Here is a 57,671-nt window from a genome sequence, read left to right on the forward strand (position 1 = left end):
CCCAAGCGAGGCCAGAAAATGGCGTGGGCGATGGCTACCGGAGTTAGCTACGAATGGCTAGACACAGGAAAATCCCCGTCACCTGATGATGACGGGGGTGTCAGCGAACCTTCCTCAATCCCAAGATCGCTCTGATGTACGCGGCACTGATCCCCCAGTTCGTCGATCCCGCTGCGGGTCCGGTCTGGCAACAGGCACTCGTACTCGGCGGCGTGCAGATCCTGGTAGCAGTCACCGTCAACGCGTTGATCGTGTGCTGTGCGGCAGCCGTATCGGCTTTCCTGATGGCACGTCCGGTGTGGATGCGGGCTCAGAAGTGGCTAGCTGGTGGCATTCTCGGAATCTTCGCCACCCGCATGGCCCTGGAGTAGTTTCAGTCCTTCGGACGTTGGTCGATCAGACGACGCGCTTTACCGATCGAGCGTTCGAGTCCGCCGGGTTCGAGAACGTTCACCTCGACCGTGACACCGATCTTGTTCTTCACCAGCTTCTGCAATGCAGACGAGGCCGCCGCATGGTCCGAAAATGCCGCATCGGGGCGAGCCTCGACGCGCACCGTCAGGGTGTCCATTCGGCCCGGACGCTCCAGCACACACTGGAATTGAGGCGCCAGGGCGGGGACGGTCAGGATCAGTTCTTCGATCTGCGTGGGGAACAGATTGACCCCACGCAGGATGATCATGTCGTCGGTCCGGCCGGTCACCTTCTGCATCCGTCGCATCGTGCGCGCCGTACCGGGCAACAGACGGGTCAGGTCCCTGGTGCGATAGCGAATGATGGGCAGCGCCTCCTTGGTGAGCGAGGTGAAAACCAGCTCCCCTTCCTCACCGTCCGGGAGCACCTCGCCCGTGACCGGATCGATGATCTCCGGATAGAAGTGGTCTTCCCAGATATGGAGTCCGTCTTTGGTTTCCACACATTCCATTGCAACACCCGGGCCCATGATCTCGGAGAGTCCGTAGATGTCCACCGCATGCATGTCGAGTTGCTGTTCCAACTCGGTCCGCATCTGTTCGGTCCACGGTTCCGCTCCGAAAACTCCCACCCTCAGCGAGGTCTTCGAGGGATCGATCCCCCTCTTGATCATCGCATCCACGATGGTCAACATGTACGACGGAGTCACCATGATGGCATCGGGCTCGAAGTCCTCGATCAGCTGAATCTGCCGCTCGGTCATGCCACCGGACATGGGAATGACCGTGCAGCCCAAGCGTTCAGCACCGTAGTGTGCTCCCAACCCACCGGTGAACAGGCCGTACCCGTAAGCCACGTGAACTTTGTCCGACGACCGCACGCCGCCGGCCGAGAGACTGCGCGCGATGAGATCGGCCCAGTTGTTCAGGTCGTTGCTCGTGTACCCCACCACCGTCGGGCGCCCGGTCGTCCCCGAGGACGCGTGAATTCGCGAGACCTTGTCCTGGGGCACCGCGAACATCTTGAACGGATAGTTCTCGCGCAGATCCGCTTTGGTGGTGAAGGGGAACTTCGCGAGATCGCTCAGATCCTTCAAGTCGCTCGGGTGGATGCCGGCGTCGTCGAAAGCTTTGCGGTAGTGCGGAACATTGGTGTACGCGTGCATCAGGGACCATTGCATCCGCTCCAGTTGGAGCGTCGAAATGCGGTCCCGGCCGGCAAATTCGATTTCTTGCGAAGTAGCAGTGGCGAGTTCGGTCATGATTGTCTCCGGTGGGCTCAGTGAGGGCGCTGTGCGGGCGGTCAGGCGTCGAAATCGACTGTTATCTGGTCACCGACAGGAAAGGTCTGGCAGGTCAGCACGAAACCCGCGTCGACTTCGTAGTCTTCGAGTGCGTAGTTCCTGCGCATCTCCACATCACCGCAGGTGACCTTGGCGCGGCACGTTCCGCACACTCCGCCCTTGCAGGCGAAGGGCAGATCCGAGCGGTACTGTTCCGCCGCATCGAGAATCGACTGGTCGCGTGGCAACGTCGCTGTGGTCGATCGACTGTCGAGAGTAATAGTCACCTCGCTGCTCGGTCCGACAATTCCGCGCTCACGATGCACTGCGACCGGCGGAGCGACGTCGTCGACGTAGAACAGCTCGTGATGGATGCGATCCTTGGCAATTCCCAAGCCGGCCAGCACTTCCTGGGCGTCGTTGACCATCCCGAAGGGACCACAGAGCCAGAAGCCGTCGACTTGGTCGCACGGTACGAGAGAGGTGAAGATCTCACGCAACCGGCCGGCGTCGAGACGGCCCGAGAACAACTCGACCTCTCTCGGCTCGCGTGAGAGAACGTGAATGACGTCCAGGCGCGCACCGTACCGGTCCTTCAGGTCGGCGATTTCTTCGGCGAACATCACCGAACGAGTACGCCTGTTCCCGTACAGCAGGGTGACATCGGCCTCGGGGTTCGCCAAAAGTGTTGCAGCGATGGAAAGCATGGGGGTGATGCCAGAGCCCGCCGCGATCAGAACGTGCCGTCCACCCGATGCCGGATCGGCGACGAAATTGCCCGAAGGGCCTTGGACGTCGATTTGATCCCCGGCCTTGACGTCGCGCACCAACCAGGTGGAGAAGAGTCCGTCTGCTACTTCGCGAACACCCACCCGTGGAGACGCCCCTACCGGTGCACAGATCGAGTAGGAACGACGGTGTTCGACGCCGTCGATCATCCGCCGCAGTGTCAGTGACTGCCCGGCGCCGAAGTCGAATTGATCGGCGATATCGGCAGGCACGTCGAAGGTGACGGCAACTGCGTCGTCGCACAGTGACTCGACACCGGCGACCGTCAACGGGTGAAAGGGTTTGTTCCGGTTCGTCGTTGCGGTACTCATCTGTTCAGATCTCCTTCACGTGATCGAACGGCTCGAGGCAGTCGAGGCAGCGATACAGCGCTTTGCACAGGGTCGCACCGAATTCCGAACTCAGTCTGGTGTTTGCCGAACCGCACTGGGGGCAGAGGATGTCGCGGGGCTTGGCCGTCAAGGTCAATGCGATCGGCCCCGAGGCGCGGCGCGGCGCTGCCCCCGGCACCGAGTACCCAGCCGTCCGAAGTTTCGCGAGCCCTTCTTCGCTGATCCAATCCGAACTCCAAGGCGGCGACAGTTGAGTCTTGATCTGGACGCTGCCGTACCCCGCATCGTTCAGCTTGTGCTCGATGTCGTCTCGCATCGTCGCCATCGCTGGACACCCGGAATAGGTGGGAGTGATTGTCACACATACGAAGTTCGCTTCGACGTCGACCGATCGGATGACGCCGAGGTCGGCCAGTGTAAGCAACGGCATCTCCGGATCCATCACCGAGGCGACGATCTCCTGCGCGGAAGAGACGGTGGTGGCAGCCACGGTCACCACACCCCTTCAGGGTGCTCCCGAGCGACGCTCTGCATTTCGGCGAGAAGCAGTCCCAGTGCCCCGGTATGCAATCCAGCACGTCCACCGCGGCCGCCGACGAAACCGGAGAAACGTGCAGGGGGCTCTTCCATTTCGGCCGCATGGAGGACCTGGGCAAGAACAGCGTCGAACTCCGGCCGAACAGTACGCGGATCCACTCCGACGCCAACTTCTGCCAAAACGAGTTCGTCCTGGGTGGGAACAAAGAGTTCGTCCACGAACGGGAAGATCTCGAGCAGGGCTGCGGCTGTACGGCGCTTTGATTCTGCCGTGCCGGCCCCCAAGGTGACGACCCATCTCGCCGCGTAGTCGCGGTGATAGGTCAGTTCCTTGACACCTTTGTTCGCCACAGCAGCGAGAACCGGATCCCGCGATGTGCGGAGCCGATCGAACAGCGCCAGCCGCCAGGTCGAGAACACGAGTAGCCGAACGACCGTGTGTGCGAAGTCGCCGTTGGCGAGCTCCACCAGTCTCACGTTGCGGAAACCGAACTGATCACGAAAGAAGGCGAGCGCATCTTCGGCCGGCACCGGTGACGTATCCGAGATGAACGGAACCACGGTGGAATCGGCTGCTGCCGCGCGCGCAAGCAGCAGCCTGGCCTGCCCGATCAGATCCAGGCCGACGTTCGCGAGAGCTACCTCTTCTTCGAGTTCCGGTGCTCGCGTGGACCATTCGGCGAGTCGCTGCGAACTGACGAGCGCGTCGTCACCGAGCATGAGGCAGTAGCGCGCCAGGGCTCCGAGATCGACGTCGCCTGGCACCGTGGTGTCGACTCCGGCGAGGGGGTCGTCGAAGCTGGTTCCGAACGCCCACTGACCGTGGCCGTCACCGTCGACCAGGCCGTCGTAGGCACTGTCGTGATCGTTCATCTGTTGGTCCTCGAAGTCGAAGTGATTCTCACATGTGGGGAACGGAGTCCGGGATGTCGTAGAAGGTCGGGTGCCGGTAGACCTTGTCGCCGCTCGGCGCGAAGAACGGATCCTTTTCTGCCGGACTCGAAGCCACGATGTTCGCGGACGGTACGACCCAGATGCTCACGCCTTCGTTACGTCTGGTGTAGACGTCACGCGCGTGGCGTAGGGCCATCTGGTCGTCTGCCGCGCGCAGTGATCCGACATGGACATGGTTCAGTCCGCGCTTTCCCCTCAGAAATACCTCGTACAAAGGCCATTCGCCCCGTACCTGATCGCCATGTACCTGATCGTTCTCGCTCATGCTGTTTCCCCAGTCGTGCGATCGTGCGCGAGTCTCTCGCGCTGTGCAAAGGCGTAGGCGGCGTCACGGACCCAGGCCCCGTTGTCGTGTGCGGCTTTCCGATTGGTGATCCGCTCGACGCTCGCCGCCCCGTTACCGCGGACCACATCCATGAATTCGCTCCAGTCCGGCTCGCCGAAATCGTGAGCGCCACGCTCAGGGTTCCAGCGCAGGTCGGGATCAGGGAAGGTCACACCCAGTACCTCGGCCTGCGGTATCGACATGTCCACAAATCGCTGCCGCAGTTCGTCGTTCGTGTGCCGCTTGATGCGCCACTTCATCGACTGTTCGGTGTTCGGCGACTCGTCGTCCGGCGGTCCGAACATCATCAGAGCAGGCCACCACCATCGGTTGACGGCTTCCTGCACCATCGCACGTTGGGCTTCCGTGCCGCGCATCATCGTCGCCAGCAACTCGAAACCCTGCCGCTGATGGAAGGACTCCTCCTTGCATACACGGATCATCGCGCGTGCATACGGCCCGAAGGAGCTGCGGCACAGCGGAACCTGATTGCAGATAGCGGCTCCGTCGACCAGCCAACCGATCACTCCCACGTCGGCGTAGGTCAGCGTCGGGTAGTTGAAGATCGAGGAGTACTTCTGCTTTCCCTCGATCAGTTTGGTGGTCAGATCGCCGCGGTCGGCACCGAGGGTCTCGGCCGCGGAGTAGAGATACAAACCGTGCCCCGCCTCGTCCTGGACCTTCGCCATGAGAATCGCCTTGCGTCGCAACGAAGGTGCACGGGTGAGCCAGTTTCCCTCTGGCTGCATTCCGATGATCTCGGAGTGCGCATGCTGGGCAACCTGACGAATCAGCGTCTTGCGGTAGCCGTCCGGCATCCAGTCGCGAGGCTCGATGCGCTGGTCCGCCGCGATCGTCTCGTCGAACAGGTTCTGCAGGTCTTGTGGAGCTTCCACGTTGGTCATCGTACCTACCTTTTATTACCGAATGATCGGTTGGTAACTAGTATGCACCGCGGTGTCCCGGCGCACAAGAGAATCTTTCGACGGAACAGAAATCAGCGGCCCTCGAAGACCGGCTTCTGCTTCGACAGGAAAGCCATGACTGCGCCTCGATGATCTGCCGTGGAACCCAGCTCCACCTGCGCGTTCGCCTCGGCATCCAGTGCCTGGGAAAGCCCAGGAGCAACTGCACGGATCAGCGATTTCACGTGGGCGAAGGCCGCGGTGGGTCCGTCGGCAAGTCGGCGGGCGAGTACCCGAGCCTCAGCTGCGACATCCTCGTCGGCCACCACTCGATGAACCAATCCCCACTCCAGTGCGCTCTGCGCGTCGAACCTGTCGCCGAGCAACATCAGGCCACTGGCACGGCTAGGTCCGAGCGCGTGCACGAGCGCATGACTGAGCCCCGAGTCACTGGCCAGACCGATGCCGGTGAATGCCGTCGCAAAGCTCGCGCGAGCACCCACGACACGGATGTCTCCGGCCAACGCGATTCCCAACCCCGCCCCGACACAGGCGCCGCCGATACCCACCACCACCGGGACCGACAGCGTCGACAGCGCCGTCACAATGGGGTTGTAGTGCGCGGCGACGGTGTCCATCGCGTGCGCCGGATCGGCATCCAACGCTGCCGCGTGCTCGCCCAGATCCTGACCGACGCAGAAGTTCTTGCCTTCGGCGAGAATCAACACCGCTCGAACGTCTGCGTCCGCGTGGACCTGCAGCAACGCCTCGAGCAGCTGAGACTTCATTTCGCCGTTGACGGCATTGGCGGCCTTGGGCCGGTCGAGAGTGATTGTCGCCAAACCGCGCTCGATCTCCAAGCGGATCACGTCAGTCATCGATGTTCCTTTCGCGGGCAGTTCGGTTCAGCTCCATGTGTGAAAACCCTGTCCTGTCTTGCGCCCCAACTCTCCGCGGGCGACCTTCTCTCGCAGCAGTGCAGGAGGAGTAAATCGATCACCGAGAGTGCTCGCGAGGTGTTCGGCGATAGCCAGGCGCACATCCAACCCGACCAGATCCGTCGAACGCAGCGGCCCCATCGGATGCCGGTACCCCAATTCCATGGCCCGGTCGATCGATTCCGCATCCGCCACACCTTCTTCGAGCATTCGGATGGCTTCGAGCCCGAGACCGACGCCAAGCCGGCTGGTCGCAAAACCGGGTGAGTCGTTGACGAGAACCTCGGCTTTGCCGAGCATCGACACCCATGCTCGTACCGAGTCGACAACCTCGGGGCGGGTCTGAGGCGCCCGGACGATCTCGACCAACAGCGACGCCGGGACTGGATTGAAGAAGTGCATACCGATGAACCGGCTCGGATCCGTCAGCGCTGCACCGAGTTCGGCGATCGACATGGAACTGGTATTGCTGGCGATCACGGTGCGTTCTCCGGCAACGGTTTCGGCAGCCGCGAGAACCTCGACCTTGAGGGCCGCGATTTCCGGGACCGCCTCGACGATCAGGCCGAGCGACGGGGGTAGGGAGCTCACTGCGCCTACGACGCTCACGCGCGCGAGGACCGTCGCGGGGTCCTGGTCGCCGAGTTTCCCTCGTTCGTGGGCGCGGTCGAGGCCGGTGGAAACACGCTGTAACGCGGCCTCGGCGTCGCCGCTCTCCGCGATGGTGACCGCCCCGCCCAGAGCGGCGAACACCTGGGCGATACCTGCACCCATGCGTCCACCGCCGATAACTCCGACGGCCTTCGGTGCAACTGATTCAGTCATGATTTCTTCTCCAGGAAAGCCGTCATGCGATCGTGCTTGTCCGAACTCTCGAACAGGACGGCTTGGGCGATGTCGTCGGCAAACGGATGCGATCCCGGCGCGTCGACGATGATCTTGGTCAATCGCAGTGCCAGCGGGGACAGTCGGGAAATACGGTCGAGCAGCCGATGCGCTGCGTCGACGTGGCAGTTCGGTTCGGTCACCTCGACAACCAGACCTGCTCGTAGCGCCTGCTCGGCGTCGAGGTTCCTGGCACCGAGGAGCACTTGCTTCGCGATCGAGACGCCGACGAGCTTCGGCAGCCGATAGCTCGCACCCGCGGCTGCCATTATCCCGAGATTGGGCTCGGGATTACCGAAGACCGCCGTCGTGGTCGCGATGCGAATGTCGCAGGCGTACGTCAACTCCGCCCCGCCACCGAGCGCGTAGCCGCTCACTGCGGCGACGGTGGGCAGCGGGAGCTTTCCGATGCGGTCGAACAGCGTGCGGTTGATACCCGCGAACGCTTCGTCTCGTCCGCGCTCTCGGAGCTCCGCGATGTCAGCGCCGCCCGCGAAGTGGTCTCCTCGCCCGGCAAGCAGGAGCAGCTTCGGATCCCGTTCGAGGCGTCCACAAACCTGATGCAGTTCGTCGATCATTTGCGCGTTGATCGCGTTGCGTTGCGCGGGCCTGTCGAGGGTGACCACGACGCGATCCTCGCGCTCGTCCACGTGCAGGGTGTTCACATTCACTCCTTCTCACTCTCCTCCATTAGTAACCGAACATTCGGTCGTTTGGCAAGGGTGGAGACGAGGATGGTGCACAGCTTTGCCCGAACTGAGAAGATGGGGACATGACTACGGCACGCCCCACTCGACGCACCGGCCTCCCCGGACGTCCCGGCTACGACCTCGATTCACTCCTCGCCGTAGCCGTCAAGGTGTTCAACGACAAGGGCTACGACGGCGCCAGCATGGAGGTGCTTGCCAAGAAACTCGGCATCACGAAGTCCTCGATCTACCACCACGTGTCCGGAAAGTCAGAACTTCTCGAACTCGCACTTTCGCGTGCACTCAACGCCCTGTTCGCGGTCACGACCGAAGAAGGCGCCACCACCGGTCCGTACATCGACCGGCTCGAATACCTGGTCCGGCGCAGTGTAGAGGTGCTGGTCGCAGAGCTTCCGTACGTCACCCTGCTCCTGCGCGTCCGTGGCAACACGACGGTCGAGCGTGCTGCACTCGCCCGTCGACGCGAATTCGACAACTTCGTCGGAGGCCTCGTCTCGTCCGCCGCAGCGGAGGGAGACTTGCGCCCGGACATCGAACCAGCCCTCGCCAGCAAGCTGATGTTCGGCACCGTCAACTCACTGATCGAGTGGTACAAACCCCGAGCGGGTGAGTCCGTCTCCGACATTGCCGACGCGGTCGTCGCCGTCACTTTCGACGGACTTCGCAGGGCCTGATTCCAGGCAGTTCTGCCGAATCCTTGACAACGCGGCGTCACCGAGCGATCGTAATTACCGACCGAACGTACGGTGAGATGGAGTTGTCGTGAGCAGACTGTTGGAAAGCTATGTAGCCGGTCAGTGGTACGCCGCACCGGACGCAGGTACCCCGTTGCCCAGCGCAGTGGACGGATCGGAGGTGGCCCGGATCTCCGCAACCGGCGTCGACCTCGCCGAGATGGTTACGTACGCACGCGAGGTCGGCGGGCCTGCACTGTCTGCGATGACCTTCCACGAACGTGCCGGCGCGCTCAAGGCCCTCGCCCTCACGTTGATGGCAGGAAAAGCCGAGTTCTACACACTCTCCACTGCCACCGGGGCGACGACGCGAGATTCCGGGGTGGACATAGACGGCGGATTCGGAACCCTGCTGAGTTACGCGAGCAAGGCTCGGCGCGAATTACCCGACAGCACAGTCTTTCTGGACGGAAACGTCGAGCCTCTCGGCAAGGGCGGAACTTTCCTCGGGCAACACATCTATTCATCACGTCGTGGCGTCGCCGTGCAGATCAACGCGTTCAACTTCCCGGTTTGGGGATTTTTGGAGAAACTGGCACCGGCCTTCATCGCGGGTGTCCCGTCCATCGTCAAACCTGCCAGTTCCACGGCGTATCTCACCGAACTCGTCTTCCGGCGCATCATCGAATCAGGCTTGCTCCCGGAGGGTTCCGTCCAGCTGCTTTCCGGTAGTGCACGTAAACTCCTCGATCACCTCGACGGACAGGATTCGGTGGCCTTCACCGGATCCGCCGACACCGCCGCAACGCTGCGTGCCCACCCGAACGTCGTCGGCAAGGGCGTCCATTTCAATGCCGAGGCCGATTCACTCAACGCGTCGATCCTCGGCGAGGACGCCGTACCAGGAACGCCCGAATTCGACTTGTACGTCAAACAACTCGTCACCGAAATGACGGTCAAGGCGGGACAGAAATGCACCGCTATCCGGCGCGCCCTGGTCCCGGACTCGCTGGTCGACGCCGTTGTCGACGCCGCAACCGAGCGACTGAACAAAGTGGTCGTGGGACACCCCGATGCCGACGGCGTCACGATGGGAGCGCTCGCCAGCCTCGAACAGCGTGACGAAGTCTTGAAATCCATTCGCGGCCTGACGAAGTCGGCAAAAATCGTGTTCGGAGATCCGGACAACGTCGACGTGGTCGGCGCCGACGCTCGGTCCGGTGCCTTTCTTTCACCGATTCTCCTCCGGGCCGAGGACAACGCGCTCGAGGTACACGAGGTGGAAGCATTCGGGCCCGTCAGTACCGTCATCGGTTACGACGGCATCGATCATGCGATCGAACTTGCGGCCCGTGGCGAGGGAAGCCTCGTCGCCTCGGTGGTCACTGCCGACACCGATACAGCACGTCGATTGGTACTGGGCCTCGCAGCTTTTCACGGTCGAGTGCTCGTCCTCAACCGCGACGACGCCAAGGAATCAACCGGCCACGGCTCTCCCCTTCCAGTTCTCGTCCACGGCGGTCCCGGTCGCGCCGGCGGCGGTGAGGAGTTGGGTGGCATCCGCGGAGTTCTGCATCACATGCAGCGCACCGCCGTACAGGGCACACCCGACGTGCTCACCGCGGTCGGCGAGCGCTGGTTCACCGGGTCACAGCGCACTACCGGATCCGAGCACCCATTCCGAAAGAGTCTCGCAGAGTTGAAGATCGGCGACACTGTTGTCGGCGGTCCGCGCCAGGTCACACTCGCAGACATCGATCATTTTGCAGAGTTCACCGGTGACACCTTCTACGCACACACCGATCCGGTGGCGGCAGCGGCGAATCCACTGTTCGGCGGCATCGTCGCACACGGCTATCTGGTTGTCTCACTCGCTGCGGGCCTGTTCGTCGACCCGGCCCCCGGCCCGGTTCTCGCGAACTTCGGCGTGGACAGCCTCAGGTTCCTGACTCCGGTGAAAGCCGAAGACAGCCTGACGGTCACCCTCACAGCCAAGACCATCACACCTCGCAGCAGCGCCGACTACGGTGAGGTTCGTTGGGATGCCGTGGTGACGAACCAGGACAACGATCCGGTCGCGACATACGACGTACTGACTCTGGTAGCCAAGACTCGCCCCGAAGGGAATTGAAAGCACATGACCTATCGAGTAGCAGTGTGTTACGGACGCCCCACCGACCCGGAGGCTTTCGACAAGTACTACAACGAGATCCACGTCCCGCTCGCCAGCGCGGTGCCAGGGTTGTCGGACTTCACGTTCAGCAAGTGCTCCACGCTGGACGGCTCCGATCCAGTCTTCTACGCCGTCGCCAACCTGGTGTTTCCCGATCTCGAGACGATGCAGCGCGGCCTGAAGTCCCCGGAGATGGGCGCCGCTGGAAAAGATGTCGCGAACTTTGCCACCGGCACGGTCGACATGTATGTCCAGGAAGTTGTCTCGGTCCTCTAGACCCTGCAATCTCCGATAACACAGGAGTTGTCTCGTGAGTACAGGAAGCATCACCGCCAGAGAGATGTTCGACGCGGACCAGGCGTCGCAGGCACTCGGTATCGAGATTTCCGAGCTGGCGCCCGGTAGCGCAACCGTGACCGTCACTGTCGGCGAGACCATGGTGAACGGTCACGGAATCACACATGGCGGCTATGTTTTCCTGCTCGCGGACACCGCGTTTGCGCTCGCCTGCAACGGCTACGAGGATTCAGCCGTTGCAGCGCGCGCGGACATCCGATTTCTACGTCCGACCCGTCTGGGCGACACCTTGACCGCGATCGCCACCGAGAAGGCGCGAGGGGGCCGAAGCGGGATCTACGACGTGACCGTTCGCAGTGGCGGTGTCGTCGTCGCCGAGTTCCGCGGCGACAGCCGAACCATCACCCGCTGAAGTTCAGCCCACGGTGTTTCAGCTCACGACGGGAAGTTCGAGGGGGCCGGAACCGTCGGCAAAGATCGTCACCGGCATACCTTGCAGTCCCCCACGGAAACTGATGTCACCACCGGTGATCGCGAGACGCACGGAATGTCCTGGCTCGAATCGATGCACTATCGCCGGCATCGTCACCGGGACCGGTTGGGACGGATCACTGATACGTATGGGCGCAATCAGCCCGTTGATCAGCGAGGAAGTTCCGTCCGGGGCCACGTCGTAGAGTTTCGCGAACACCACCGGCTGTCCGGGCGCCGCAACACGCAGCGTCACAGTGGGAGCTCCCACCACGTCCATCGCCTCGGTCATCGGCGCAGTGGTCCACAGAGCCTCGGTTCCCGGAATCTGTGCATTCGGAATATTCCCGGCCGGATTGATGTTGAGCGGCTCGACTCCCGTCGGCAGCCCACCCGGTGCGGTGACAATCGTCTTCGAGCCGGGCACAACCGGCGCGCCGTCCGGCAGCAGTCCCCCGTCAGCGGACAGCTGGAAGCCGCGGGCGGTTCCGACATCGACAGTATCGGACGTAGCGTAGGCCGGTGCCGCGTTTCCCTCGTAGTCGATCCAGTTACGGAAGTACGCGAATTCCGGTCCGGTCTCCGTGTTCTCGTCCTTGAGGTAGTGGTCGAACCAATCCATGAAACGACCGGTTTCGTACTGGGCATCCTCGTCGGGTGCGGAGAAGCTGAATTCGCCCGGCGCAGCGGCCAAATGGCTGTGCCCCCACGAATGCCAGATCATCTTGGCATCGACGCCACGATCCTTCAGCGCGTCGTAAGTCGCGGTTGCCTCGTTCAGATCGAACAGGGTGTCCTGTTGTCCCTGAGCAAGCAGTACTGGAATGTTGATCCGGTCGACGAACGACGAGACCGACGACGCTCGGAGCTCACTCACTACCTGCGGTCCGATGTCGCCGGTCACCACCGCCTCGGCGATCGCGTTGCACATGTAAGGGACGTAGTTCGGGCAGCCGGGTAGCCGTGCGGGATCTGCGATGTAGCCGTCCACACCGGGATTCGCGATGCCCGCGCCGAAGAGCAGCGATGCAAAGAGCACCTTCGCAGCTCCCGGCTCCGCTGTCGACACACCGGAGATGATTCCCGTGCTGTTGGGCGCCAGAGAATACGAGAGATCGTTCCAGGTGATCATGGGGATGATCGTGTCGATACGGGGATCGACACTCGCGGCGGCGAATTGAATCCCGCCGCCGTAGGAGCCACCCGTCATTCCGACCCGCGGGTCGTTCGTCGACGGTGCACCCGAGTGGTCGACGGAGTCCTGAACCACCGCGGTGAGCGCCGGATAGGGCTGCGTCAGAGCCTGATCCGTGTAGGCAATCCCCTCTTGGCCGCCGAGGAAGCTGACCAACTGAGAAGCGGCGACGCCGTCGTACGCGGGAGAGTCGAGTGTGATCTTGCAACTCGTGCCGCCGAAACCCAATCCCGAATACGTCAGTCCGACATACCCGTTCTCGGCGAAGTTCTGCAGAGCCGGAATCTGATCCTTGTACGAACCGCCGAACCCGTTCGTGGTCAGGATCGCGGGCGCGGGGTTGTGCGCATCGACGCCGTCGGGAACGAAGAGCTCACCGACCACGGTGCACGGTGTCGAAAGATCCGGCCCCACGTCGACCGAGAAATACAGCAGCTGTGAAGAATACGAGCCGTTCGGTGAATCCGCGAGCGCCGGCGGCGAAAAGCCGAGGGCACAAACCACGAGCGTGACGACACTGATCGCTGTTCTCCGGCGCACCTGGAAACCGTACACCCGGATCTGTTCTCTACCAGTTCAATCGGATGCGTGCCGCCGAAATTATTTGAGCGAAAGCCAGGCCAGGCCCGGTCGACGTCTACTTGACCGTCAAGGTGCCGCGCATGCTCGGGTGGTAGGTGCAGTGGAACGTGTACGTTCCCGGCTCGTTCGGCACCGTGATGGTTTCCGTCTCACCAGCTTCGATGTCCTCGTTGAACAGCCCTGCGGTATCGGACGTGACCGAGTGCTCGACGGTGTCGTTGTTCTGAATGGTCAGTACCTGTCCGGGCATCACCGACTCCGGCGTCGAATATTCGAAGCCGCTGATCACGATTCCCATCGACGACGCTCCCGGCGTCGACATACCCAGAGGCATGCTCGGCATCGACATACTGGTCGGCTTGCTCGGCATCGACATACTGGTCATTGCCATGCCGTCGTGATCTGCCGAATCGTTGTCCGACGAATCACTGTTGTCACTGCACGCGGTCAGTGCGAACACCGCCAGGATCAGCGCTGCGAGCACCGCGAGAATCCGCTTCATTGCTTCGCCTCCTGCTCGTTCCCCCGCAGTCTGCTGATTACCCGCCGCCTAAAGGCCCAAACAGCTCCGATGTGGTGCCTGCGGCGCTGATAGTGCACGATTTCTGCACCAGCTCCACTCGCGGACCGACACTGAAGGAAACAGCACAGATGGCCAAGATCAAAACGTCTGAGGCGGCCCAGCCGAAGGCTCCGAAGACAGCCCAGCCGAAGGTAACCGAGAAGGCTCCTGCCGTTCTCTGGAAGGACCTGCCGGACGAGCACGACTACCCGGCGGCCCGCGATTACCTGCAGTTGGGCGCGACACCGGTCCAGGTCCAAGCTCTCGTCTACGCGCTCAAGACGGCGACGCTGGTCTCGAAGAAAGCCAAGGACATTCTGCGTGCTGCCGGGTTACCCCTGCTCCCGGTCGACAACCCGCACGTTGCTGCCGATCTGAAGAAGATCCGCAAGGGGATCGCACTGTCACCGATCCTGCTGGTGCAGGGAGACTTCCGCGCCGGAGTACCGGCCCAGATCGCCGACGGCTACCACCGGGTCTGTGCGAGCTACCACGTGGACGAGAACACCGGCATCCCGGCAAAGATCGCTCCCTCGACAGTGACGTCGTAGGTCGTCGATGACCTTCGGCATACTTGCCCTCGTCGCACTGGCCGGAATCCTCGGTCCGCTGCTCGGCGCTCGTGTCAGCTGGCATGTCCCTGTGGTGGTCGGCGAGCTTGCCGCGGGCGTCGTCTTCGGTGTCACCGGTTTCGGGCTACTCGACTCGTCCGACCAGACTTTCAGGTTCCTGGCCGATATCGGGTTCGCGCTCACGATGATGGTGGCCGGCTCGCACGTCCCGGTCCGCGATCCGGCAGTTCGTGCGGCAATAGGTAAGGGTGCCTCTCGCTCGGTTGTGGTCGGACTCCTGTCGGTTGTTGCCGGCTACGGTGCGGCGACTGCATTCGGTACCGGTCACGCTGCGCTGTACGCGGTCCTGATCGCGTCGTCATCCGCGGCGTTGATTCTCCCTATCGTCGATTCGCTGGCGCTCGGTGGAACCTCGGTCCTGCAGATGACTGCCCAGGTCGCGATCGCGGACACCGTCTGCATTGTCGCGCTGCCGTTGGTGATCGATCCGGACAATGCCCCTCGTGCCGGTATCGGCGCACTGGCGGTGGCGGTGTCTGCAGTTGCCCTGTTCTTCGTGCTGCGGGCCTTCCACCGTTCCGGACATTGGCGAAAGCTCCACAAATTCTCCGAGAAACGAAAGTTCGCACTCGAACTCCGCATCAATCTGGTGATCCTGTTCTCGCTGGCGGCGCTGGCCTCGAGCACTCACGTGTCGATCATGCTCGCCGGCTTCGCCTTCGGACTGGTCCTGGCCGCGATCGGTGAACCCCGCCGCCTCGCCAAACAACTCTTCGCGATCACCGACGGCTTCTTCGCGCCCCTCTTCTTCGTCTGGCTGGGAGCGGCGATCAATCTGCGCGACCTCGTGACTCATCCGTCCGCCATCTGGCTCGGATTGGTCTTGGGCGGAGCAACTCTCGTGGTTCACGCCGCGATACGCGTCCTCGGTCTCCCGCTACCTCTCGGCGTGCTGTCCGCCGCACAACTGGGTGTACCGGTTGCCGCAGTGACGGTGGGCACTCAATTGGGGGTGATGGGCGACGGTGAGCCCGCAGCCATCCTCCTCGGCGCGATGATCACGATCGGGGCAGCAACGCTGGCCGGTGCTGCCGCGTCGAAAGCCGGTCTCACGAAGCCTGTTTGACCGCCGCCCGCTCCACCGTCAGCAAGCTCTCCTCCGAATGTTCGGCGTGATATGCCGCACCGCCGCCGCGGACACCGAATAGCCGCTTGCTCCAGATCAGCCACACGACGGCAGCGATGTTCACCAGCAGCAGCCCGGCCCTCAACCACGTGATCTTCTCGGTCAATTCGTAGATTTCGAGGGGCAGGAACAAGCTGGTCGCCACCACCGCGAAGTACTCGCCCCAGCGTTTGACCATCCACAGCCCGACGGCCTCGATTACTTGAAGGCCGGCGTAAACCAACAGACCGACCGCGATCCAGGTGAGCGTCGTCGCGGACAAGGAGAAGGCCTGCTCGATGTGATGGACCAGTTTCGAGTCGTCGATGTTCCACCCCAGCTGACGGGCCAGTGGTCTGATCAACGGCAATTCGTTCTCGAAGGCGTCCTCGACGCGCCCCTTCGACGATCTGAGTTTGAACACGCCGATCGCCAGAAGAACCAACCCCAGAGCGCGGAACATTCTCTCGGTGGCAAGAAGTCGCATGATCAATCGGTCGCGAAGCAGCCGTCCCCGCGGAACCTCGGGGGCGGCGTCCGCCGGCCCGGACGCTTGCGGCGCTCCCGGGACGAAGTTGCCGCAACGTAGGCACCGCCATGCCTGGCCAACCGCAGTGTCCACCTGTAGTCGATCCCGCAGCTCAGGTTCGTCCGGAGCGTAGGTCTCGTGACCATGCCAACTGCACGAGCGCAATGCGAAGTCCACGGGTGAACTCTATGCCGCAAATGCCCGGTAGCGTGGATACCCGCTGACCGTGCACTTCGAACGACGAGGATTCCGATGACAACTACCAAGATCGAAACCCGGCATGGCGTCATGGCAGTCGACGACAGTGCCACCGACGGTTTCCCGGTTGTCTTCATCCACGGAAACTCGGCCAGCCGCTCCATCTTCCGTCATCAGGTCGACGCCGACTGGGCCGGCGACTACCGCATGATCACTCTGGACCTACTCGGTCACGGCGACTCCGAGGACGCGAGAGATCCCGAAGCCGCGTACACGCAGAACGGTTACGCCGACGCCATCGTCGATGTTCTGGCCGAACTCGGCGTCGAGCGAGCGGTTGTCGTCGGGTGGTCTCTCGGTGGACACATCGCACTCGAGTTGATCGCGAAGTTCCCCGGGCTCACCGGAATCGTCGTCACCGGTACACCGCCGGCAAATCCCGAGACGCTCGGCGACGCATTCAATGCCGGCGACGGTTTGTCCATCGGCGGTACCGAGGTCATCACCGCGCAGGAAGCCGAACTCTACGCACGGATGACCGCCGTTCCCTTCGAGCAGTCTGCCCTCGACGCCGCGATACGCACGGACGGGCGCGCTCGCAAGATCATGTTCGACGCATTCGGCGCGGGCCGCGAATCCGATCAGAAGGCTTTGGTTGCAACGGAGTCGGTGCCGCTCGCGGTGATCGACGGCGCCGAGGACCCGTTCGTGAACACTTCGTATGTCGCGTCGTTGACCTTCGCGAACCTGTGGGAGGGCACGTATCATCTCATCCCCGGAGTCGGACATGCAGCGTTCTGGCAAGCCCCTGAGGTGTACAACCCACTGTTGCGACGATTCCTCGGCAATTTCGCGACATAACAGGAATTCTGAGATCCGGCTATCCGTCCCATCCAAATTTCGCCCACTCTGGTCGTGCTGGGCGTCATCCTCGTCACCTAGTGCATGAAAAGGTCTTGTACTCGAAAAGTCGGATAGCTCGTGACTATCTCAGCCAACAAGCAAAGCAGTGCCGACAACGCTCGAAACAAGCATCGAGTAAGCGCTCGACTCAATTAGAGAACCTCTTCCCCGAAAAAGATCGAACCGGTCGAACCAGGCCGAACACAGATTTTCTCTTTACCTAGATTCAAGGCAAAATGGACAGCATGCCGAGCCCTGTCATCGCCTCCGAAGGGCACAGTTCTTGGCAAACACTTCACGAATGGTTCAACGAACCGCACGACTACGAGTGGATAAAGCACCAGAGATCCGGACGAGCAATCATTCCGATCTTCCGAACCTTGCTCGGATTGATGACAGTCATCTTCGGGCTGTCCGCGTTCTACAAATTGATCGGGCCGGATACACCGCCGACGACACCCGGCAAAGCACTTTCGGTTTTCATGATCTGCATGTGTGTGGCAATCGCCGCATGTTGGTTCACACAACCGTTTCCCGGACGCCGGGGCCTGCTCGCATTCGGAATATTCGCAGATCTCGGGATCGCGGCCGCAGTCCTCCTGGTGCCGGATCGCTCGTCCGGGACGTTCGGTTGCATCGTTTTCGCGGTCACCGGAACCTTTGCGACGCTGTTTGTCAGCGCACGATGGCTTGTCGCTCATGTCGTCTGGTCGACGACTGTCACGACAGTTGTATTTGTTCTTGCCTACTTTCAAGGCGAAGTCGATATCACGACGCTTCTCGCCCGGGGCACAGTTCTTTTCGGAGCTGTCACCCTTGTTCCCATTTTTGCGCACCTGACTTGGCGCACTCTGTACCGTGATGCCCAATATTCGGATCGTGATCCTCTTACCGGGCTGTTCAACCGTCGCGGACTCGAAGGCGCGGTCGGCGATCTCTTCGAGAGCGCCCGAGACGATTCTTCGTCTCTCGCTTTCATCGTCGTCGATATCGACAAATTCAAGACGGTGAATGATCTTCACGGCCACGCCGAAGGCGATCATGTCATCAGAAGAACAGCGAACCGATTGAGCACACATCTCGGCGAACGCGGAGTCATCGCTCGCACGGGCGGAGAAGAATATCTGGCCGTCATTTCCGGCGATACCGTGTCGACGACCCTGTTGATCGAAGGGATTAACGCGGCGCTGTCGGATTGTTCCGATGCCATCCCAACAACGGTGAGCGTAGGAGCGGTGATGATGACCGCCGAATCGAAGGCGTGGAGCGGCGGTACTTCCGCGATCCTGGCAGCGACGAACGTCGCGGATTCGATGATGTATCAAGCGAAAGCGGCAGGCGGTAATACGATCCGCTCGGCTCAGATCTGATTCACAGCCAGGTCAGTGGGTGGACGCTACGCCCGGTTTCCGTGTCCGTCGCGGCAAGATACACATCGACGCGCTCAGCGGTCAGAGCCTTGCTGATGTGGTAACCCTGGACAAGGTCACACCCGACCCACTGAACGCGGCGGAACTGCTCGATGGTCTCGACGCCCTCGGCCAACGACTTCATACCCAGGGCCGCAGCCAATTCGACAATGGACTTCACGACGGACATCTTCGGATCATCCGAGTCGGTGACCAGCATGCGATCGATCTTGAGGACGTCGATCGGAAGTCTCTGGAGCGTGGCGAAAGACGAATAGCCGGTGCCGAAATCGTCGAGTGCGACGGTGACACCGAGTTCACGCAACTTGTAGAGATCGCGGATCGCGCGATCGTCCACAACCCCCGTCTCGGTGATTTCGAGTTGCAGCAGATGCGGAGGCAGGCCCGATTCAGTCAGAGCCTTCGTCACCATTGCACCGAACTCGCGCGACACCAATTGCACGGGTGAAACGTTGACCGAGACACCGATTCCGCTCGGCCATCTCGCGGCGGCAGCGGTCGCCATCGCCATTGCCTGCGCACCGAGGGGGATGATCATTCCGGTTTCCTCTGCCACCGAGATGAACTGACTCGGCCCGATGAGACCGCGACTCGGATGGTTCCACCGAAGAAGCGCTTCGAAGGCAACCACTTCACCGGTCTGAGTGTCGACCTGGGGTTGATAGTGGAGGTCGAACTGCCCTTCCTCGATGCCTCTGTCGAGTTCGTGCAGCGCCGTCGCACGCGCCGATGCCCGCGCTCGCAGCAGCGGCGAGAACTTGCCGACGCGATTGCGCCCCGTCGACTTCGCTTCGTAGAGAGCCAGATCCGCCAGCATCACCAATCCGTCGGCGTCGGTGGAATCCTCCGGCGCACTGGAGTAACCGATCGTGGCCCGCACTTCGATCCGATTACCTTCGACGAAGAACGGCTCATGCAGCACTTCAAGGTACCGATCGAAAATAGCGCCGGGATCGTCGCGCGACGACGTGCAGACGATCAGCCCGAATTCGTCGCCGCCCATCCGCGAGCACATGTCCGAACCCACGACCTCGCGCAGGCGTTTCGTGACTTCGAGAAGTAGTTGGTCCCCGATCGGATGTCCAAGGGTGTCGTTCACCGATTTGAAGTTGTCGAGGTCGAGAATCCCGACGAGGACCTGCTTCTCCGGCGCCCGAGAATTGATCGCTTCCTCGAGCGCCACACCGAACGCTCGACGGTTCGGTAATCCGGTCAACGAGTCGGTCGCGGCAAGCCGAAGGATCTCCTGTTCGTGGACATACCTCTCCGTGATGTCGGAACCGACACCGCGCCAACCCAGAATCACGCCGGATTCGAGGACCCGGGGATTACCGGAAAGGGACCACCAGCGCCGCTTACCGTCGACGTGCACCGGAACGACGGTGTCCCGGAAAGGGGCACTCGATTCGAGTTTGTCGATCATCTGGGCCGCGGCAGTACGACCCTCCGGACTCGATGCGATCTGGAGTCTGGTGAGGAGTTGCCCGAAGGTGAGTTGTTGCAACTCGTCCACCGTCATACCGGCGACCTCGGCGAGACGTGCCGAGGTGTGTGAGAACCGGCCGTTGGTGTCGCACTCCCACAGCCAGTCGCGCGAACCGCCCTCGAAACCGTCGAGCAACAATGCCACAGTCTGACGCTCGGATTCCGCTTGAAACTCTGCGAGACAACGTCTCTGGAACGAAGCCGACAGATAGACCGCCCCTACAGTGAGCGCAAACATATAGATGCACAGCTGAATTGCGAGTATTCGAAAGTGTGGTTCGGAGTGGACCACGAGAACCGTGAACACGCCGAGTCCGTGAATGTAGATCCAGGTCAAGCTCACCGATCTCAGGCTCGAGAACGTCACTGTTCCGGCCCCCATGATCCCGGCCATCGTCGCAATCAGAACCAAGTCGCGGAAGACGTCCATGTCGTGAAAGAGCAGAGCGAACAATGTGACGTCGAGGCTCGCGACCACGATCACTTCGAGAACCAGACCCACGTAGTCGTAGCGCGGTGTGTGCTTCGACGGTCGCCAGCGCAGCGGTATCCACACTCGAATCGAATTCGCGAGGACAAGAAAGATCAGGGCACCACCCAGCCACCTGAGGGTTTGACGTCCCGGTGGGACGGTGTAAGCCAAAATCACGACCAAACTCGCCATGTATGCGAGGTTGGCGAATGGTGCAACGGCCGCAGCTTCGTCGATCTGACGACGAAACAGGCTGTTACAGTCGGCCTCCGAAGCAGGATCCTGGCGACTCAATCGACTCAGACGACTCAAACGGTTCATCGGCGAGGCATCCCGGCATCTGCGCAGGCTCCATCAGCGGGCGTCGAATCCGCTCGCCTGGCCATCCGAACCTCCCCTGGCTCCCCACCGAACCCTTATCCGGTGAAACGTCAGTGTTTCAGACTCGCTGCTTGTTTCCTTCACAACGGTAGCCATCTGACGAATCGATTGTGCGCAGATCACTATATCCAGAGGTCGATCTCTCAATCCTCCAGGTCGATCTGCGATTGCTGATTCTTAGCTCGTCGCACGTTTGTCGCCGATGGCTACCCGGGGGATGCGAGCGGTCGGGAACAACGCGGCGATTGCGAGCAGCGCTGCCACGGCAAAGGCGACACGGAGAGCGTCCAGCCTGGCATCTTCGTTCACATTCACGATCGCATCCGCCGTGGATTCGTCGACGCCGGCATCACTGAGAGCAGATCGAAGTTGCGTCGTCGACAGGAACGGCACACCCGAAGCCATGTCGGTGCTCGCTTGCTGCTGCACCGATACCGGAACTGCCGGATTGTTCTCGATTCCGGCAATCGCAGACGTCGTGAGGGTGGCGATGAGAACCGATCCGATGAGCGCGGTCCCCAAGGATGCGCCCAGGTTAGTGGCGGTGTTCTGCAACCCGCCGACCTCTGTGCTGCGATCGTCCGGAACCGCCGACACCGTGACCGCGCCGAGCTGTGAGGACAGACATCCCAAGCCGAATCCCATGAACAGCATGGGAATCATCACGACCGCCGCGTTGGCGCCGGGATCCATGCCCGCCACGAGCATCAAGATGCCGAAGATCATGACCAACAAACCGACTCGAACAACCCGCCGCGGGTTCGCTGTAGGCAGCAGCTTCGGAATACCGATCGCAGCCAACACGAGCGCCGCCGACAGCGGCAGGATGCGCACTCCTGTCTCGAGGGCGCTGAGCTCGAGAACGACGGACAAGAACAACGGGACCGCGAAGAACACGCCCGCCTGCACCAGAAACTGCGCGAAGAACATGGAAAGTCCGCCACTGAGCTCGCGGTTCCGCAGCATGGCCGGATCGAGCAACGGCTCCTTCCCCGCAGCGGCCAGGCGCCCCTCCCAGCGCAGGAACCCGTAGACGACCAGGAGACCGACGATCAGAAGCCACACCACCGGGGACAATCCGACCAACTGCGGTCCATCGGGTTTGGCCTGCACCCATCCCCACTCGCTCGAACGCAATACACCGAAAACGATCATGCCCAGTCCCACCACGGACAGGATCGATCCGACGTAATCGAGACGCGACTTCGACGGTGGGACGTCGACCACCTTGCTGAGCACCAGCAGGATGAGGACAACGATCACGACTTCGCCGACGAACACGTAACGCCAGGATGCGAATGTCGTCGCGGCGCCGCCGATCAGCGGTCCGACTGCCACGGCCATCGCGCCGGCTGCAGCAACGAGACCGTACGCGGCCGGCCGCTTCTGCGCCGGAAAGTTGGTGGCGACGAGCGCGACGATCGCCGGCATGATGAGCGCCGCGCCGACGCCTTCGAGGAACGACCATCCGATCAGCAGTACCGCGAGATTGGGAGCGAGCGCCGTTGTCAGAGAACCCGCGCCGTAGATGACCAAACCCAGTGCGAAGGCTCGGCGACGGCCCATCATCGAACCGACTTTGCTTCCCGTGATCATCAGCGTCGCCATGACGAGGGTGTACAGCGTGATCGCGGTTTGAATGCCGGTGATGCTCGTGCCGACGTCCTCGGCGACGGTTGCCATCGAAACGTTCATGACCGAGCTGTCCAGGGTCATCAGGAATTGGCTGGATGCCAACACCGTGAGAACCAGTCCCGAACCCGCCTGCGTAGTCGAACCAGCAACTTGTCCGTCACCCATCGTGCGGGTGTACCCGGTGCTCCGCTCTCCGAAGCAGACCGGTCAGTGCTGTTCGAGCGTGAGTTGATCCGCCCAGGCCGACACGTCGCCGCGTTCGAGAGCCACGGCCAGCAGTTCCGGAAATTTGTCCGGCGTGCACGCAAACGCGGGAATCCCGAGAGCACTCAGCGCCGCCGCATTGTCGTGATCGAACGACGGCGCCCCGTCGTCCGAGAGCGCCAGCAGAACAACGACTTGTACACCGGAGATCTTCATGGCGGCCATGCGGCGCAGCATCTCGTTGCGGATACCACCCTCGTAGAGGTCGGAGATGAGCACGAACATCGACTCGGTAGGCCGCGAGATCAGCGACTGGCTGTATGCGATCGCACGGTTGATGTCGGTGCCCCCACCAAGTTGGGTTCCGAACAGGACGTCGACGGGGTCGGACAGTTTGTCTGTCAGATCGACGACGGCGGTGTCGAAAACGACGAGCGAAGTCTTCAGTGCCTGCATCGACGCCAACACCGCGCCGAACACGGATGCGTAAACGACGCTCGACGCCATCGAACCCGATTGATCGATCGCCAGGACCACGTCGCGCTGCACGGATTTCGACTTACGGCCGTATCCGACGAGCCGCTCGGGGACGACCGTTCGATACTCCGGCAGGTAGTGCGACAGATTTGCTCGGATGGTTCGATCCCAGTCGATGTCACGCAACTTCGGATTCGACGTTCTGGCGGCGCGATTGAGTGCTCCGGTCACCGCGGCCTTCGTTTTCTGAGCGATCCGCTCTTCGACCTCACGAACCACCTTGCCGACGACCATTCGAGCAGTTGCCTTGCTGGCCTCCGGCATGACCTGGTTCAGGCTCAGAAGCGTCCCGACCAGATGCACATCGGGCTCGACGGCATCGAGCAGTTCCGGCTCGAGAAGCAACTGCGCCAAGCCCAGTCGGTCGATAGCGTCCTTCTGCATCACCTGCACCACCGTGCTGGGAAAGTACGTGCGGATATCACCGAGCCACCTGGCGACGGACGGCGCCGACGCCCCCAAACCGGCTGAGCGCCGACGCCCCTTGGTCGGGCCGGACGAGTCGTATAACGCTGCAAGAGCTGCATCCATTCGACTGTCGCCCGGTTGACCCAGCCCACCCGTCGACTCTTCGGCGGATTCGCCGAGCATCAATCTCCAGCGTCGCAGGCGCTGATCGTCGTCACTCATGCGCGCACTCCCAGTATCTGCGCAACGACCACCATTGCCGCGCTGCCACGTCGAGCATCGGTCTCCACCGTCGTTTCGACGCGTCGGCCACCCCTGACTGCCTGACCGATCGCCCGACGTTCCCCGGATTCGAAAGCTCCGAACGTGCGCCGAAGCAACGGAAGCGTGTCGATGAAATCCTGCTCGCGAAGGTGACGGACCCAGGTGTCGATCAGTGTGAGCAACGCTCGGTCGTGAACGAGCACAAGCCCTCCTCCGCCGAGAAATCCGTCGACCCACCCGGCCTTCGCGGTCGGCACGCTGCCCACGGACAGGGCCCGAGACAATCGCTGGGCTGCAGCGGTTTCCGTGATCGAACCGCTGTCGCGCAGAAGCCGCACCATCCGCCCGACGAGTAAACCGTTGACGTCGTCGCGGTCGATCACGCCGGCCATCGCCTGCAACCACCGTGCGCTCGCGTCGCGGTCGTCACGGACCATGACTGCCGCGTGCACCTTGTCGAGGTGATCGCGAAACTCCTCGGCACTGGGATCGTCCAGACCGGTGACAGCGACTGCGAGGCCGGTGCAAATGCGGATCAACAAGCTGTCGGCGACGTCGATCAAGGCCGACACGTCGGTACCGCGCACGTCGCCGTACCGCAGCGTTCGGGTCAGCGTGGGCAGCGCCGCCATCAAGTGCGACACGTTATGATCCAGTGCCGCAACCGTTTTCACACTTTCCAGCACAGCGGACAAGGCTGCCGGAAGGTTTGCCAGGAGCGAGTTCTCCAGTAGTCCGATCAGTGACGCCAGAGTGATGTCCGGCTCGTGAATCTTCGACACGACCCGCGAGGCCGCCGCTTCGGCCACCGTCGTACCCCACAGCGACGCCTCGATCACCGAGACCGAGAATTCGGGCTTCCACTGCAAAGCCCATGTCTCTCGGAAAGTTCCGGTGGAACGGACCTCACTGTCGGCCGGCGTCCCCCAGTCGATCCCGAGGATCCCCAGTCGGTGCAGGAACTGGGAACGCTCGACGTCGATATCGCGTCGCAGGTCCAGATCGAGGTTTTTGGCTCCCGCTTGTTGTTTGAGCCGCAGGGTCTTCGAGCGTGCACGCAGGTCCGCTTCGAGTGGAACCGTCGGCGTCTCCTCGGGCACCGAACCCAGGGCTTCGCCCACGACGAGTCTTCGCGTGATCAGATCCAGAAGAACGTCGTTTCCATCGCACATCACCGACCTCGTAGCCTCGGTAACTTCCGACAATCCGGCCAGCGGGCGAGAACGCAATGCCGCCAACGTATCTGCCAATCGGACAGCTTCGATGACGTGAGCACTCGAGATCGGAAGGTCCTCGTCGCGCAGCACCCGGGCAACTTTGGTGAGCCACCGAGTGATCGTCTTGTCGTTCGCGGTGAACAGGTGGTGATACCAGCCCGGAGAGGTGATTCCGGCGCCGTAACCCGATGCCGACGAAAGGCGCGAATGCGTCCAGGGAACCCAGGTCAGTGAGGTCTTGACCTTGGACATTCCTTTGAGGATGCGAGCATCGGGAGCCGCTGGCCCCAAGGCTCCGACCAACGCCGGCGCGTGCCACGCCCCGCAGACGACGGCAACCCGCTCAGCGCCTCCTTTCAACGTCTTTCGCAGCACCTGACGCATGTACGCTTCGCGATGCGCTGTCTCCTCGTCGATCGGCACTGTTTCGCGCAGCGCCTCCATCGCCTCGGTGATCGCATCGAAAGAATCTGCGCCCGAGCTCGATTCGATCACCGAATCCCACCAGCGTTCGGTGTCGTCGAACCCCGCGGCCGACGCCAGTTCAGCCAGAGGATCACCCTCGCGTGTAGTACGAATCCCTTGATCCGCCAACACGTTGAACGCGGGCAGGTCGCAGAACCGTGCCTGCACACCGTTGCTCGCAGCCCACTTCAGCGCTTGCCATTCGGGCGAGAACACCGCAAACGGCCAGAATGCCGCCTTCGACGGTTCGCCAGTGGCATACGCCAGCAGCGCAATCGGCGGTTCCATCGACTCCGATGCCGCCAGCATCACCAACGGGTCTGCATCCGAAGGCCCTTCGATCAGGACGACGTCAGGCGAGAACTCTTCCAGGCCTAGCCGAACCGAACGAGCAGATCCCGGGCCGTGGTGACGGATTCCGAAGACCCGGACACGCAGGTCCGGAATGGCGATGGTCACCCGGTGACCTCGCGGCAAGCCCGATAGAAGTCGGACCACTCTCCGCGTTCACGCACTACTGCCTCGAGGTACTCGTTCCACACAACCTTGTCTGCGACCGGATCCTTGATCACCGAACCCAGGATTCCGGCAGCGACATCGGATGCCCGCAGTACGCCGTCCCCGAAATGCGCGGACAGCGCCAAACCGTTGGTGACCACCGAGATCGCCTCCGCCGTCGACAGAGTTCCGGACGGGGACTTCAACTTGGTGCGGCCGTCCGTGGTCGTGCCTGATCGAAGTTCCCGGAACACGGTGACGACCCGACGTATTTCCTCGGCTGCTGCGGGGGTTGTCGGCAATTCCAATGCTGCGCCCAGCTGTTCGACTCGGCGCGCCACGATAGCCACCTCGTCCTCCTCGCTTGCCGGCAGCGGGAGGACAACGGTATTGAACCGTCGACGCAATGCGGACGACAGATCGTTGACACCACGATCCCGATCGTTGGCGGTAGCGATCAGATTGAAGCCTTTGGCTGCCTGCACCTCGATGCCCAGTTCCGGCACCGGCAACGTCTTCTCGGAGAGAATGGTGATGAGCGCGTCCTGCACGTCGGCCGGAATACGCGTCAACTCTTCGACGCGAGCGATCTTCCCGGTTTCCATCGCCGTCATCACGGGAGAAGGCACCAGTGCACCGGCGGTCGGCCCCTCCGAGAGCAGGCGTGCGTAGTTCCAGCCGTAGCGGATAGCTTCCTCGGGCGTACCCGACGTGCCTTGGACCAGGAGCGTCGACGCACCCGAGATTGCAGCCGAAAGGTGTTCGGAGACCCAGGTCTTGGCTGTACCCGGCACGCCCAACAGCAGAAGCGCGCGGTCGGTGGCAAGAGTTGCGACGGCTACTTCCATCAACCGCCGTGGACCGACGTACTTCGGCGAAATGACCGTCCCGTCGTCGAGAGTGCCACCGAGCAGATACGTCACCACAGCCCAGGGCGACAAGTTCCACGACGGCGGGCGCGGGCGCGAATCTTGCGCGGCCAGCGCTTCGAGTTCGAGCGCGTACTCCTGCTCTGCGTGGGGACGCATCAGCTTTGCCGGTTCCGTGATGGGCACGGTGACGCTGTCAGTCATGTGAGCTCCTCGAGCAGGGTCTTACGGTGGGTGATGGCACTGGCAGTTCTGGCGAAGGTTTGCCGCCAGTCCGGGTCACGGGCGCGCTCGGCTGCCCGATCCAGCAAAGTTACTGCGCTGTAGGGGAATCGAGTCTCGGCAAGGCGCAAGGAGGCTACGTACTTGTAGCGCGGGAATTCGCCTGCCTTGGCGCCACCATCGGCACGTCTGGCCGCAGCTCGTTCCCATTGAGCCACGACTGCCCGGGTGATGTCCTCGGGCCATGGACCTCGCAGGGCGTCGTAGATCGCTGCCCGGCCCGGGTGCAGAACATTGGCATCACCGTTTCCGGCCCTCAGCAGATCTGCCAGCGCCTTGGCGGGCACCAACGGGAGCAGTCGCCTATCGGTGACCACGCCGCGCGCGTGGAAGAGTTCCAGTGCCCATTCCGCATTGTTCTGTGCCGCTGCAGCGTTGGACCAAGCGTCGTGAAGTATCGGCTCCCAACCTTCGTCGACGCTCATCCCCAACGTCTTCTTGGCTCCACCGATCATGTTGTTCCACAAGGACAACGGAGTTGCACTGATCACCTGGCGGACATACTCGGCCCGATAGTCGGTGTGCGGATTCGGCCGGTCTTCGATACCGTCGCGCCTCGCCGGTCCATCGAGTTCTTCAGGCGGCAGGACGACCATCGTGGATCGAAGCAGTTTCCGTTCCACCCGCACCCATTCCTGGACCCGGGCGGCCATTCGCTCCCCGAACTCCGATTCGGGAAGTCGTCCGAGCACGTCCGCTGCTGCGCGCCGCACGTCCTTGCGACGGTCGTCGAGGGCTTCCTCCAACAATGCTTGATCGTCCGTGCTCAATCCGATGGCCAGCGCCGAGACGAACGCGGCCTTCTGTTCGCCACGCTCGGTTCCCCAGGACTTTCGGAGTTCGGCCAGCGCCAACGTGGGATCTGTTCGGCGAGTGTCCATCAGCCACTGCGTGCGCTGGGCCGAACTTCCGTGGCGCCAGACATCCGGGTTTGCATCCCGGGTTCGGACGAGCTTGCTCCACTCAGGGTTTTGCGCGGCAAGCCAGCGACCACGCTCGCCGACCAGCTGGAGAATACTCTCGCGGTGAGTCTCACTCGCCCGAGCGAAGGAAAGCAGCTCGGCAACAAGATGATCGGGGGCACGGTAGTTGCGCGACAACGCAACGGCAAACCATTCGTCGAGCAAGGTCGCCTTGGCCGCGAGCATCGACAGCAGATGTGCGGATGACGATTCCGGCAGGGTGAACCGCACATCGTCTGGGGCAAGTGTCGGCACCGTAGCCGTGATGGCGCCCGCACCGCCACGGCGGTACGCCTTCTCCAACGCTGCTGCTGCGAGCAGCAACTCGGCAGGATCGCCGTCGAGTTCGCGAGTGCTGGAACGCACCGTGGTCGGAAGTTCCTCGAACGTTATTGCTGTTCTGGCGGTCCCGAGAAGTGCCGCAGAAATCAATGCGCTCACAGCACGATCACCTGCCCTCCCGTGAAAACCGAGATCGGGGCAAGAGCCTGCGCATTCCACGTTCCGCAGACTGCGACCGGGTAACCGCCGGAAATGCCGAGCAACTTCCATAAAAGGTCCGAATCACCCTCTGCCCGAATCGCTGCGCCCGATTCGTCGACGAGAAACCAGGCACCGTCGACGAACGACGGGACCACCGAACTGATCACTGCCGGCCACGACCGCAACCATGGATCTGCTGCGAGGGCATCGGTGAATTCTTGCAGCGCAGCATCGATGCTTCCGGACGGCAGGGTTGTGAACGGTTGAGGTTCACTATGCGTTGCCCCCAGCCGCGCCCGCAACGCCGCCGCACCGGGGTAGAAATGAAGATCGGCGTCGACCAAAAAACCTACTGGCGGCGCTTCGGTGGAAAAGTTGGGTGCCCCATGGGAGAAGTCGAGCAGCATGGCCCAACGTCTCGACGTCCGACCGCGCATCCACACCGTTCGGGTGAACAGCCGCTTCTCCTCAGTGATCCCGGAACCGAGCACCATCCAGTTCTCTTGCACCGGAGTCGATTCCATCACACTGTCGGTGGAAACGGGATAGCCGACGTGCGCTTTCACCGAATGGACAAGATCTTCCGGCAGTTCGGACAGCTTCTGATGCGCAGTGACCAGCAGGTGCAACCGAGCCAACTCGTCGAGGACTTTCTCGGGCCAGTTCTCGGTAGACGCAACGGTTCCCGCCAATGCTCGAAGCGTGCCGGCGATACCGGGCGCCTGGGCATCCACCATGCGAGCGGCTATCGCATCGAAGCCCGCCCAGGACGTGTCCATCGCGGCAAGACCACTGCGGATCTGATCGGTGATCCACAGATCCAATTCGGCGAGTCCGCTCGCCACTCGGTCGGCGCGCTTCTGCGCTGTCGCCGGGTCGGGAGCCTTCTTGGGCACCTCGTCGCCGCCTTCGCCGGTGCCCTCGGCCTTCTCCTCGCGGCGCAGTAACCATTCGGCAGCGAAGTCGGCCGGCTCGGCCGCCGACGGAACACGCCCCTCCGACCATTCCACCAACAGCCCCAGAGCGTGTTTGCACGGAAACTTTCGACTCGGGCACGAGCACTTGTAAGCAGGGCCCCGCAGGTCAACTACTGCTTGATACGGCTTCGAGCCGCTGCCCTGACACAGCCCCCAAAGCGCGAGACCCTTGTAGCCGGCGTGGCTCCACGAACCAGCCAACTTGCGCGCAGCGGCCAGCGATGCGGCGTCGGGTGCTACCGATGCCACTTGCCCAGCTGTCCACGGCGAAGTCACTCGACCACAGTATGACAACCCGCTGACATCGCAGAGTCAGGCCGATTCATTCTTGAATTAACCCTTTACTCGAACGCATGTTCGAGTACTCTTTGTGTAGGGGATCGGGGGATTCAATGAGTGTCTTGTTGTCGGATGTGGTGTCGGGTTCTGCGGTGGGGTTGCGCGGACGCCTGTGGCAGCTGACCACGGCGGAGTTACGTGAGGCTGCGGTGTCGGCGAGTGTGGAGATTCTGCGTCTCGAGGCTGTGCGGGTGGCGGTGGTCGACGAGCTGTCGTTGCGCCCGGATGATCAGGTGATCGCCAGCCGCGGGGTGGGTTCCTGGTTGGCGTCGAACACGATGTTGCAGGTTCGGGACGGGAAGAAGATCGCCGCGTTGGGTGCGGCGCTGCGGCCGTTTCCCGCGGTGGCGGCTCGGTTCGATTGCGGGGATTGTTCGTTCGATCATGCCGTGTTGATCGTGGCGTTTTGTGAATCACCGCCGAAGGGGATGCCGGAGGAAGCGCTACCGAAGTGCATCGACTTGTTGTTGGCTGCCGCTTCCGGTGTGGAAGCAACGACCACCAAGGTGCGGAACGTCATCGCGACGTTGGAGCGAATCTTCGAATCCGATGAAATTCCGCCCGCCGAAGATGTGGATCGCAACGAGTTGCGGATCGCGTCGACGCTGAATGGTCGGGTGGTGGTGCGTGGGGATTTCGATGCCCTCACCGGCGAAATGCTGTTGTCGGCGTTGTCGAATCTGACGATGCCCACCCCGGCACCCGATGGGACGCCGGATTCTCGGTCGGCGGCGAAGCGGACCGCGGACGGGTTCACCGAACTGATCCGCCGGTATCTGGACTGCGCCAAGACCGGCATGGATGGCGGGCAGCGGCCGCACGTGAACGTGCACATCAATGCCCGGGATCTCGCCGAGCACCCGGATTGCGCCGCGGCACCCTCCGATGGCGGGGAATCTGTGTCGGATCTCGATGTGGGGCACATGCCCTGGCTGGGACCGCTGTCGGTGTCGCAGACCAGGCTTCTCGGGTGTGATTGTTTCCTGTCCACTGTTCTGTTGGACGATCACGGCGCACCGTTGGATGCGAAACCCGGGAAACGGTTGGTCACCGCCGAACAACGCGTCGCGCTGATCGCGAGGGATAAAGGCTGCGCGTTCCCCGGCTGCACGTGTGTGCCCGCGTGGACCGATACGCACCATATTCGGCATTGGGCCAACGGCGGCCCGACTGTGATGAACAACCTGGTCTTGCTGTGCCGTTCACATCACCGGTTGATGCACCGCAAACCCGGGTTCGTCGGCAAATGGGAGATCCGGATCGGGGTCGACAACAAACCCTGGTTCATCCCACCGCCCTCGATCGACCCGCAGCGGCACCCGCGGCCGGCGAACACCACCTTCACAACCTGAGGACGAACCTCAGGCACAACAGAACACGGCCAGGCTCCGCATCGGACATCAAAACCCGATATGGAGCCCAGAGGCCGTGGAGCGTCCACAACTCACGACGTTCGCGCGGGGCGCAAGACCGATCTGCCCAACAACTCACAAACCTGCAGGGCCAGAGCAAGATCCAACTTGTCTCGGCCCGCAGCGACCGGATCGCCCAGCGCCTTGTTGATGCGATACTTCACCGTATTCCGGTGCAGATTCATATGATTGGCAGTGTGCAGATGGCTTTCTCCGTGGGCGAAGTACACACTCAACGTCGTCCTCAAGGACGCAGCAGAAGGCGTATCGTCCGCCAACGGGCCTAGCACCTCCCAGACCCATGACTTCGTAGAATCGATGTTCTCGGACAGAAGCGAAACCACGGCGACGCCGCGGTCCCCGAAACTCACCACGGGTCGCTGTGGCGTATCCGGGACGGCAGCAACTGAATAGGCGGCAGTGGCTTGTTCGTGAGATCGTTTGAAACCGTCGACCCCCGACCCCGGCAGTCCGATGGCCACCCGTGCTCCGCCGTCCAACGGCACTGCGGCCGCGAGAACGTCCGCATCCGGCGCTGGAATCCGGCGACCGAAGGGCAGCCACGCCCACACCGTGCGTCGATCGATGGCGGTGATGATCGGCGGCTTGTCCGCTCCCGCCGCTGCGCCGAGATCACGTACGAGTCGATCCAGCGTGTTGATGCCCATGACGTCCGCATCCCACGTCGACCAGACCACCAGGGCGACGTGGTTTTGACCAAGGCGGTATCCGGTCTCCGCTTCGAAAGCAGCGTTATCTGCGTTGGTACCGGACAGAAGGGCATGGATCGCGGCCGAATGGAGGTTTCCCTGCGCTGCCATCCATCGACTGCGCTCCCGCTCGTACGCGTCGAAGACGTAGAGCGTGATCCAGTCGATGTAGCTGTAGACCACGTCCGAAGTGTGTTTCAGGACAGCCAAAGTCAGTCGCGCCGGAATATCCAGTGTGCTGATCTCGTCGTGACAGATCCGCATCAGATCGCCTTGGCCCATGTGATAGGCCCGAACGAGAGAGTTGGACGGAACGTCTCGCTGCGCCAGACGCAAAGCGTATTCTACTGCGGCAGTGGTCGGTTGGAGATGATCGATCGGAATGTCGTTGGCCAATACGTGGATGATCGTCGTGATGTTTCCCTGCACGCTGGCCTCGAGCATTTCGAGCAATTTGGCGTCTGCATCCAATTGGTCGATTTCGTGAGCCATCATGAAGGCCATCTCACGCGCGATATCGGCGCTGCGCTCGTCGAGTCGTCGCGCCAACTCGGCAACAACGGCAAGCACTTCCGGCTCTGCAGCTGCAGGCACTCTGGCGAGACGCCGCATTGCTCCGGCGCCTCGCTCCTTGTGCGATGGACTACTCACAGAACCTCTGCACCCTTCCGCCGCAGGTACTTCAGTGCCGATTCTGCCGCGTTGTACCCGCACATTCCATGTGCTCCGGCACCCGGCGGGGTCGAGGCCGAGCACAGGTAAGTGCCCTCGATCCCAGTGCTGTACGGATCGACTGCGACGCGCGGACGCAAGACAACCTGCAGTTCGGTGTTCGCACCTCCGATGATGTCGCCTCCTACCTGATTCGGATTGTCTTGTGCCAGATCAGCTGTACCACTGCTCGACGTCGCGACGATCTGATCCCGGAATCCTGGCGCAAACCTCTCGATCTGACGAATGACCGCCTCCGTCGCGTCGCCGCTGTAGCCGTGAGGCACGTGCGCATAGGCGTACAACGGATGGACGTTCCCGGCCGAGCGGGTGGGATCAGCCAGGTATTGCTGACCGAGGAGCACGAACGGCCGGTCCGGCATACGGCCTGAATTCGTCTCACGCTCAGCTGCCACGATTTCGTCGAAACCACCTGCCAGATGGACAGTTCCGGCCCGAGCGCAATCCTGATTGGTCCACGGTACATGACCTTCGATCGCAAAATCGACCTTGAATGCTCCGGGAGCCTGCTTGAACTTTCGATAGGCCTTCGCCACTCGGCCCGGGAGTCGATCGCCCAGGATTTCGAGCGCACCCCCCGGATTGACATCCAGCAGAACAACATCGGCGTCAGGAATCTCGGACGCCGTACGTATCCGAACGCCGGTGTCGATCTTGCCGCCGTGATCGAGGAGCATCGCGGCCATGGCGTCGGTGATCGAACGCGAACCTCCCTCGGCAACCGGCCAACCGTAGCGGTGACCAGCCGCGGTGATCATCAATCCCACCGCCGATGTAGCCGGACGGTTGAGCGGATAGAAGGCGTGCGCGGCAACCCCGCCGAAGAGAGCCTTTCCTTTGTCGGTCTTCCACAACTTCGCGGTCACCGTGGCCGGAAGCAGCGCTCGCGGACCGAAAGCCGCAAGCCGCAACGGATGGCGCGGAACGTTGACGATCGGACGCATCAGGTCGGACGCCAGAGCGTCGAATCCCGTCGACAAATCGCCGAACATGCGTTGCCATCGAGGTCCGTCCGCGCCGAGTCCCGCCGCCGTCTGCTCGAGCGAGCGGTACAGAACGCCGGCATCGCCGTTGTCGAGCGGATGCGCACAGTCCACCTCTGCCCAGCGCCAGATCAGCCCGTACCGCTCGAGGTCCAGTTTGGACAGGTACGGCGAGCCGATACCCATGGGGTGAAACGCCGAGCAGTGATCGTGGATCAACCCCGGCACGTCGAGCGGACCGGATCGGGTGCCTCCGCCGATCTGGTCGGCGGCCTCGAGTACCTGCACGTCCACACCGCTACGTGCAAGGTGTACCGCGGCAGCGAGCCCATTGGGCCCGCTGCCGACGACTACGGCCTTTGTCACTTACTCACCTCTTGCTCGCTACCGCTGGCCCTCGTACGCATCTTCGGTTCGGAGACGACCTGCGGATCTGTTGCCGCACGGTCGGCCCGTACGTCCAGTGTCCACTGAACGTCGAACGGAATGGGCCCGTTCGGCAACCACGGCTGTTCGGCGACTGCGTCGGCGACCTTGAAAGTACCCCGTTCGATGACACCGAGAGCCGCATCGATCACCTGGTACTCCTGTGTTCCCTTGTGGATGGGCTGCGATTCGATCCAGGTCACCAGGAACTCACCGGGTGCGAAATTGCAGCGACGCTGAATAGCGGCGATCAGTTTCGCGTCGTGCAAGTGGCCGTCACCGAAGTTGAAGGCGACGATGGAGTTGCACATGAACTCGGCTTCGCGAAGCGAATACGTGTTGATGTCGTCGCCGAGGTGTCTGATCATCAGAGAGAACAGCGCACGCCCTTGGCTGTGCATGGAACGCCAGCCCAACAGCTGATGCAGAACGACGTCGGACACGTCCTCGGGGTACATCATCATCAACTGATTGCGCGTATCCGGCGACGGACGCTTGATGTACTGGTCGATCTTGGCTTCGGCGCCCGGAGCGAATGCCCACGTCGCGGATGCCCAGTTGCCGGCGTACTGACGCATCGACGGCAGGAACGACACCAGATCTGGTCGGAGGTTTCCGAGAATCGGGAAGAAGGCAAGGGCTGCAATGATTCCCGCGGTGATCGACGGAGAGGACATAGCGCCGAGGCCGTAGCCGTCCCACGCCGGGAAGCCCAGGAACAGGAAGACCGAGGCGTAGGCGAACAGAAGATTCCATTCGAGCGGAACGGCCAACGGGAAGGTCGACGCGATGAACAGGTGGAATCCGACCATGAGGATCACGGCAAGAATGGTGAGAGTCTTGTTCGTCGAGAACAGCAGTATCAACGGGGTGACGATTTCGACCATCGTTCCGGCCACGTGTGCGACGCCGCCGCCCAGGTGCGAGGGCCGAAGATCTTCCGGGAAGTTCCGGTAATGCGCGCGCTTGATCTTCTTCGACGGGATCCACGGCGTATTGCTGAGCATCGGGGGAACCACCAGCGAGAAATGGCGACCGAACTTCGAGACACCGGCTCCGATCCACACCATGACGATCAGCAGTTTGAGCGCCAGGATCATGTCGACGAAAGGCAGGAACGTGAAGAAGAAGATTGCCGGCAGGTACTGCTCGCTACGTGCAGCGATGAAGGGCACCTTGTCACGCAACCCGAGAATCACCATGAGCACCAGGAAGGAGTACAAGACCGTCGGACGTACGAGTCCGGCACTGTCAGCGAAGGCCGAATCGAGTCCTGTGGTGTGAACGCCCGGAAGAACCGCTGCAACAAGTAGATTGGCGACTGCGGCCAGATAGATGAAAACGTCGAACACCGAGCGGGAGTCACCCGAGGTGAGCGGCACTTTGCCCGGCCACGGTGGCAGGCGAATCGTGCCGGGGCGAATCCAGTAGAGAACTCCACCGGTCATCGGCTTGAAGTGGCCGGCGAGCGGTCCCCAGGATCCTGCCAAGCCCAGCATCTCGAGCATCATCGTCCAGATGATGAGTTTCTGGTAGACGATCGGCTGGTTCCACCACGAACCGACGTCGAACCACGAGAGGCCGGAAGTCAAAGTGGCAACGGCTGTTCCAGCTGCCAGGTAGAGGAACAACAATTTCATGATGTAGACGGTGTGGACCATTTTCGGCGTACCGAAGCCGTAATCCACCCAGTGCGTGGACATGTCACGCAGACGCTCGAGAAACGGCTTGTCCATGAAGGTTGCCGGATCGACGGGAGGGAAGTTTCCTTCTTTGAATCCCATGATGTGCTCCTGAAATACGGAATGTGGGCATGACGGATCGACTCGACGGACGTCGTCGAGTTGTGCTGGTATTACGGGGAAGTGACTAGTGAGCGGGAGTTGCGCTCAACGCTCGTCTCATTCCGGGTTTGTCGATCTTGCCCACCGGGTTTCGGGGAAGCGCATCGACGACGTAGATCGCCACTGGCACCTTTACTCGGGTGAGCAAGGCCGTGACATGTTCGAGCAGTTCGTCTTCGGTGACGGGTGCATCGGGGTAGGCAACGACATAGGCAACTGGCACCTCTCCGTAGACCTGGTGCGGAGCGCCGATGACGGCGGCCTCGAGCACGGAAGGATGTGTAGCGAGCGAGTTTTCGATCTCCTTGGGGTAGATGTTCTCTCCCCCACGGATGATCATGTCCTTGATGCGGTCGACGAGGGTCAGGTAGCCGTCCTCGTCCAGGACTCCGACGTCACCGGTGTACAACCAACCGTCCCTGACCGTCTTCGCGGTCTCCTCCGGCTTGCCGAGGTAGCCACGCATCACGTTGTCGCCCTTGATGACCACCTCTCCGGCAGTACCGACGGGAGCGAAGGTTCCGTCCTCGGCAAGAATGGCAATCTGCTGGCCCGGCAACGCCGGTCCGACCGTACCGAGTTTGCGCACGCCGTCCACAGGATTGCAGGCCGACGCGCAAGTCCCCTCGGTAAGTCCGTAACCCTCCACGATCACGAACCCGAAGCGCTGCTCCGCGCGGTCGAGGAGTTCCTTGCTGATCGGCGCCGCACCGCACACGGCAAACCTCAAGGATGACGTGTCGATGGAGGAGTCTTCCGGCTGTGAGGTCAGCATCGCGTAGATTGCCGGCACTGCCGAGAAATAAGTGGGGCGAAGCCTCGCAACGTCGTCGAAGAATCTCGAAACCGAGAACTTCCCGGTGACACTGACCTGTCCGCCGACAAGCAAGGGCGTCAAGACGCTGACGCAGATCGCGTTGACGTGGAACAGCGGCAGAATCAACAGACAGTGATCCGCGCCCGTGACTCCGATGTTCTTGCCCATCGACGAAGCCATGAACTGCAGGTTGGCGTGCGTGAGCATCACTCCCTTGGGCCGTCCGGTGGAGCCGCTGGTGTAGATGAGGAGAGCCAGATCGTCTGCTGCAACATCGATTCCGGGCCGAGGGTCCGTCGGCGGCTCTGTCGCAAGATCGTCGACGACCAACACCGCACGGCCACCCGAGGGCGCGTCGGCAGTGGCGGTGATGACCAACTCCGCCCCGGAGTCCGCGATCTGGTAATCCGCTTCGTTCGCGGTGAACATCGGATTGATGGGGGTAGCGGCAGCACCGATACGCCAGGCAGCCATGATCGCGATCAGCAACTCGACGCGATTGGGCAGCATGACCGCCACCACGTCGCCGAGTCCGATTCCGAGTCCGGCCAATTGCGCAGCAACAGCTTCCGTGCGATCTGCGAACTCTTCATACGTGAGTTCGACGTGGTCGTCCCGCAGGCACGGCTTCTTCCCGTACTTCTCTGCAAGATCCCAAGCCAGATATCCGATGTCCGCCACGAGAGTCAGCACCTTTCATTCGTGTGTGACTCAAAACACTATCGGCGTCCTGTGGCCGAAGAAACGGTCCCAGGGGATCAACTTATCCAGGTTCTTTGTTCCCCGAGCACAACACGGCAGGTGCGGTGCTCATCAGCTCGAGGGCTGATGCAACACCTCGTGGGCGCGGCGGGTCACCACCTCGGAGATCCGGCGCAAGACCGGTGACGACAGTTTCCACTGCTGCCAGTACAGCGGAACGTCGTCCACGAAGTCCGGATCGAATCCGATCAGCACCCCGGATCGATCGTCGTCGCCGCGCTGCAGGTCCGGTATCAATCCCCAGCCGTATCCCCGCCTGACGGCGTCCGCGAAGTCTGCCGATGACGGAACAAGATGGCGAGGCGGATCTGCCGGGTGGCCGATCTTTTGATCGAGGTACCGATCCTGCAGCAGATCCTTGCGATTGAACACAACCAGCGGTGCCTCCGAAAGGGATTCGGCCGTAACACCATCTGCGAACCAACGACGGCAGAACTCTGCGCTCGCCATCGGCCGATACCGCATGATGCCCAACCGACTGGAGGTACACCCTTGAATCGGTGACGCGACAGACGTGACGGCAGCCATGACCGAACCGTCGCGTAGCAGTTCGGTGGTGTGGTCTTGATCGTCGAGATGAAAATCGAAACTGACTTCTTGCGTGAACTCCGCGAGGGCCCCGAGAACCCACGTGGACAGCGAATCGGCATTGACCGCGATCGAGACGCGGGCGAAGCTGTTCGAACCGTTTTCCAAACCGAGTTCTCGCACGGTGTCACGCGACAGGGCGTCTATCTGACGGGCAAGACGCAGGACTTCTCTCCCTGAATCTGTGACCTGGATGGGTTTGGTGCGCTGCACCAGGATCCGGCCAACCGAGGTCTCGAGAGCTTTGATTCGTTGACTGACCGCCGAAGGCGTGATGTGTAACTTCCGCGCCGCCGCCTCGAAGGTTCCCTCGTCGACCGCAGCGTGCAATGCCCTCAACTGCTCGAAATCCAACATAATCTGAAGCTACTCTGATGCATCCTAAGAATCATTAGCTGGACTGATTGAAATCTGAGCGGCAGGCTCGACACCATGCTCAGCACCAACGACCCTGCGTCGGCCCTCGTCGGTTTCGGGGTCGGACTGTCCTTGATCGTCGCAATCGGCGCCCAGAATGCGTTTGTTCTTCGCCAAGGCCTGACTCGATCGCATGTACTCCCGATCGTCGCAGTGTGCGCGTTGTCAGACGCAATTCTGATTCTTGCAGGCATCAGCGGAATCGGGACCCTCCTCGAGCACGCACCGTCGCTGATCACGTTCGTTCGTATCGCCGGCGCCGTTTTCCTCCTGAGCTATGCGATCTTCGCCGCCAAACGGGCGCTTCGACCCCAGACGTTGGCACCGGATCAACATGGAAACGGGTCGAGGCTTACCGCCGTCACGATGGCATTGGCCCTCACCTGGCTCAATCCACACGTGTACCTGGACACCGTGGTGCTCATGGGTTCAATTGCCAACGGTCGCGGCGAAATCGGACGTTGGTGGTTTGCGGCCGGTGCCATCACGGCAAGTGTGGTCTGGTTCGGCGCCCTCGGTTACGGCGCACGTCTACTCACGCCGCTCTTTGCGAAACCCAACGCCTGGCGGATTCTCGATGCTCTGATCGCCGTGATGATGGCAGTTCTCGGAATCAGCCTGCTTATCGAATTGTGACTCGGCCGCACAACCTCGATCCGACACTGCGGGTAGCGGGATGGGTTACCGTCCAACGTGAGGGAGGCTCAATTCACCTGTCGAGAGTTGTGACCATCAGGTAGGGCTGATCACGATGACCGAGGACGATGTCGGCACCGAACCGCGCGACTCCAACCGCGGACTGGGATTGCCGTGTCTACTCGCTGCGGTCGCCGGTGTCGGGGTCGGATTTGTCGGCGGCGCGTTCCGTTGGTGCCTGATCAGGGCCGACGAACTCCGTCGGACGATCGTCGACTGGGCGCATCACGTTCCGTACGTCGGGTGGCTCGTGCCGGTACTCCTGGTGGCCCTGTGCACCGTACTTGCCGTACTGATCGTCAGACGAGTTCCCCTCGCGAAGGGAAGCGGTATCCAGCATGTCGAGGCGGTGTCCCGTGGCGAAGCGAAACCTCCGGGTATCAATCTCGTGCCTGCCAGATTCATCGGCGGTCTCTTGGCGATCGGCTCCGGTCTGGTTCTCGGCCGTGAAGGCCCCACCGTCCACATGGGCGCGGCGATCGGTGCAGAAGCGGGACGACGGGCCCGCCTTTCCGAACCGGATGTCGCCATGTTGCAAACATCCGCGGCCGGAGCCGGACTCGCTGTCGCATTCAACGCGCCGATCGCCGGCGCACTGTTCGTCTGCGAGGAAGTGACGCACTCGTTCCGGCTGCGCACCGTGCTGCCAACGCTTTTCGGTGTTTCGGTCGCGGTGGGCTGTGCACGAATCGTCATCGGCGATCAGCCTGATTTCGAGGTCGGCACCGTGCCCACACCTCAACTCGCACTACTGCCGCTGTTCGTCGTCTTCGGAATACTGACGGGGTTGCTGGGCATCGCGTACAACCGCTTGATTCTGGGACTACTCGACGTCGTAGCGCGACTCGACAGGATCCCGCCGACCGTCATCGCCGCAACGATCGGCGCGGTCATCGGCCTGACGCTGTTCCTCGACCCGCTGGCCAGTGGAGGCGGCGACGTCCTTGCACAGATGATCGTCGGCGGAAAGACATTTGTTCTGCCGATTCTGCTGCTGTACTTGGTGGTTCGGTTCTTCACCGGCCCGCTGTCGTACGCCGCCGGGACTCCCGGCGGACTGTTCGCTCCTCTACTCGCACTCGGTGCACTCTGGGGACGATCTTCACCGGGCTGTCGAGCTTCGTGCCCGGAGTGGACGCCGGACTCACGATCACCATGGCTACCGTCGGCATGGCTGCCTTCTTCGGCGCCGTAGTACGCGCTCCGTTCACCGGAATCGTGATCGTGGTCGAGATGACAGCGGTGACGTCGACGCTGGTTCCGATGCTCGCGTCCACTGCAGCAGCGGTTTTCGTAGCCACCTTGGCAGGTTCGGCTCCTATCTACGACAGCCTTCGAGAACGAATGTTGGGAACTCGACGTCCACCTCTGCGATGATCACGATCGACATCGTCCCCGACATGTATGTACGCAGAGGAGCATTCATGACCCCAGGAACCGACGTCGGGGAGGTCCTCGCCCTGGAGCGGGAATTGCAAACTGTCGAATGCAGGCGCAGCAGTGCACGCGTACTTGCATTGCTTGCCGAGGACTTCGTCGAGATAGGCGCGTCGGGTAGCGTCTGGAATGTCGCGTCCACAGTTGAATCACTGCGGAACGAACCCATCGACGAGGGCATCGAAGTTCATAATCTGACCGGTCGAATCATCGACGACGGCTACGTCCTCACCCAGTGGGATTCAGTCCGAGGTAGGCGTCGCGCGCGGCGAACATCTTTGTGGCGTCGAACACCGATCGGATGGCAATTGGTACATCATCAAGGCACCCCGCTCCCCTGATTTCATCCAACTCGACCTGCGAACACCCCTCTACGCCAAGGGCGTTCCGACGTAGTTCTCGGCGATCAACGTTCGCCCGGCGACCGAACGCGTGACCATGTCCAGTTCGGCCAGCTGACGGCGATGCCCGAAACCGGTGTCGTCTGGCAAGCGATGGAGCATCGACGACATCCACCACGAAAAGTGCTGCGTCCGCCACACGCGTGGCAACACCGTTTCGGTATACCCGTCCAACATCTTTCGGTCGGACGAGGTGAAGAATTTGTCCATGGCGTTCGACAGCGCGTAGACGTCGGCGATCGCGAGATTCATACCCTTCGCGCCGGTCGGCGGCACGGTGTGCGCCGCATCGCCTGCAAGAAACAGGTTGCCGTGCTGCATCGGCTCGCACACGAAGCTGCGGAACTGGAGGATCGACTTCTGAAAGATCTTGCCGTCCTTGATCTCCGCCCCCTCACCGTCGACGCGCATGTGCAGCTCGTCCCAGATCCGATCATCGGACCAGTTGTCCACGGAGTCGTTCGGATCGACCTGGAGGTAGTGACGCTGCACCTGGGGTGTTCGCGTGCTGATCAGCGCAAAGCCACGCTCGTGGTTGGCGTAGATCAATTCTTCCGATGACGGCGGCGCCTCGGCCAGGATGCCGAACCATGCAAAGGGGTACTGCCGGAAATGATCCGTGCGGATCGACGGTTCGGGAATCAGCTTTCGCGTTTCGGTACGTGATCCGTCGCAACCGGCCACCAGGGCGCACTCGAGCTTCTGCTCGGTTCCGTCCGAGTCGACGAAAGTAATACTCGGGCGATCCGATTCGTGATCGTGTACTTGTGCGCCGGACACTCCGAATCGAATGTCCCCGCCGTCAGCGAGGCGTCGCGCAATCAGATCCTTGAGCACCTCGTGTTGCGGATACACCGTGACTGCGCGCCCGTCGGTCAGTTCGTCGAAGGCGATGCGGTGCCCTCGCCCACCGAATCGCAACTCGATTCCGTGATGTTCGAGGCCCTCCCGCTTCAGTCGGTCACCGAGTCCTGTCTCGACCATGAGATCAACGGTGTTCTGTTCGAGCACACCGGCACGAATGGTGCCCTCTACCTCTTCGCGAGTGCGGCATTCCAGGACTACCGAATCGATTCCCTTCAGATGCAACAGATGCGAGAGCATCAACCCGGCGGGACCACCACCGACGATTCCGACCTGGGTGCGCGAAGAAGACATACAGAGAACTCCTGAGGTGAGTGACGATTGAGACCACCCTCGACCACGACCACTCCTCTGAACAGCTGCAATTTCACTCAGTGAAAGACCGAATACGAGCTATCCAAGTCCGCCGCCGCCAAGCCCGCGTGATATTCCACGGGCGGCCGCGACCAAAGCCGGCAGTAAAGGGGCCGGATCCTGCTCCACCGGAACAACTGTCGAGACCGCTGCAACGACATTGCCGCCGGATTCGCGAACCGGAGCGGCAACGGCAAGGGTCCCGACGTTCAGATACTCACGACAGACCACGAATCCGGTGCGTCTGATCTCGTCGAGGGTTGCTCGCAAGATTCGCTCGGAAGTAATGGTTTTGGGAGTGAACGACTCGAGACCGGCACGGAGGACGTCGTCGAGAAGCTCGGTCCCGCCGTGCGCGAGGAGAATCAATCCACCGCTCGACGCGTGCAGCGGCAATCTTCCGCCTGCGCGACCTACAACGGTGACAGCGCTACGCGAGGACAAGCGCTCGAGGTACAGAGCCTCGGTACCTTCACGAACGACCAACTGCACGTTCTCTCGGGTGACTTCGTAGAGGTCTTCGAGAAACGGCAACGCCACCTGCCTGAGCCCATGTGCCCCGGGCGCAAGAGCGCCGATCTCCCACAACCGCACTCCCACCTGGTACTTGCCGTCACTCCGACGCTCGAGTGCGCCCTCAGCCACCAACTGCCCACACAGTCGATGGACGGTGGGCAGTGGCAGATCGGTACGACGACTGATCTCCGATTGCGTCAACCGCGGCGACGTCGCGTCGAAGGCACCGAGCACGATGAATGCCCGGCCGATCAACGAACGGTCGCCTGATGCCATTCACACAGTGTGACAGGGCAGTGCCACCAAGAATCCACTGTGACTGACATCAGGCGAAACGTGTTCAGGCGGTGCGGAGCTACGCGGAGTGCGCCAATTCCGGTTCGCGTTCGACCGCCGGCGGTGCGGCCTCGATCTTCATCGGCTCCTGTGCGTAGTGGAAGTGCGGACGACGGTGACCGATGAACGAACCGAACCACGACATCACAGCGACGTACCGGTTGCGGAAGCCCACCAGATACATCACGTGGACGGCCAACCACATGAACCAGGCGATCGTGCCCTTGAACTCGACCTTGCGGACGCGACACACAGCGCTGAATCGGCTGATGATCGACATGCTGCCCTTGTCGAAGTACTTGAAAGGCGTTCCGGCCTTGACCTTTCCGTTCACGATCTTCGCGGCGTGACGGCCACCCTGCATCGCGACGGGCGACTGACCCGGCAGACCGTTCAGCGACGTCATGTCACCGATGGCAAAGACGTTGGCGAATCCGCCGACAGTCAAGTCCGGATTGATGAGCAGACGACCCGCGCGGTCGGTGTCACAACCGGTTGCCTCGCCGAGCACTGCGGCGAAGTCGTTGGCGCGAACACCGGCCGACCAGATGACGGTCTCGGCGTCGATGCGCTTCTCTTCCTTGGTCTTTGCCGAGGACACGGTGACACCGTGCTCGTCGATGGCGGTGACCATGGTGTTGAGGACAACCTCGACACCCGACTTCTCGAGCGAAGCCTGCGTGTACTCACTGAGCTTTCCACCGAAGGCCGGAAGGGCGACGCCGGCGCCTTCGACCATGGTGACCGTGACCTCGTCGGCGCTGATGTTGTTGATGGACTTGGCGAAGTAGCGACGCGCCAGTTCCTTGATCTGTCCGGCGAGCTCGACGCCGGTTGCGCCGGCACCGACGACAACGAAGCTGAGCAGGTTGCGACGAACCAGCGCGTCGTTGGTGGTGTGGGCCTCTTCGAAGCAACGCAGGATCTGCTTACGCAGGACCTCGGCATCCTCGACGGTCTTGAGCTTGTAGGTGACCTTCTCGAACTCGTCATGACCGAAGTACGCCTGCGTGGCACCGGTGGCTGCGATGAGCGAGCGGTACCCGAGCGTATGGCGGGTACCCGAGGCTTCGTAGACGACGGTGTTCTCTTCGGCGTTGACCTCGACGACGCGGCCGAGCCGGACGTCGGCGTTGGGGTACTTCTGCAGGATCGTGCGGATGGGCGGAGCCACCTCGCCTGCCGACAGAACACCCGTCGCCACCTGGTAGAGCAGCGGCTGGAAGAGGTGCTCGGTGGTGGCGGAGATGAGAACGAACGGCGTCTTGGACTTCGCGAGGGTCTTGGCCGCGGCGAGGGCTCCGAAGCCCGAACCGACGATCACTACCTGAGTCTTCTCGTGTCCAGTCGCGTCGATGTCGGCGCGACCCGCAGCTGTTCTATCCACAACAAACTCCTCAACCAAATTGAAAGTATGACTATTACGGTATGGACTGATCATGGGTCGGGTCCAGCTAGCTGGAGTATTCGCAAGACTGTTATCTCGATTGCTCATAAGTAAGCTGTCTTCATGGACTTCCGCCAACTCAAGTACTTCCTCGTCGTGAGCGAGGAACTGAGCTTCAGTCGCGCCGCCGAGCGCTGCTTCATCTCGCAGTCGGCGATCAGCCATCAGGTTGCACGGCTGGAGAAGGAACTCGGGGCGACGCTCTTCGAACGCTCGACCCGAGCCGTCCGCCTGGCCCCGGCAGGATCGCGTCTGGTGCCCATCGCGCAGCAAGTCCTCAGCCTCGAAACGATGGCGTACTCCGTCGCCCGCGACCCGCGCGCCCGGATCCGGATCACCGGAAACATGAGCTTCGCCGCTCAGACGCTGGACGCCATCGCACACGTGCGTGAACGTCACCCCGACCTGGACGTCGAGTTCGTCATCAAGAGTTTTGCCCACCGCATGGACGCCGTGGCCTCCGGCGACGCGGACATCGCACTGATTCGCGGCGGCGTCGACCGCCCGGGGCTCGAACCACTGGACCTCGGCGTCGAGGACCTGCTGGTCGTCATGTCGAGCCGACACCCCCTGGCCGGCCAGCAGAGCGTCGACCTCAACGACCTGGCCGCCTATCCCCTGCTCCTGCCGCCGCGCCAAAGCCAGGTGCTCATTCACAAGGTGGTCGAGGACGCGTTCCGCGAGATCGATCGACGCGTACAACTGGGCCCGGCAATTCCGAGCGATCACACCGCCACGCTGGACGTGATCACCAACCCTCGCGCCTGGACCCTGCTGTATTCGATCACCGCCGGCGAATCTCCACGCGCCGGAATCAGTTTCATGCGCGAATCGCATGGCCGCTTGCGAATTCCCGTCTCGGGGGTGACCCGTAGCGGCGCTACCCACTCCACCGAGTTCGCCGATCTGATTCAAGCACTCAAGGACGCCATGAACCCGTCTTTCACTGAGTGAAAGTGTGATGGCGGTCAGCCTCCTCGCCGAGCAACGTGGTGGGCAACCATGTGATGCGGCGCGCAGTTGCATCCCTTTATCGAGGAGCGGCCATGACGAGTTTGCTGAACGAACCGGTGTGGGAATCGAAGATCTTCGACGGCGAATGGGTCCCGGGCAGCGCCGAAGATCGTTTGGTCGTCGAGCCGGCCACCGGCAAGCAGTTGACGACGGTCGGCATGGCAACTCCCGAAGACGTGGCCGCCGCTGCAACAAAAGCTACTGCAGCTCAGAAGGATTGGGCGGCACGCCCCTACACCGAACGGGCCGCCGTTCTACGCCGGGCCGGTCAACTGTTCGAGCAGTACGCCGACGAAATCGGCGAATGGGTGATCCGCGAGGCGGGCAGCATCCCCGCCAAGGCCGGGCTGGAAACACATACCGCAGCCGAAGAGTGCTACAACGCTGCGGCATTGGCCGCACACCCCGTCGGTGAGGTACTGCGCTCGGAGCAACCTCGGCTGAGCTTCTCTCGTCGCGTGCCGGTCGGAACCGTCGGCGTCATCGCACCGTTCAACTTCCCGATCATCCTGTCGATTCGTGCAGTCGCTCCCGCACTGGCGCTGGGCAATTCGGTAATCCTCAAGCCTGATCCGCGGACGGCGATCTGTGGCGGTGTGGTTCTTGCCCGCATCTTCGAAGAAGCCGGCTTGCCCGCCGGAGTGTTCAGCATGCTCCCGGGCGGCGCTGACGCCGGTGAGGCGCTCGTGGTTCATCCGAGCGTTCGCGTCATCGCATTCACCGGGTCGACACGCGCAGGACGCGCTGTCGGCGAACTGGCAGGTCGCCACCTCAAGCGCGCGCACCTGGAACTCGGCGGCAACAACGCGCTGATCGTCATGGATGACGTCGACCTCGAAAAAGCCGCATCTGTCGGCGCTTTCGGCTCGTTCATGCACCAGGGGCAGATCTGTATGACCACCGGCCGTCAACTGGTGCACGAAAGTATTGCCGCCGACTACACCGCACTCCTTGCCGAACACGCCGACAAGCTTCCGGTAGGTGACCCGTTCACCGGTCAGGTAGCACTCGGTCCCATCATCGACGCCAAGCAACGCGACCACATCCACTCGCTGGTCACCGGAAGCATCGCGGCCGGAGCGAAACTGGCTGCCGGTGGCACCTACGAGGATCTCTTCTACCGGCCCACCGTGCTGGCCGACACCCCGCTCACCGCGCCGGCCTTCGCCGACGAGGTCTTCGGGCCGGTCGCGCCGGTGACCTCGTTCGCCACCGTCGAACAAGCCGTCGCCATAGCCAACGATTCCGAGTACGGATTGTCGCTGGGCATTCTCACCTCCGATGCCATGCGCGGACTCGAACTCGCTCAACAGATCCCCACCGGCCTGGTACACATCAACGACCAGACTGTCGGCGACGAAGCCGTCATCCCGTTCGGCGGCATGGCGTCCTCGGGTAACGGTGGCCGCGTCGGCGGCATCGGCGCAAACCTCGATGCCTTCACCGAAACACAGTGGGTGACCGCGCAGAGCGCACTCCCGGTCTACCCCTTCTAGTCCGAGACTCACCGAACTGGCCCGAACTACACCAAGCACGCTTCAGGGGCTCACTGACCAGCATTGACGGGATCGATCTCGCGGACTTACCATCCAGAGAAAATTACTTCGCCACATTAAGCATTTTCTCTTGTAATTCCCGAGAAGGACCCCCTTGACGAATTCAGTGACGACCGACAGTGCTGCGCAGCCAACCGTCTGCGACACCCCGGATACATCAGTCGTAGTATCACCGCGCCGCGAGGCCGTCATCATCGCGGCCCTCAGCCTGGCCGCGATGATCGTCTCGATGATGCAGACGTTGCCCGTTCCGATTTTGGGACGCATTCAGTCCGATCTGGGCGCATCCTCGGCCGGTATCAGCTGGGTGACCACGGCGACCCTGCTGTCGGCGGCCGTCTTCACTCCCCTGCTCGGCCGCTACGGTGATCAGCACGGCAAGAAGCGCACGCTGGTGGGCGTTCTGATCGTCATGGTGATCGGTTCTGTCGTGGCCGCACTGGCACACAATCTGCCGCTACTCATTCTCGGACGCGTCCTGCAAGGAACGGCCACCGCCATCTTCCCGCTGGCTCTGTCGGTACTGCGCGAAGAGGTCCGCCCACACAAGCTTCCCGGCGCGATGGCCTTGGTCAGCGGAACCCTTGCCTTCGGCAGCGGCCTCGCCCTCGTGGCCACCGGGCTGCTCACATCGGCTCCGGATGCCGACTACCGCAACGCCTTCTGGATGGCGACCGGATTCGCGTTGCTTGCCCTCGTCGCGGTCATCACGCTGGTGCCCGCAACCAAACACAAGAGCGGCGGCCGCGTCGACGTCATAGGTGCACTGAGCCTGGGCGCTGCACTCCTTCTACTCCTGTTGTCGATTTCTCAAGGCCACCAATGGGGTTGGTTCTCACCCTTGACCATCGGTGTTTTCCTTGCCTCGATCGTGATGTTCGCAGTGTGGGTCTGGATCGAGAAGATCGTCGACGAACCGCTGGTCGACATGCGGATGTTCGTCCACCGGCCCGTGATGATGGCGAACCTGGCCGGTGTCATGGTGGGCTTCGGGATGTTCGCCAACTTTCTCGGCATCTCCTACCTCGTGCAACTTCCGCGCTCTCTCACGGGATACGGATTCGACGCGAGCATTCTGCGCGCGTCGGTGGAATTCCTTCTGCCGGGAGCGATTGCCTCGCTGATCGCCGCACCGATCGCTGGGCGCCTCATCAGAGTGCGCGGACCACGCTTCGTTCTGGGACTCACTGCGATCTGTGGTGCGGTCCCGTTCGCCTGGCTCGCATACGACCACACGCATACCGCGTCCGTCATCGGTGCGGGCATCGTGATCGGCGCCGCCGTCAGCCTGGGTTACGCGGCCATGCCCGCCATCATCATGTCGAGTGTTCCGCATCGCCAGAGTGGAATAGCCAACGGAATCAACTCGATCTCCCGTTCCACCGGTAGCGCCATGGGCAGTGCCGTGGTGACCACGATTCTCGCCTCGATGACCATCGCCAACCTGCCCGAAGGCACACCCACGTTGCCCAGCGAGTCCGCCTTCACCGTCACGTTCGTCACCGCCGCAGTGGCCTTCGCCCTCGTCGGTTTGGTCGGCTGGCTGGGTCTGCGCCCCGTACCGTCCCCGGCCACCTCGGAACAATCTCCCGCTGCGTGAGATCGAAAGTACCGCAGAGACTTAAGCGCACCGTAGCCTGCGCAGATGGCAGGTGAGACGCTCTACGTGGTCGATCGGATAGTCACGAAACCCGGGTGCGGGAAGAAGTTCGTCGACGAATGGCGCACGGGCTACCTGCCCAACGCCGGCGGTCGAAACCTGACTCTCGACAATGTACTTGTCAGTCCGCCGCTGTGGTCCGAGGACGAGTCGAACGTCGTGACGATCACGTGGGCCGTCGAGGGTACCGCCGGTTGGTGGGCGATGACTCGTTCCAGTCGGGGCGACTCCGCCCTCGGACAATGGTGGGACGCAATGAATTCGCTCATTGCCGAACGAACGCGCACCATGGCTGCCACTGCCGATGACGTCGAGAGTCTTGCCGATGTATAACGTCACACGGGTGGTCTTCACTGCCGATGACACAGAATCGGACGGCTGGGCCGATGCGATGAACACCATTGCAGCAGCGGCGGAATCGTCGGGCGCAGTTCGCCATCTCGTCACCGCCACACTGCCCGGCGTCATCAATGGCGGAGATCTGATCGTGCATCTCCAGTTCGAGGACGAAGCTGCGTGGCAGGCCTCTCGAGGTGCCGTTGACGCCGGGCTTCACCACGCCGCCGTCGGGCAAGTTCACGGCGCCGAGTACACGTCCGGGACCGCAGGTCGCTCGCGCGCCACCGGGCCGAACGGGGTGTACCGGGCGCTGCTGATCCGCGTCGCGCCCGATACTCCCGAGGACACGATCGAACGCTTCGAAAGCGACTTGCTGAAGATGCCCGGTCATATCTCCTCGATCGCGGCCTGGCGACTCAGTCGAGTGAGTGCGGCGACGGACGAGGGCCACGCATCCGACGAAGCACCGTGGACCCACGTGTGGGAGCAGGAATTCACCGACCTCGCGTCACTGCAGACCCAGTACCTCGACCATCCGATCCACTGGGGCGTCGTTGATCGATGGTTCGACCCCGAATGCACCGAAGTCATTGTGCGGGACAGGGTCTGCCACACCTTCGGCAAACTGGGCGACGAAGTCCTACCGAGCGGCGGCTGACGCCTCACGGATCATCGCCCAGGCTTTTCGGCGTGCCGGTTCTGTGAGTGACAACGACGGAATGGTGAGGAATCCGTGAAACAGCCCGTCGAAGCGATGATGCTGCACGGGGACGCCGGCCGAGGCAAGCAGTTTCGCGTACTCGTCGCCGGACGAGCACGGCGGGTCCAGCTCGGCCGTCAGAACGACGGCCGCTGGTAGATCGGCGAATGACTCTGCCCGAGTAGGTATTACCCGCACGTCATCTCGGCGTTCGGGGGCATACTGGTCCCAGTACCACTTCATGGCCGTAGTCGTGTTGTAGTGATCGGTCCCGTAGCGGCGGTAGGACTCGGTGTCGAAATCGTCGTCGATCACGGGATAGATGAGAACTTGCGCCGCGACCGCCGGGCCTCCACGATCGCGGGCTGCGATCGCAACTGTCGCAGCAAGATTACCGCCCGCACTGTCGCCGGCAAGCACGATCCGGTTCGGGTCTGCGCCGTACTCTTGCGCGTGCTTCGCCGCCCACTCCAATGCGACATAGACGTCGTCGTGTGCTGCCGGCGCGGGATGCTCAGGGGCCAGACGATAATCGACGGAGACCACCACAGCGCCGACACCTTCCGCCATGGATCGGCAGAATTCGTCATGGCTGTCCAGGTCACAGAACACGAAGCCTCCGCCATGAGCGAAGACGACCAGCGGCACAGCGTCGGAGGACGTGTGCGGGCGGTAGACGCGGATCGACAGATCTCCCCCGGGTCCGTCGATTGCGAGATCCTCGACCGTACGCATATCGGGAAGCCGTTCCAGCGGGGCTCGTCGATTTCGAAGCAGAGCGCGCAGCTCCGACGGCTCGAAGCTGGTGACGTCCGGGAAAGCAGCGTTGAGCGTGGCCAGCATCGTGATGACTTCCGCGTGAATTGTCATGTGCACTCCTGATCTCGGACGTCGGGCATCCGCCAAGGTAGATCGCCTGCGGTCGAGTGAGAACACACCTTCCCGATCAGTGGTCTGTTCGGTCGTGAGAAGTCGCGAGAAACGAAAAGGGAGACCACACCTCGTTGTGTGGTCTCCCTTTCGATTCGGTTCAGCCGATCAGGCGTCAGCCCCTAGTGCGAGCATCGACCTTGTCGTCATCGTCGTCGCGCTCACCGGCCGCGAGCTCGATTCCCGATTTCTCGCCGTCGGCGTCAGTGCCCGCCTTCTCGAGTTCCACCGGTGTGTCACCGGACGCAACCTCTTCGGCGTCAGGTTCCTCCGGTAGTGGTTTCTTGAGGCTCAGGATGATCGAGCCCGCCAACACCACGATGATCACTGCGAGGCTGACCAGCGAGGGGATCTCGGGGATCGACGTGCTGATCACCTTGTGGCTGGCCTGCATGATCAGCTTCACGCCGATGAAGGCGAGAATGATCGACAGACCCTTGGACAGGTAGTGGAACTTCTCGAGCAGACCCGAGAGCAGGAAGTACAGGGCACGCAGACCCAGGATCGCAAACGCGTTGCTGGAGTACACGATGAACGGATCGTCACTCACTGCGAGCACTGCCGGGACACTGTCGACTGCGAACACGAGGTCGGCGGCTTCGATGGCGACGACGACGGCGAACAGCGGTGTTGCGACGCGCTTTCCGGCTTCCTTGACGAAGAACTTGGTTCCTGCGTATTCCTCGCGGACCGGCATGATCTTGCGCAGCAGGCGAACTGCCAGCGAGGTTCCCGGATCGAAGCTCTCGTCGTCGTCCTTGAGCAGCTTGTAAGCGCTGTAGAGCAGGATGGCGGCGAAGACGAACAGTACGGCCGTGAACTTGCTGACCACTGCAACGCCCGCGGCGAGGAAGATACCGCGGAAGATCAGGGCGCCGATGACACCGAAGAACAACACGCGGTGCTGGTACTCACGGGGCACCTTGAAGTATCCGAAGATCAGGGCGAACACGAAGAGGTTGTCGACGGACAGACTCTTCTCCAACAGCCAGGCTGTTGTGAATTCGACGCCCGAGTTCACCCCCAAGGTCAGGGTGACGACCACCGCGAACACGAGAGACAATCCGACCCAGAGCGCACTCCACCAGGCCGCTTCCTTGAAGCCGATGACGTGCGCGCCGCGGTGGGCGAGCAGGTCGATGAGCAACATGACGACGATGACTGCGGCGAACGCGGCCCACGCCCACATGGGAACGTTCATCGCTGACCACCTACCCGAATGGCACTGATGACTGCGGTCACGGGGAGCTCCTTCACTGAGTTCGGACGGCCGTCTCGCCGTCTTCTCCAGTGTTCCTTGCCGACTTCGCTCCATCCCGGTCGAAATATCGACGACTTTTGACCACAAAGTTGCCGAAACCCGGCAGTTTGAGCGGTTTGCAGCCGAAACCACTCTTGGAGGGCATCTTGTTCTAGCCTGGCAAGCATGAGCACCTCGTTGTACTACTCCGCCGTCCGCACCACACCGCTGACCGACGACGAGAAGGCCGAAGTCGACCGACTCATCGCCGTCCACAACGACGAATTTCCGTTCGACGCGGAGGTCCTCGACCTCTACCCGTCGGATATCCCCGACACTCTGCTCAACGGTTCGACGAAGATCTCGAGCGATCCGACCGAGGTGATTCCTTCGCTTGTCTACTGGTTCAACGCTCTGACCGAACTCCGGCGAGCGGTGCCAGACGCCGACTGGGACGTTTCACTCGACGACACCCCCGCCGATTGGGATGACAACTCCGGCTACTCGCTCCCCGGGCTCGACGACATGCAGTAGCGAGTCATGGGTTCGGTAGGACGGCGGCTCCGTAGCTCTCAAGCGCGATGAGGGCCAACTCCGTCGGCAGTCGACGCTGGTCCACGCTGCGGCCTAGTAGCGTTTCGGCCTGATCGAGTCGATACCGCACGGTGTTCTTGTGCAGACCGAGGGCTGCGGCCGTAGCGGCTGCGGTGCAATTGTTCTCGTAGTAGACCCGGACGGTGTTCCGGATCCGGGACGTGACGCCGTCCGTGCCGGCCAAGCCCTTCAGTTCCCGAGCCACCAGCGCACGGAGTTCGTCCAGATCGTCGGTGAGCAGACAGGGAACCTGAACGTCCTCGTAGACGGTGACGCCCGGCGAACCCGTGGAACGGACCGCGACGCGCTGGGCGGCGAGCGCCTCGCGATGACTGCGAGCGAATCCCTCCATCCCGTACCCGCCGGCCCCCACTGCGACACGAAGGTCCGAAATCCGAGCACGATCGAGCGACGCCCACTCACGGCTGTCGAAATGCGCTACCCACGACCACAGCTCGCGTGCCCCCGAAGGCAAGGTGAGAACACGCTCCCCCTTGGATTCGTCCACGAAGGAACGTGCGTACGAGTCCAACCTGGCCAATACGTCCGCGGCCGGGTCGGTGTCGTCCGTCCAGAGAACAAACGCGGTGTGGTGGCGCCGCATCGGGTAGTCCAGAATCCGGGAGGCTTCGTCGGAGTGAAGTGCTTCGCCTGCGACAATCGCGTGCACCGTCTCGGACCGACGTGCAAAAGCGCCGCGCGCCAGGCTCTCCCGCTCCTGCGCATACGTCGCCACCAACAATTCGGTGGTCACTTCCAGCCACCTCATCGCCGAGCCCCAGACCCGAACCAGAAGGGCACGTTTGAGTTCGGGACCGATCGGCAGCGCCTCGATCGACTCGTCGACGAAACCCAGCATCGCGAGGCGTCCGGCACCGTAGATCTTGAGAAGGACCCGAAGATCCATACCGCGTCGAGCGACGGTGAGTGCAAGCGCAATCGACTCCGCCGGCGGAGTGACCTCCTCGGAACCGCCCGCGATCGCGGCCACGATGACGCGGAGCTGCGCCGTGGTGCTTGCATCCACATCGCGTCGTAGCTCCCGATCAGCCGCCACCTCGGGATTTGCCGCGGCAATGGCGTCGTCGATGCGTTGGACGAAACCGTCGATCACCTCGGGTTGGAGATAGATGGGCGCGAGATTCGCAATCCAACCATCCAACTCCGAGGTGTCCATGGGCGCCTTTCCGACTGGGATCCAATTTGTGACTTTGTCACAAATCTACCGCTTCGGTTCAGCCAAGGAGCCCTAGCAACCCAGTTTCCGCTGGTCCACAATCACATCTCACCGCAGTTTCGTCACCGCAGTTTCACGTCACTGCAATCCCATCCCCCTAGTTCTGGAGACCTTCGCGACATGAACAAGCCTTTCGACGGTCAGGTAGTGGTCATCACCGGCGGCGCCCGGGGCATCGGATTCGCCACCGCGAAACGGCTCGTCAGCCTGGGCGCGACAGTCGCGATCGGCGATATCGATGAAGCCACTCTCGCGCAGGCGGCGAACGATTTGGCCATCCGGACGTTCGGGCGTCTCGACGTCACCGACCCTGCCTCGTTCTTCGACTTCCTCGACACCGTCGAAGGTGAACTCGGCCCGATCGACGTACTGGTCAACAATGCAGGCATCATGCCGGTGGGCCGGATCGTCGACGAGGACGACACCGTCACCAGACGCATCATCGAGATCGACGTCCTCGGCGTGATCACGGGAACCAAGCTCGCGCTGCGCCGGATGCTGCCGCGGGGGCGCGGGCACGTCATCAACATCGCTTCGCTTGCAGGCGAACTCCCGTGCCCCGGTTTGTCGACGTATTGCGGCGCCAAGCATGCGGTCTTGGGATTCACCGATTCGGTTCGCAAGGAAGTTCGTGGCACCGGTGTACACGTCTCGTCCGTACTGCCGACGCTCACCAACACCCAACTCACCTCGGGCACTTCGGGAATGAAGGGATTCCGCGAGGTTCAGCCGGAGGAAATCGCCGAAGCCATAGTCGGTTTGATGACCAAACCCCGACCACGCGTGCGCATTACGCGAGTGTCCGGGCTACTGGTGCAGGCGCAGGGGTTCTTCCCCCGGCGGCCGTACGAGGCATTGAGTCGACTGTTCGGCGTCGAGACACAGTTTCTCGGCGACGTCGACAATGCAGCCCGCGCTGCCTACGAGGAACGGGCCCGCGCCAGCTGATCAGGTCAGCTCGGTTGCAGGCCAGTCGAGCAGCTTGGCGCCCAGTACCGCTGCGTGGAGGGCGAAGCTGTCATTGGGGTCGTTGACGTTCTGGCCGGTGAGTTCACGGATACGGTCCAAGCGGTACGTCACCGCGCGGACCGACAGATGCAGATCACGGGCGGTCTTCGCGGTATTTCCGCCGGCGGAGAAGTACGCGAGCAATGTGTCGATCATCGGCCCTGCGCCGCCGCGCGCCTCGAGCAGCGGTGTGAGCAGGGTGTGGATCAGATCGGTGACCGCCGGCCTGTCGTTGACCAGAACCCGGTAGACCAGCAGGTCACGAGCATCGATGACCCGCGCGTCCAACGACAGGCGTTGCGCCAGGTCGAGTGCGTCGAGCGCTTCCCGGTACGACGCCACCACGCCGGAAGCAGTGGCGCGCGGACGCCCGACCGCGATCTGCCAGGTGCCGTTCAGCGCGCGTCGCTGCAACTGCACGCGGCCGTCGTCGTCGGTTCCGGGTCCGAGAGCCGATCGAATGCCCGCCAGCACGTGATCGACGGCATCGCGGTCCGGCGCCGCGAAAACGACGACAAGTTTTCCGCTCTTGCTGGCAACCAACGCGTCGGCATCGCCTTTGCTGCCCAGGACAGCACGTTCGACGGCCCGCACCAAGGGGTTGTCGTCGGTGAATTCGCGGGCAGCGGTTACCACGGCCACAGCATGCGGCCCGCTGAGGTGGAGTCCGAATCCTGAAGCACGACCCAACAATCCGACGACGTCAGCGCCGCCGGTCAACAGGTCGTCGACGAACTCGCGGCGTGCCGATACCTGCGAGCGGACCAGTGATCGCCTGGCCAACTGAAATCCTTCGGCCAGTTCGGCCACGGCATCGTCGACGGCGCGCAGCATGACTTCACCGGCAGCGACTACGGCAGTCGGATCCGATTGCGCCGCAAGAACAGCGGGGAGTTCACGCCACAGGCGCCAGGCCGAGGAGAGATACAGATCGAGCAGGGCTCGCAGGGCGACACCCTGCTGCGCTGCTTCTTCACCGCGGGCGCGGAAACGATGCAGCTGACGACGCTGCAGCGGTTTTCCTTCACAAACCGCGTCGCTGAGCACGTCGAGGAAGTCACCCAGCAGTTCGACGGGTAGGCCACCGGCATCGTCCGCCCCCGCCGCGGCTACCCGGGAAAGCACTTCTGTGGGCACTCCGGTTGCGTTCACCCCCGCATTCTTCCACCACATGCCGAAAGTGGGCGGACTGTCGTGCCGGAACCGCTAGTCTTCGCCGACCAGGATATGCGCGTAACTCACTCCGCCGGCTCCGATCATCTGCGCGAATCCGACCCGCGCACCGTCGTGCTGACGGACCCCGGACTGCCCACGAATCTGTTGCGTGATCTCGACGAACTGGGAAAGACCGGTAGCTCCACCGGGATGTCCACGGCCGATAAGTCCACCACTGGGACTGACCGCGACACGGCCTCCGATGTGGAAGTCGCCGTCTGCCATCGCGAACGAGGCCTTCCCTTCTGCCGCCAACCCGAGATCCTCGATGTACTGCAGTTCTTCGACGCTGAAGGCCTCGTGAACCTCTACGACGTCGACGCTGTCGGGGCGAATGTCGGCTTGCTCGTAGGCACGGGCGGAGACCCGCTTGGTCACACCGAGATCAGGCATGAACGCGGCAGCCCCGTGCCACTTGTCGGTCTCCGCTACGGCGGCAGCCACTCGGACGACCCGACTGACGTTCGCGAGTCTTCTGCTGGTGATGACGACTGCCGCTGCGCCGTCACCGATCGGGCAGGATTCGACGCGCCGGAGCGGATCCACCAGCATCGGTGCAGCTTTCAACTCGTCCATCGTCAACGCTTTGTTGCGCTGCGCCATGGGATTTCGACTTGCATTGAAGAGGTTCTTCTCCACCACCAGGAGGCTGGTATCGGCCGATTCGCCGTGTCGATGCATGCGGGCCTGCTTCATCAACGCAAACGGAACGGCAGGAACTGCCATTCCGGATACAGAAATCAAGTCCGGTGCACGTTCCCCCTCGGCAGCGCGGCTCATCAAGAGAGCACCGAGGCTTCCGATTCCGACCACCGCAGCGGTTTCCACCTGCCCCGAGGCCACAGCAGCGCGGGCCTGCTCGAAAGCCGCTGTGCCAGTTGCTGATGCGTTCTCCACCGCAACAGCTGGAATGCCGGTCCACGCCATTTCGTGCAGAACCAGCGGAGCGGACGACATTCCGGTACCGACTGCACCGACCACGAGCAGGCCGATTTCAGCCCAGTCCAAACCGGAATCCTCGAGGGCCGCGTTCAACGCCTGTCCCCCCTGAACGTGCGGCAGTGTCGTCGTTTTGGAGACGAACGGCGTCATTCCGACACCCGAGATGTATACCTCACGCATCGCGCGACTCCTTT

Annotated in this window: 51 protein-coding genes and 2 pseudogenes (1 of these 53 running past the window's edge); 20 read left to right on the forward strand and 33 right to left on the reverse strand. The window is 62.2% G+C overall.

What is annotated here, in order from left to right; genetic code table 11:
• Window positions 1–113: 113 nt before the first annotated feature.
• A pseudogene (locus G8767_RS08110) lies at window positions 114–371 on the forward strand (LysE family translocator); the annotation flags it as partial.
• 2 nt (window positions 372–373) lie between these two features.
• Here G8767_RS08110 and paaK read toward each other — a convergent pair.
• The 9 genes from paaK to G8767_RS08155 all read right to left on the reverse strand — a co-directional run bounded on the left by paaK (window position 374) and on the right by G8767_RS08155 (window position 8,026).
• Window positions 374–1,675 (reverse strand): phenylacetate--CoA ligase PaaK, encoded by a 1,302-nt coding sequence (paaK, locus tag G8767_RS08115; RefSeq protein ID WP_166809821.1) that lies wholly within the window; start codon window positions 1,673–1,675, stop codon window positions 374–376.
• A 41-nt stretch (window positions 1,676–1,716) separates the two neighbouring features.
• The gene (paaE, locus tag G8767_RS08120) at window positions 1,717–2,796 is read right to left on the reverse strand and encodes a 1,2-phenylacetyl-CoA epoxidase subunit PaaE (protein WP_166809822.1); all 1,080 of its coding nucleotides are present in this window, start codon (window positions 2,794–2,796) and stop codon (window positions 1,717–1,719) included.
• A 4-nt stretch (window positions 2,797–2,800) separates the two neighbouring features.
• Window positions 2,801–3,259: a 1,2-phenylacetyl-CoA epoxidase subunit PaaD gene (paaD, locus tag G8767_RS08125; protein WP_124568160.1), complete on the reverse strand. Its 459-nt coding sequence runs from the start codon at window positions 3,257–3,259 to the stop codon at window positions 2,801–2,803.
• A 50-nt stretch (window positions 3,260–3,309) separates the two neighbouring features.
• Complete coding sequence (paaC, locus tag G8767_RS08130) at window positions 3,310–4,227, reverse strand: 1,2-phenylacetyl-CoA epoxidase subunit PaaC (RefSeq protein ID WP_166809823.1); 918 nt, start codon at window positions 4,225–4,227, stop codon at window positions 3,310–3,312.
• A gap of 28 nt (window positions 4,228–4,255) precedes the next feature.
• On the reverse strand, window positions 4,256–4,573 hold the full coding sequence (gene paaB, locus G8767_RS08135) for a 1,2-phenylacetyl-CoA epoxidase subunit PaaB (protein WP_166809824.1): 318 nt from the start codon (window positions 4,571–4,573) through the stop codon (window positions 4,256–4,258).
• A complete protein-coding gene (paaA, locus tag G8767_RS08140) occupies window positions 4,570–5,538 on the reverse strand; it encodes a 1,2-phenylacetyl-CoA epoxidase subunit PaaA (RefSeq protein ID WP_095972822.1) in 969 nt (322 codons plus the stop codon). The genes paaB and paaA overlap by 4 nt, the downstream gene beginning before the upstream one ends.
• A gap of 92 nt (window positions 5,539–5,630) precedes the next feature.
• On the reverse strand, window positions 5,631–6,416 hold the full coding sequence (locus G8767_RS08145; protein ID WP_124568076.1) for an enoyl-CoA hydratase-related protein: 786 nt from the start codon (window positions 6,414–6,416) through the stop codon (window positions 5,631–5,633).
• 27 nt (window positions 6,417–6,443) lie between these two features.
• Complete coding sequence (locus tag G8767_RS08150; protein WP_166809825.1) at window positions 6,444–7,301, reverse strand: 3-hydroxyacyl-CoA dehydrogenase family protein; 858 nt, start codon at window positions 7,299–7,301, stop codon at window positions 6,444–6,446.
• Complete coding sequence (locus G8767_RS08155; protein WP_124568074.1) at window positions 7,298–8,026, reverse strand: enoyl-CoA hydratase/isomerase family protein; 729 nt, start codon at window positions 8,024–8,026, stop codon at window positions 7,298–7,300. Before G8767_RS08155 ends, G8767_RS08150 begins: the two co-directional genes overlap by 4 nt.
• 107 nt (window positions 8,027–8,133) lie before the next feature.
• On the opposite strand from G8767_RS08155, the gene G8767_RS08160 reads away from it, so the two are divergent.
• The 4 genes from G8767_RS08160 to paaI all read left to right on the forward strand — a co-directional run bounded on the left by G8767_RS08160 (window position 8,134) and on the right by paaI (window position 11,627).
• Window positions 8,134–8,745 carry a TetR/AcrR family transcriptional regulator gene (locus G8767_RS08160; RefSeq protein WP_124568073.1) on the forward strand — a complete coding sequence of 204 codons (612 nt, stop codon included), beginning with the start codon at window positions 8,134–8,136 and terminating at the stop codon, window positions 8,743–8,745.
• Window positions 8,746–8,833: 88 nt separating this feature from the next.
• Entirely contained in the window at window positions 8,834–10,876 is a 2,043-nt protein-coding gene (paaZ, locus tag G8767_RS08165) for a phenylacetic acid degradation bifunctional protein PaaZ (protein WP_166809826.1), read from the forward strand.
• 6 nt (window positions 10,877–10,882) lie between these two features.
• Window positions 10,883–11,194: an EthD family reductase gene (locus G8767_RS08170; protein WP_095972826.1), complete on the forward strand. Its 312-nt coding sequence runs from the start codon at window positions 10,883–10,885 to the stop codon at window positions 11,192–11,194.
• A gap of 64 nt (window positions 11,195–11,258) precedes the next feature.
• The gene (gene paaI, locus G8767_RS08175; protein WP_166810072.1) at window positions 11,259–11,627 is read left to right on the forward strand and encodes a hydroxyphenylacetyl-CoA thioesterase PaaI; all 369 of its coding nucleotides are present in this window, start codon (window positions 11,259–11,261) and stop codon (window positions 11,625–11,627) included.
• An 18-nt stretch (window positions 11,628–11,645) separates the two neighbouring features.
• Here the strand turns inward: paaI and G8767_RS08180 are convergent, their stop codons facing one another.
• Together G8767_RS08180 and G8767_RS08185 are read right to left on the reverse strand one after the other, a co-directional pair.
• Window positions 11,646–13,421, reverse strand: coding sequence for a CocE/NonD family hydrolase (locus tag G8767_RS08180; protein WP_346842964.1), 1,776 nt, complete (start codon window positions 13,419–13,421; stop codon window positions 11,646–11,648).
• A gap of 97 nt (window positions 13,422–13,518) precedes the next feature.
• Window positions 13,519–13,965 (reverse strand): cupredoxin domain-containing protein, encoded by a 447-nt coding sequence (locus G8767_RS08185; protein WP_124568070.1) that lies wholly within the window; start codon window positions 13,963–13,965, stop codon window positions 13,519–13,521.
• A gap of 149 nt (window positions 13,966–14,114) precedes the next feature.
• Between G8767_RS08185 and G8767_RS08190 the strand changes: the two genes are divergently transcribed.
• On the forward strand, window positions 14,115–14,576 hold the full coding sequence (locus G8767_RS08190) for a hypothetical protein (RefSeq protein WP_240952043.1): 462 nt from the start codon (window positions 14,115–14,117) through the stop codon (window positions 14,574–14,576).
• A 7-nt stretch (window positions 14,577–14,583) separates the two neighbouring features.
• Window positions 14,584–15,723: a cation:proton antiporter gene (locus G8767_RS08195; RefSeq protein ID WP_166809828.1), complete on the forward strand. Its 1,140-nt coding sequence runs from the start codon at window positions 14,584–14,586 to the stop codon at window positions 15,721–15,723.
• Here the strand turns inward: G8767_RS08195 and G8767_RS08200 are convergent.
• On the reverse strand, window positions 15,707–16,468 hold the full coding sequence (locus tag G8767_RS08200; protein WP_095972831.1) for a DUF2127 domain-containing protein: 762 nt from the start codon (window positions 16,466–16,468) through the stop codon (window positions 15,707–15,709). The genes G8767_RS08195 and G8767_RS08200 overlap by 17 nt on opposite strands.
• Before the next feature lie 75 nt (window positions 16,469–16,543).
• Between G8767_RS08200 and G8767_RS08205 the strand changes: the two genes are divergently transcribed.
• Entirely contained in the window at window positions 16,544–17,350 is an 807-nt protein-coding gene (locus tag G8767_RS08205) for an alpha/beta hydrolase (protein WP_166809829.1), read from the forward strand.
• Window positions 17,351–17,637: 287 nt separating this feature from the next.
• Window positions 17,638–18,762, forward strand: coding sequence for a GGDEF domain-containing protein (locus G8767_RS08210; protein WP_240952047.1), 1,125 nt, complete (start codon window positions 17,638–17,640; stop codon window positions 18,760–18,762).
• A gap of 1 nt (window position 18,763) precedes the next feature.
• Here G8767_RS08210 and G8767_RS08215 read toward each other — a convergent pair whose 3' ends face one another.
• The 7 genes from G8767_RS08215 to G8767_RS08245 form a co-directional block, all read right to left on the reverse strand.
• Window positions 18,764–21,100: an EAL domain-containing protein gene (locus G8767_RS08215; protein ID WP_240952059.1), complete on the reverse strand. Its 2,337-nt coding sequence runs from the start codon at window positions 21,098–21,100 to the stop codon at window positions 18,764–18,766.
• Between the two features lie 237 nt (window positions 21,101–21,337).
• Window positions 21,338–22,960: an MFS transporter gene (locus tag G8767_RS08220; RefSeq protein ID WP_166809831.1), complete on the reverse strand. Its 1,623-nt coding sequence runs from the start codon at window positions 22,958–22,960 to the stop codon at window positions 21,338–21,340.
• Window positions 22,961–23,002: 42 nt separating this feature from the next.
• Entirely contained in the window at window positions 23,003–24,166 is a 1,164-nt protein-coding gene (locus G8767_RS08225; RefSeq protein WP_166809832.1) for a VWA domain-containing protein, read from the reverse strand.
• Window positions 24,163–26,349, reverse strand: coding sequence for a DUF5682 family protein (locus G8767_RS08230; RefSeq protein ID WP_166809833.1), 2,187 nt, complete (start codon window positions 26,347–26,349; stop codon window positions 24,163–24,165). The genes G8767_RS08225 and G8767_RS08230 overlap by 4 nt, the downstream gene beginning before the upstream one ends.
• Window positions 26,346–27,461, reverse strand: coding sequence for an AAA family ATPase (locus G8767_RS08235; protein WP_095973722.1), 1,116 nt, complete (start codon window positions 27,459–27,461; stop codon window positions 26,346–26,348). Before G8767_RS08235 ends, G8767_RS08230 begins: the two co-directional genes overlap by 4 nt.
• On the reverse strand, window positions 27,458–28,942 hold the full coding sequence (locus tag G8767_RS08240; RefSeq protein WP_166809834.1) for a DUF5691 domain-containing protein: 1,485 nt from the start codon (window positions 28,940–28,942) through the stop codon (window positions 27,458–27,460). The genes G8767_RS08235 and G8767_RS08240 overlap by 4 nt, the downstream gene beginning before the upstream one ends.
• Window positions 28,939–30,237 (reverse strand): SWIM zinc finger family protein, encoded by a 1,299-nt coding sequence (locus tag G8767_RS08245; RefSeq protein WP_166809835.1) that lies wholly within the window; start codon window positions 30,235–30,237, stop codon window positions 28,939–28,941. The genes G8767_RS08240 and G8767_RS08245 overlap by 4 nt, the downstream gene beginning before the upstream one ends.
• A gap of 116 nt (window positions 30,238–30,353) precedes the next feature.
• Between G8767_RS08245 and G8767_RS08250 the strand changes: the two genes are divergently transcribed.
• On the forward strand, window positions 30,354–31,652 hold the full coding sequence (locus tag G8767_RS08250) for an HNH endonuclease signature motif containing protein (protein WP_166809836.1): 1,299 nt from the start codon (window positions 30,354–30,356) through the stop codon (window positions 31,650–31,652).
• A 92-nt stretch (window positions 31,653–31,744) separates the two neighbouring features.
• On the opposite strand, the gene G8767_RS08255 is transcribed toward G8767_RS08250, so the two are convergent.
• The 5 genes from G8767_RS08255 to G8767_RS08275 all read right to left on the reverse strand — a co-directional run bounded on the left by G8767_RS08255 (window position 31,745) and on the right by G8767_RS08275 (window position 38,931).
• The gene (locus tag G8767_RS08255) at window positions 31,745–33,034 is read right to left on the reverse strand and encodes a helix-turn-helix domain-containing protein (protein ID WP_166810074.1); all 1,290 of its coding nucleotides are present in this window, start codon (window positions 33,032–33,034) and stop codon (window positions 31,745–31,747) included.
• A gap of 35 nt (window positions 33,035–33,069) precedes the next feature.
• Window positions 33,070–34,503, reverse strand: a complete 1,434-nt coding sequence (locus tag G8767_RS08260) for an NAD(P)/FAD-dependent oxidoreductase (protein WP_166809837.1) — start codon at window positions 34,501–34,503, stop codon at window positions 33,070–33,072.
• Window positions 34,500–36,347, reverse strand: a complete 1,848-nt coding sequence (locus tag G8767_RS08265; RefSeq protein ID WP_166809838.1) for a DUF3556 domain-containing protein — start codon at window positions 36,345–36,347, stop codon at window positions 34,500–34,502. The genes G8767_RS08260 and G8767_RS08265 overlap by 4 nt, the downstream gene beginning before the upstream one ends.
• An 85-nt stretch (window positions 36,348–36,432) precedes the next feature.
• The gene (locus G8767_RS08270; RefSeq protein ID WP_166809839.1) at window positions 36,433–37,905 is read right to left on the reverse strand and encodes an AMP-binding protein; all 1,473 of its coding nucleotides are present in this window, start codon (window positions 37,903–37,905) and stop codon (window positions 36,433–36,435) included.
• A gap of 132 nt (window positions 37,906–38,037) precedes the next feature.
• Window positions 38,038–38,931, reverse strand: coding sequence for a LysR family transcriptional regulator ArgP (locus G8767_RS08275; RefSeq protein ID WP_095972377.1), 894 nt, complete (start codon window positions 38,929–38,931; stop codon window positions 38,038–38,040).
• A gap of 75 nt (window positions 38,932–39,006) precedes the next feature.
• On the opposite strand from G8767_RS08275, the gene G8767_RS08280 reads away from it, so the two are divergent.
• The 3 genes and pseudogenes from G8767_RS08280 to G8767_RS08290 all read left to right on the forward strand — a co-directional run bounded on the left by G8767_RS08280 (window position 39,007) and on the right by G8767_RS08290 (window position 41,465).
• Window positions 39,007–39,627 carry a LysE/ArgO family amino acid transporter gene (locus G8767_RS08280; RefSeq protein WP_095972376.1) on the forward strand — a complete coding sequence of 207 codons (621 nt, stop codon included), beginning with the start codon at window positions 39,007–39,009 and terminating at the stop codon, window positions 39,625–39,627.
• 115 nt (window positions 39,628–39,742) lie between these two features.
• Window positions 39,743–41,064 (forward strand): annotated as a pseudogene (locus tag G8767_RS08285) (ClC family H(+)/Cl(-) exchange transporter).
• A 47-nt stretch (window positions 41,065–41,111) separates the two neighbouring features.
• Entirely contained in the window at window positions 41,112–41,465 is a 354-nt protein-coding gene (locus G8767_RS08290) for a nuclear transport factor 2 family protein (RefSeq protein ID WP_124568051.1), read from the forward strand.
• A 30-nt stretch (window positions 41,466–41,495) separates the two neighbouring features.
• Here G8767_RS08290 and G8767_RS08295 read toward each other — a convergent pair whose 3' ends face one another.
• The 3 genes from G8767_RS08295 to G8767_RS08305 form a co-directional block, all read right to left on the reverse strand.
• The gene (locus G8767_RS08295; protein ID WP_166809840.1) at window positions 41,496–42,683 is read right to left on the reverse strand and encodes a 4-hydroxybenzoate 3-monooxygenase; all 1,188 of its coding nucleotides are present in this window, start codon (window positions 42,681–42,683) and stop codon (window positions 41,496–41,498) included.
• 99 nt (window positions 42,684–42,782) lie between these two features.
• Window positions 42,783–43,535, reverse strand: a complete 753-nt coding sequence (locus tag G8767_RS08300) for an IclR family transcriptional regulator (RefSeq protein ID WP_095972373.1) — start codon at window positions 43,533–43,535, stop codon at window positions 42,783–42,785.
• A gap of 79 nt (window positions 43,536–43,614) precedes the next feature.
• Window positions 43,615–44,982, reverse strand: a complete 1,368-nt coding sequence (locus G8767_RS08305; RefSeq protein WP_095972372.1) for an NAD(P)/FAD-dependent oxidoreductase — start codon at window positions 44,980–44,982, stop codon at window positions 43,615–43,617.
• A 123-nt stretch (window positions 44,983–45,105) separates the two neighbouring features.
• Here G8767_RS08305 and G8767_RS08310 point away from each other — a divergent pair, with 123 nt between their 5' ends.
• The 5 genes from G8767_RS08310 to G8767_RS08330 all read left to right on the forward strand — a co-directional run bounded on the left by G8767_RS08310 (window position 45,106) and on the right by G8767_RS08330 (window position 50,269).
• Window positions 45,106–45,996, forward strand: coding sequence for a LysR family transcriptional regulator (locus G8767_RS08310; protein ID WP_095972371.1), 891 nt, complete (start codon window positions 45,106–45,108; stop codon window positions 45,994–45,996).
• Window positions 45,997–46,088: 92 nt separating this feature from the next.
• Complete coding sequence (locus tag G8767_RS08315) at window positions 46,089–47,552, forward strand: benzaldehyde dehydrogenase (protein ID WP_124568049.1); 1,464 nt, start codon at window positions 46,089–46,091, stop codon at window positions 47,550–47,552.
• A 154-nt stretch (window positions 47,553–47,706) separates the two neighbouring features.
• Window positions 47,707–49,212, forward strand: a complete 1,506-nt coding sequence (locus G8767_RS08320; RefSeq protein WP_206029116.1) for an MFS transporter — start codon at window positions 47,707–47,709, stop codon at window positions 49,210–49,212.
• A gap of 45 nt (window positions 49,213–49,257) precedes the next feature.
• Entirely contained in the window at window positions 49,258–49,605 is a 348-nt protein-coding gene (locus G8767_RS08325) for a hypothetical protein (protein WP_166809841.1), read from the forward strand.
• The gene (locus G8767_RS08330; protein ID WP_095972367.1) at window positions 49,598–50,269 is read left to right on the forward strand and encodes a Dabb family protein; all 672 of its coding nucleotides are present in this window, start codon (window positions 49,598–49,600) and stop codon (window positions 50,267–50,269) included. Before G8767_RS08325 ends, G8767_RS08330 begins: the two co-directional genes overlap by 8 nt.
• Here G8767_RS08330 and G8767_RS08335 read toward each other — a convergent pair.
• Window positions 50,252–51,181 (reverse strand): alpha/beta hydrolase, encoded by a 930-nt coding sequence (locus G8767_RS08335; RefSeq protein ID WP_166809842.1) that lies wholly within the window; start codon window positions 51,179–51,181, stop codon window positions 50,252–50,254. The genes G8767_RS08330 and G8767_RS08335 overlap by 18 nt on opposite strands.
• Before the next feature lie 175 nt (window positions 51,182–51,356).
• Complete coding sequence (locus G8767_RS08340; protein ID WP_166809843.1) at window positions 51,357–52,442, reverse strand: TerC family protein; 1,086 nt, start codon at window positions 52,440–52,442, stop codon at window positions 51,357–51,359.
• Between the two features lie 225 nt (window positions 52,443–52,667).
• Between G8767_RS08340 and G8767_RS08345 the strand changes: the two genes are divergently transcribed.
• Window positions 52,668–53,015, forward strand: a complete 348-nt coding sequence (locus tag G8767_RS08345) for a hypothetical protein (protein ID WP_095972365.1) — start codon at window positions 52,668–52,670, stop codon at window positions 53,013–53,015.
• A gap of 4 nt (window positions 53,016–53,019) precedes the next feature.
• Here G8767_RS08345 and G8767_RS08350 read toward each other — a convergent pair whose 3' ends face one another.
• Window positions 53,020–54,252, reverse strand: a complete 1,233-nt coding sequence (locus G8767_RS08350; protein WP_095972364.1) for a helix-turn-helix domain-containing protein — start codon at window positions 54,250–54,252, stop codon at window positions 53,020–53,022.
• 180 nt (window positions 54,253–54,432) lie between these two features.
• Between G8767_RS08350 and G8767_RS08355 the strand changes: the two genes are divergently transcribed.
• Window positions 54,433–55,260 carry an SDR family oxidoreductase gene (locus tag G8767_RS08355; RefSeq protein WP_095972363.1) on the forward strand — a complete coding sequence of 276 codons (828 nt, stop codon included), beginning with the start codon at window positions 54,433–54,435 and terminating at the stop codon, window positions 55,258–55,260.
• Here G8767_RS08355 and G8767_RS08360 read toward each other — a convergent pair whose 3' ends face one another.
• The 3 genes in view from G8767_RS08360 to G8767_RS08370 are tightly spaced (at most 54 nt apart) and all read right to left on the reverse strand, a layout consistent with a single transcriptional unit that may run on beyond the window.
• Entirely contained in the window at window positions 55,261–56,472 is a 1,212-nt protein-coding gene (locus tag G8767_RS08360) for a PucR family transcriptional regulator (RefSeq protein ID WP_095972389.1), read from the reverse strand.
• A gap of 54 nt (window positions 56,473–56,526) precedes the next feature.
• Entirely contained in the window at window positions 56,527–57,657 is a 1,131-nt protein-coding gene (locus G8767_RS08365; RefSeq protein WP_166809844.1) for a thiolase family protein, read from the reverse strand.
• A protein-coding gene (locus tag G8767_RS08370) for a hypothetical protein (protein WP_166809845.1) crosses the window boundary here: on the reverse strand, window positions 57,650–57,671 show its final stretch. The gene runs 146 nt beyond the window's last position; the window shows 22 of its 168 coding nt (coding positions 147–168); its start codon lies off the right edge, out of view; the stop codon is at window positions 57,650–57,652. Before G8767_RS08370 ends, G8767_RS08365 begins: the two co-directional genes overlap by 8 nt.

Origin of the sequence: Rhodococcus sp. IC4_135, from assembly GCF_011602025.1 — a bacterium.
Lineage (GTDB): Bacteria > Actinomycetota > Actinomycetes > Mycobacteriales > Mycobacteriaceae > Rhodococcus_F > Rhodococcus_F baikonurensis.

Bases quoted from the DNA above. Each gene is read 5' to 3' on its own strand.
- paaK (WP_166809821.1), bottom strand. From the start codon at position 1,675: ATGACCGAACTCGCCACTGCTACTTCGCAAGAAATCGAATTTGCCGGC.
- paaE (WP_166809822.1), bottom strand. From the start codon at position 2,796: ATGAGTACCGCAACGACGAACCGGAACAAACCCTTTCACCCGTTGACG.
- paaD (WP_124568160.1), bottom strand. From the start codon at position 3,259: ATGGATCCGGAGATGCCGTTGCTTACACTGGCCGACCTCGGCGTCATC.
- paaC (WP_166809823.1), bottom strand. From the start codon at position 4,227: ATGAACGATCACGACAGTGCCTACGACGGCCTGGTCGACGGTGACGGC.
- paaB (WP_166809824.1), bottom strand. From the start codon at position 4,573: ATGAGCGAGAACGATCAGGTACATGGCGATCAGGTACGGGGCGAATGG.
- paaA (WP_095972822.1), bottom strand. From the start codon at position 5,538: ATGACCAACGTGGAAGCTCCACAAGACCTGCAGAACCTGTTCGACGAG.
- G8767_RS08145 (WP_124568076.1), bottom strand. From the start codon at position 6,416: ATGACTGACGTGATCCGCTTGGAGATCGAGCGCGGTTTGGCGACAATC.
- G8767_RS08150 (WP_166809825.1), bottom strand. From the start codon at position 7,301: ATGACTGAATCAGTTGCACCGAAGGCCGTCGGAGTTATCGGCGGTGGA.
- G8767_RS08160 (WP_124568073.1), top strand. From the start codon at position 8,134: ATGACTACGGCACGCCCCACTCGACGCACCGGCCTCCCCGGACGTCCC.
- G8767_RS08170 (WP_095972826.1), top strand. From the start codon at position 10,883: ATGACCTATCGAGTAGCAGTGTGTTACGGACGCCCCACCGACCCGGAG.
- paaI (WP_166810072.1), top strand. From the start codon at position 11,259: ATGTTCGACGCGGACCAGGCGTCGCAGGCACTCGGTATCGAGATTTCC.
- G8767_RS08185 (WP_124568070.1), bottom strand. From the start codon at position 13,965: ATGAAGCGGATTCTCGCGGTGCTCGCAGCGCTGATCCTGGCGGTGTTC.
- G8767_RS08190 (WP_240952043.1), top strand. From the start codon at position 14,115: ATGGCCAAGATCAAAACGTCTGAGGCGGCCCAGCCGAAGGCTCCGAAG.
- G8767_RS08195 (WP_166809828.1), top strand. From the start codon at position 14,584: ATGACCTTCGGCATACTTGCCCTCGTCGCACTGGCCGGAATCCTCGGT.
- G8767_RS08205 (WP_166809829.1), top strand. From the start codon at position 16,544: ATGACAACTACCAAGATCGAAACCCGGCATGGCGTCATGGCAGTCGAC.
- G8767_RS08210 (WP_240952047.1), top strand. From the start codon at position 17,638: ATGCCGAGCCCTGTCATCGCCTCCGAAGGGCACAGTTCTTGGCAAACA.
- G8767_RS08215 (WP_240952059.1), bottom strand. From the start codon at position 21,100: ATGAACCGTTTGAGTCGTCTGAGTCGATTGAGTCGCCAGGATCCTGCT.
- G8767_RS08220 (WP_166809831.1), bottom strand. From the start codon at position 22,960: ATGGGTGACGGACAAGTTGCTGGTTCGACTACGCAGGCGGGTTCGGGA.
- G8767_RS08225 (WP_166809832.1), bottom strand. From the start codon at position 24,166: ATGAGTGACGACGATCAGCGCCTGCGACGCTGGAGATTGATGCTCGGC.
- G8767_RS08235 (WP_095973722.1), bottom strand. From the start codon at position 27,461: ATGACTGACAGCGTCACCGTGCCCATCACGGAACCGGCAAAGCTGATG.
- G8767_RS08250 (WP_166809836.1), top strand. From the start codon at position 30,354: ATGAGTGTCTTGTTGTCGGATGTGGTGTCGGGTTCTGCGGTGGGGTTG.
- G8767_RS08255 (WP_166810074.1), bottom strand. From the start codon at position 33,034: ATGCGGCGTCTCGCCAGAGTGCCTGCAGCTGCAGAGCCGGAAGTGCTT.
- G8767_RS08265 (WP_166809838.1), bottom strand. From the start codon at position 36,347: ATGGGATTCAAAGAAGGAAACTTCCCTCCCGTCGATCCGGCAACCTTC.
- G8767_RS08275 (WP_095972377.1), bottom strand. From the start codon at position 38,931: ATGTTGGATTTCGAGCAGTTGAGGGCATTGCACGCTGCGGTCGACGAG.
- G8767_RS08280 (WP_095972376.1), top strand. From the start codon at position 39,007: ATGCTCAGCACCAACGACCCTGCGTCGGCCCTCGTCGGTTTCGGGGTC.
- G8767_RS08290 (WP_124568051.1), top strand. From the start codon at position 41,112: ATGACCCCAGGAACCGACGTCGGGGAGGTCCTCGCCCTGGAGCGGGAA.
- G8767_RS08295 (WP_166809840.1), bottom strand. From the start codon at position 42,683: ATGTCTTCTTCGCGCACCCAGGTCGGAATCGTCGGTGGTGGTCCCGCC.
- G8767_RS08300 (WP_095972373.1), bottom strand. From the start codon at position 43,535: ATGGCATCAGGCGACCGTTCGTTGATCGGCCGGGCATTCATCGTGCTC.
- G8767_RS08310 (WP_095972371.1), top strand. From the start codon at position 45,106: ATGGACTTCCGCCAACTCAAGTACTTCCTCGTCGTGAGCGAGGAACTG.
- G8767_RS08315 (WP_124568049.1), top strand. From the start codon at position 46,089: ATGACGAGTTTGCTGAACGAACCGGTGTGGGAATCGAAGATCTTCGAC.
- G8767_RS08325 (WP_166809841.1), top strand. From the start codon at position 49,258: ATGGCAGGTGAGACGCTCTACGTGGTCGATCGGATAGTCACGAAACCC.
- G8767_RS08330 (WP_095972367.1), top strand. From the start codon at position 49,598: ATGTATAACGTCACACGGGTGGTCTTCACTGCCGATGACACAGAATCG.
- G8767_RS08335 (WP_166809842.1), bottom strand. From the start codon at position 51,181: ATGACAATTCACGCGGAAGTCATCACGATGCTGGCCACGCTCAACGCT.
- G8767_RS08340 (WP_166809843.1), bottom strand. From the start codon at position 52,442: ATGAACGTTCCCATGTGGGCGTGGGCCGCGTTCGCCGCAGTCATCGTC.
- G8767_RS08345 (WP_095972365.1), top strand. From the start codon at position 52,668: ATGAGCACCTCGTTGTACTACTCCGCCGTCCGCACCACACCGCTGACC.
- G8767_RS08350 (WP_095972364.1), bottom strand. From the start codon at position 54,252: ATGGACACCTCGGAGTTGGATGGTTGGATTGCGAATCTCGCGCCCATC.
- G8767_RS08355 (WP_095972363.1), top strand. From the start codon at position 54,433: ATGAACAAGCCTTTCGACGGTCAGGTAGTGGTCATCACCGGCGGCGCC.
- G8767_RS08365 (WP_166809844.1), bottom strand. From the start codon at position 57,657: ATGCGTGAGGTATACATCTCGGGTGTCGGAATGACGCCGTTCGTCTCC.